Here is a 55,599-nt window from a genome sequence, read left to right on the forward strand (position 1 = left end):
ACCTCCGATCCGGTTACAGGTGGGTCTGGGCGAAATGCCGGTCCGGCGCTTCCAGATGCGGAACCGCGTTGAACAGAACCGGGCTCAGGTCCGCTCCGATCGGGTGCAGACGATGCAATGAGGTGTTCATGATGGCAAGGGCCACGCGCGCCATCGCCGGGATGTCCAGCCCCATCGCCTGCCGCACCACCATCGAGATTAACCCACCCGAGGTCACCACGATGGCCGGCCCGTCGCCGTCATGGATTTCACGCAGAGCGTCCGAGACGCGGGTTTCAAACTGCTCGAAGGTTTCGGGCGCGTTCCGAATGTCGCCGTTGGCCCAGGCCTTGAAGGTCAGCGGCAGGTGCTGAACGAAGCCTTCGCGGTCCGTCGGGATCGTCACGCCGTGCTGTTCTTCGAACAATTGCGCAAGGGTGAAATACTCGATTTCATTCAGACGTGCATCACGGACGGGTTCCGGCAGACCCATGCTTGCCGCCGTTTCCACATGCCGGGTCAGGGTGCCGCAAAACACCCGTGGATAATGGGCTTTGGTCTCGCGCAGATGGGCCCCAAGCCAGCGCGCCTGCTGATGCCCAAGCTCGCTGAGCTTGTCATAACTGTGTTCGTCCCGTGCGGTGGTGTTGGCCTGCCCGTGGCGTACCAATGTGATGTATGACATGTCGGTCCCTCTTGGCCCGAAGTCTTAGGGCAGCTTGCACGCAGGGGCCAGAGGTGTTCGGCCGGTTGCCGTCAAAAAACCGGGACAGGCTGCAACCGGGCTTGCGGGCGGACGGCCCGGCGATAGAGTTGCGGCAAGCGACAAGAAAGGACAGCGCAATGGCCGTGAATGCGCAGAGGTTTCTGGATGATCTGCACAAGCTGCGGGAATTCGGAGCTGCGGGGGTTGGTAAAGGCGTCGTGCGCCCGGCATATTCAGACGCGGACATTGCGGCGCGGCGATGGCTGGCCGACCGGTTTCAGGAGGCCGGGCTGCAACCGCATTTTGATCCGGTCGGAAACCTGTTCGGTCTGGCATCCGCGCCGTCGCTTTTGATGGGGTCACATTCAGACAGCCAGCCCGAGGGCGGTTGGCTGGATGGCGCGCTGGGCGTAATCGCGGCGTTGGAGCTGGCTCGCTCCAGCCAGCGCCCGATCTCGGTGGTCAGCTTTCAGGATGAGGAGGGCCGGTTCGGCGTCACGACCGGATCAGCCATCTGGTCCGGCAAGTTGCCCCTTGCGCAGGCCGACGACCTGACCGACCACGCGGGCATAGGGTTTGGCGATGCGCGCGCTCGGATGCAAAGTCTGACGCAGGATTTTGTGAACCCCGCCCAATTCACCGGGTTCATCGAAATGCATATCGAGCAGGGTCCGGTTCTGGATGCCAACGCCGAGGCCATCGGTGTGGTCTCGGACATCGTGGGCATTCGCGACGTGGTCATCGAGTTTTCCGGCCAGCAGAACCACGCCGGCACGACGCCGATGCACCTGCGCCGAGACGCGTTCCAGGCTCTGACGATCTTCAATGGCCTGATCAACGAGCGGTTCCGCAACGTGGTGACCCCGCAGACGGTCTGGACGATCGGTCATGTTGAGCTGTCTCCGAATGCCTCGTCAATCGTTCCTGGCCGGGTCCGTTTCTCGATGCAGTGGCGCGATCAGGAGACGGATCGTCTGGCCCGAATGGAAAGCATCATTCGTACGACCGCCCAAGAGGTGAGTGAATCCATCGGGGGCGATGCGCAGTTCGGGCCAATGTTGGGCATCGAACCGGTTGAGATGGATCCAACCCTCCGGCGGTCGCTGGAACACGGAGCCCAGACCGTCGCGCCCGGCAACTGGCGGGTCATGCCGTCCGGGGCCTTGCACGATGCGTCGAACGTGGCAGCCTTGATGCCGGTCGGAATGCTGTTCGTGCCATCCATCAACGGTATCAGTCATGACTTCGCGGAGGACACTGCCGAAGACGATCTGGTGACGGGGTTGAAGGCCCTGGCGGCGGCACTTGCCGATCGCTGAGGTATGGGGCCGCCGACCGTGAATATTGCAATTTCAGCTGTTGCGTAACGGAAAAAAGTTTCCTATACGACACAAAGCTGCAGCATGCAGATGTATACTCCTTGTCCATGAGCGATTTAGGCCGTGATGAATACCTGCGATCTGAAGTCGGACGGAACACCGCCAGCCGTGAAGTTGCCGGTACAGGAAAATGCATGTCGACCAGCCAGAATTCCACTGACTCGATCCGGAAAGGCTGCCGTGGCATGGTATTCCCAGCCATGTGCTTTTGGATCCGGTCCATCGCGCCACTTTTGCCAAAAGAAAGAACACTGACATGCCTGGAATGAAGCGCACGCCGTTGTATGACCTTCATGTTGAGTTGGGAGGCAAGCTGGTTGATTTTGCGGGCTGGGAGATGCCCGTTCAGTATCCTTTGGGAATCATGGGCGAGCACAAGCAATGCCGCGAGAAGGCGGCGCTGTTCGATGTGAGCCACATGGGCCAGGTGATCCTTCGGGGAGAGAATGTGGGCGAGAAGCTCGAGGCGCTGTGCCCGCAGGCTTTTGCGACATTGCCCGAGGGCAAGGCGCGCTATGGGTTCTTCACCAACGAGGACGGCGGGATTATGGACGATCTGATCGTGTCGAACGCGGGCGATCATTTCTTCGTGGTGGTGAACGCGGCGCTGCGCGATCAGGACATTCCGCACATGCGCGCGCACCTGGACGGGGTCGAGGTGACCGAGATCTTCGACCGCGCGCTGGTGGCGGTTCAGGGCCCTAAAGCCGAGGACGTGGTGGGCGCGCTGTGCCCGGCGGCGCGCGATCTGAAGTTTATGGAAACCACCGTGGCCCCGATCGACGGAGTCGAATGCCGGATCTCGCGACTTGGTTACACGGGCGAGGACGGCTATGAGATCTCGATCCCCGAGGACAAGGCGATCGAGGTCACCCGCGCCCTGTTGGCGCATGAGGATTGCGAACCGGCGGGCCTGGGCGCGCGCGACAGCCTGCGGCTGGAGGCGGGTCTGTGCCTGTATGGCAATGACATCGACCAGAGCACTTCGCCGATCGAGGCCAACCTGGCCTGGGCGATCCAGAAGCGGCGCAAGGAAGAGGGCGGCTTTCCCGGCGCGGATCGCATCCAGCGCGAACTGGCCGAAGGCCCGGCACGCAAGCTGGTGGGGATCAAGCCCGATGGCCGCGCCCCGGCGCGACAGGGGGTCGAGGTGCAGGATCTTCAGGGCAACACGATCGGTCAGATCACCTCGGGCGGATTCGGGCCAACGGTCGGCGGCCCGGTTGCGATGGGTTACGTCGCCGCCGGCCACAGCGAGCCGGGCGAACAGGTGAATCTGATCATCCGGGGCAAGGCGCAGCCGGCGCAGATCGTGGCGCTGCCCTTCGTCAAACAGAATTACAAGCGTTGAAGTCAGGAGAGAGACAGCATGGCAACCTATTATTCCGAAGAACATGAATGGCTGACGGTCGAGGGCGACACGGCCACGCTGGGAATCACCAAGCATGCGGCCGAGCAGCTGGGCGAGGTGGTGTTCGTCGAGCAGCAGGACGTGGGTGAAGAGTTTGCGAAGGACGGCGAGATCGGGGTGATCGAATCCGTCAAGGCGGCCTCCGAGATTTATGCCCCGGTCGATGGCGAGATCCTCGAGGTGAACGAGACGCTGGCCGACAATCCGGGCGCTTTGAACGAGGATCCCGAGGGCGAGGCGTGGATCTACAAGATCAAGATCACCGATGCCGCGCAGCTGGAAGATCTGATGGATGAGGCCGGCTACAAGGCATTCATCGGGTAAACCCAAACAGAGTCCCGTCTTGGGGCTCCATCGTTTTGACAAATGCCGCCGAATTTGGGCTCCGCCCGTTCGGGCCTGAAACTGTCCACCGGACAGTTTCCGGGACGGCCCTTACTCCCCGCCGGAGGCTCCCGCAGTCTCCGCCGGGCCTGACCTATTCATGGGAGCGCTGCAATGGCCTTCAAACTGACCGACTACGAAGCCTATGACTTTGCCAACCGCCGCCATATCGGTCCCAGCCCGACCGAGATGCGCGACATGCTCAAGGTAATCGGCTTCAAGACGCTGGACGATCTGATCGACGCCACCGTCCCGCCCGCGATCCGGCAGAAACAGCCGCTGGACTGGGGCCCGGCGATGACGGAACGCGACGCGCTCTACCACATGAAGAAGGTGGCGGGTAAGAACAAGGTTCTGACCTCGCTGATCGGTCAGGGCTATTACGGCACCACCACGCCTGCGCCGATCCTGCGCAACATCCTGGAAAACCCGGCCTGGTACACCGCCTATACGCCCTATCAGCCCGAGATCAGTCAGGGCCGGCTCGAGGCGCTGTTGAACTTCCAGACCATGGTCAGCGACCTGACCGGGCTGGACGTGGCCAACGCCTCGCTGCTGGACGAGGCGACCGCAGCGGCCGAGGCGATGGCGATGGCCAAGCGCGGTGGCCGGTCCAAGGCCAACAACGCGGCCTTCTTCGTGGACAAGAACTGTCACCCGCAGACCATCGCGGTGATCAAGACCCGGGCCGAGCCTTTGGGCATCGACATCAAGGTTGCCGACCCTGACGAGCTGGATGCGGGCGCGGTGTTCGGTGCGATCTTCCAGTATCCGGGCACCTATGGCCATGTGCGCGACTTCACCGCCGAGATCGCGGCGCTGCATGAACACAACGCCATTGCCATCGTGGCCGCCGACATCCTGTCGCTGGCGCTGCTGAAATCGCCGGGCGAGATGGGCGCCGACATCGCCGTGGGCTCGACCCAGCGCTTCGGCGTGCCGATGGGCTTTGGCGGGCCGCACGCCGCCTACATGGCCACCACCGACAAGCTGAAACGCGCGATGCCGGGCCGGATCATCGGCGTCAGCATCGACAGCCGCGGCAACAAGGCCTATCGTCTGGCGCTGCAGACCCGCGAACAGCACATCCGCCGCGAGAAGGCCAACTCGAACGTCTGCACCGCGCAGGCGCTGCTGGCGGTGATCGCCTCGATGTATGCCGTGTACCACGGTCCCGACGGCATCAAGGCGATCGCCCAGTCGGTGCACCGCAAGACCTCGCGCCTGGCGGCCGGGCTGGAAGAACACGGCTTCAAGGTCGAACCCGAGGTGTTCTTCGACACCATCACGGTCGAGGTCGGCCCGCTGCAAAAGACCGTCATGGAGGCGGCGGTAGCCCGAGGCGTCAACCTGCGCAAGGTGGGCGAGACCCGCGTCGGCATCAGCCTGGATGAACAGACCCGCGCCGAGACGATCGAAGCGGTCTGGGGTGCCTTCGGCATCGACAAGAAGGACGACAGCTCGAACAAGCAGTATCGCCTGCCGGACTATGCGCTACGCGAGACGCCCTATCTGACCCACCCGATCTTCCACAAGAACCGGGCCGAAGCCGAGATGACCCGCTACATGCGCCGCCTGGCCGACCGCGACCTGGCGCTCGATCGGGCGATGATCCCGCTGGGCAGCTGCACCATGAAGCTGAACGCGACGATCGAGATGATCCCGGTCACCTGGCCCGAGTTCGCCAACATGCACCCGTTCGTGCCGGAAGATCAGGCGCAGGGCTATCACGAGATGATCGCCGACCTGAATGACAAGCTGTGCCAGATCACCGGCTATGACGCGATCAGCCAGCAGCCCAACTCGGGCGCGCAGGGCGAATATGCGGGCCTGCTGACGATCCGCAACTATCATATCGCCAACGGGCAGGGGCATCGCAATGTCTGCCTGATCCCGACCTCGGCGCATGGCACCAACCCGGCCTCGGCGCAGATGGTCGGCTGGCAGGTGGTGCCGGTGAAGGCGGACGCGAAGGGCAACATCGATCTGACCGACTTCCGCGAGAAGGCCGAGAAACACTCGGACAACCTGGCCGGCTGCATGATCACTTACCCCTCGACCCATGGCGTGTTCGAGGAAACGGTGCAGGAGGTCTGCCAGATCACCCATGACCACGGCGGTCAGGTCTATATCGACGGGGCCAACATGAACGCCATGGTGGGCCTGTCGCGCCCCGGCGACATCGGCGGCGACGTCAGCCACCTGAACCTGCACAAGACCTTCTGCATCCCGCATGGCGGCGGCGGCCCCGGCATGGGCCCGATCGGGGTCAAGGCGCATCTGAAGCCCTACCTGCCGGGTCACCCGGAATACGGCACCGCCGTGGGGCCGGTCTCGGCGGCGCCCTTCGGTTCGCCCTCGATTCTGCCGGTCAGCTGGGCCTATGTGCTGCTGATGGGCGGCGCGGGTCTGACCCAGGCGACCAAGGTGGCGATCCTGAACGCCAACTACGTCGCCGCGCGCCTGCAGGAGGCCTATCCGATCCTCTACACCTCCGAATCTGGCCGGGTGGCGCATGAATGCATCCTCGACACCCGCCCACTGGCCGAGGCCGGCAACATCACCGTCGACGACGTGGCCAAGCGGCTGATCGACAGCGGCTTCCACGCGCCGACCATGTCATGGCCGGTGGCCGGCACGCTGATGGTCGAGCCGACGGAATCCGAGCCCAAGGACGAGCTGGACCGGTTCTGCGACGCGATGCTGTCGATCCGCGCCGAGGCGCAGGACGTGATCGACGGCAAGATCGACCCCGAGAACAACCCGCTGAAGAACGCCCCCCACACCGTGCGCGACCTGGTGGGTGAGTGGGACCGACCCTACACCCGCGAACAGGCCTGCTTCCCGCCGGGATCGATGGGCGTCGACAAATACTGGTCGCCCGTCAACCGCGTCGACAACGCGTACGGCGACCGGAACCTCGTATGCACATGCCCGCCGATGGAGGCTTACGAAGAAGCCGCCGAATAATAACACCAAAACCCCCGCCCGATCCGGCGGGGGTTTTTCTCAGGGCTTGAAGCCCGCGGGCACGCCAAAGGGCGGCGTCTCCACGCTGGTCCCGGTCAGGGCGTGCAGGAACGCCACCAGCTGCGCGATTTCACCGTCGCTCAGGTCAACTGGCGTGATATCGAGCTTGGCGCGTTGGCGCGCCATCTCGAACCGGTCTTGCCAGACGACGAAATCGCCCTGTTCCAGCCACGGCACCTTGGGCAGCGCGGCCTGATCGGTCGTCCAGCGTGACAGGCTGGTTGCCGGGTTCAGGTGGTGGCGGATGATCCCTTCGAGGTCGGGAAAGGCGCCGTTGTGGCCGTAGGGCGCCGTCAGCGCCACGTTGCGCAGCATGGGCGTGCGGAACCGGTAGGCGTCCTCCAGCCGGTCGCTTTCGCCCATGCGACCCACGTCGCGGGCATAGGCGTCCCATTGTCGGGTGCGGCCGGGGCCGAATGGCGGCAGGGCCAGCGCGTGGAATTTCTGATCCGACAGCAGCGGCCCCGAATGGCAGGTGGCGCACCGCGCCTTGCCGTAGAACAGCTGCATCCCGGCCTTCTGATCAGGGGTCAGGGCGGTCTCGTCTCCGGCCAGGTACTGGTCGAACGGGCTGTCGGTGCTGCGCCATTCGATGGCCATGAAAGCGGCCAGAGCGTTGGCGACATGGGTGATGGTGATGTCCTCGGTGCTGTCCACGTCGTCAAAGGCGGCCACCATCGCGGGGCCGTATTTCGGGTCGGTCCGCACCCGTTTGGCGATGATCGGCCAGCCCTTGTCGATCCGGTCATGCACGGCGCCTGTAACTTCGTTCTCGGCCACGTTCCCGGCCATTTCGAACTGAGCGGTCAGCGGAAACAGCGCCTGCGCGGCCAGCAGTGAATTCAGCCCTTCGGGCAGCCATTCCTGCGCGGGCGAGTTGAACCCGTTGCCATAGACGTCCGACAGGCTGAGCCGCCCGTCATGGAACATCGTGTGGATGTCGCGCGCGCCCAGGTTCCACAGGCCCGGCGCGTTGCGCGGGATGCGCTTGCGGATGCGGTCCGCCCCGGTGCCGGGCGTGCGGTCGGGGCCAAGGCCCTGGCCGCCCTCGCCGATGCCAAGCGACAGGCCGTCGGAGGTGCCGAAATCGGGGTGGTGGCAATGGGCGCAGCTGATGTTGCGGTTGCCCGACAGGATCGGGTCATAAAATAGCTGGTGACCGATCGCGGCCTGTTCCCTATCAAAGAACAGAAAGTCGTCATCGGTCAGGGGCGAGGGCAGGTCCTGCGCCCAGGCCGCCCCGCAAAACAGGAGACCCACCGCACCATGCGCCAGCTTGTGCTTGCCCTTTGTCTTGCCGCTACGCCCGTCTGGGCCGAACTGGAACAGGCCCGTGACCTGATGGAGGCAGGCGAGTTTGCCGCCGCGCGCGAACAGCTTCTGCCGGCGGCCCGGTCGGGCAACGCCGAGGCCGAGGAGCTGATCGGCGTGATGTACGGCCTTGGCCTTGGGGTCGAGCAGGATTACGAACGGGCGTTCGAATGGTATCTGCGTGCCTCGATGAAGGGGCACCCGGGCGCGCAATCGGGTGTCGGGTGGTATTACGAGCTGGGCCTGGGCCTGCCTGCGCCCGATCTGGTGCGGGCCTACATGTGGTACACGCTCAGCGCCATCGGCGGCGACCCCGATGCGGCGATCAGCCTGGAAGAGGTGGTGAAGAAGATGACGCCCGAACAGATCGAAAAGGCCCATGTGCTGGTCAATGACTACAAGGGGTGGATGTACCCCTTTCGGTAAAGGCGGGCCGGGATGACGCGACACCCCGGCCCGAACCGTATCAGTTCAGGTCGGCGGCGCGTTCCGCGTTGATCTCGGCCTCGGCCTCGGCCACGGCCGCGGTCAGAGCGCCATAGATCTCGTCCCCGCGCGCGACGTTCTGCTGGAACCAGTCATAGACCGGGGTCGCGGCCTGCTTGAACGCCTCTTTTTCCTCGGGGGTCGGCACGTACAGGTCGCCGCCACCGGCCACGAAATCCTCGTAGGCCCGGATCGACTTGCGCTTGGGCGAGGCAAAGGTGGCCTGCTGCAGCGCATAGAACCCATCGACGACGACACGGCGCAGATCTTCGGGCATTTCCTGGAACTTGGCGTTGTTCATCCACCACAGCGCGCCCATATAGGCGTGCCCGTCCAGCGTGACATATTGCAGGCCGGCATCGGGGAACTTCATGCCCATGATGTCGGTGATGCCGTTCTTCGAGCCGTCAACCACGCCGGTCTGGAAGCTGGTGAACAGTTCCGGCCACGGGATCGGAGTGGGCGAGGCGCCCAGGGCCTTGACCAGTTCCTGCGGCAGGTCTGCGACCACGGTGCGGATCTTCAGCCCGTCCATGTCGGACGGCTGGGTCACGCGGCGCTTGGTGTTGGCGAAGTTGCGCCAGCCGCCGGTGTTGCCGATGGTCATCAGACGGATCGCGCCGCCCGAATCTTCCAGCGCCATTTCGCGCATCTTGCGGGTGAAATCACCCGACAGGACCCGCTCGGCGATGCGGTCGTCCGCCATCAGATAGGGCAGGTCCAGAACCTGTACGTAAGGGAAGATGCCCGAGGCCCCGCCCGAGGTCGAGATGTAGATGTCGATGGTGCCGTCGGCCACGCCCTGCAGGCATTCGGCGCCGTTCGAGCACAGCTGCGTGCCGATGAACAGCTCGACCTCGATTGCGCCGTTCGAGGCGTTCTCGACGAAGTTCTTGAACACGACCAGGCCATCATAGTCCTCGTCGTTTTCGTTCGAGTTGGCGGTGGCGCGCAGCGTATAGTCGGCCGCCGAGGCCGCCAGCGCCGAGGCCGCCACCAGCGACGTGGCGAGTGCTGTGGTTTTGAAGAATGTTCTGAGCATGCGTTTCCTCCCTGTGGTACTCAGTCTAGTTTGCAAATCCCGTCAAACGCGGGATCGTCATGGATATTGCGGGGACATAGGTGATCAGGAAGATCACCGCGATTTCGACGGCCAGGAACGGCAGGATCGCCTTGGCGATGGTTTCCACCCGTTCGCGTGACACGGCGGCGGCCACGAACAGCACCAGCCCCATGGGCGGCGTGGCCAGGCCAACGGTCAGGTTGACGCTCATGATGATGGCGAAATGGATCGGGTCGACCCCCAGGCTGGTGAAGATCGGGCCCAAGATCGGACCCAGGATGATGATCGCCGGACCGGCATCCAGGAACATGCCTACGACGAACAGCAGCAGGTTGATCAGGAACAGCAGGATCAGCGGGTTTTCCGATAGTCCGAGGATCAGCGCGGCCAGTTGCTCGGGCGCGTGGCTGAGGCTGACCACGGTCTTGAACGCCATCGCCGCCCCCACCAGCAGCAGAACCACGGCCGAGGTCATACCCGCATTGCTGAGAACGTCGGGCACCTCTTTCAAGGTCAGCGTGCGCAGCACGAAAAACCCGATGAGGAAGGCATAACCCACCGCGACGGCGGCGGCCTCGGTCGGGGTGAAGATGCCGCCCAGAATGCCGCCCAGAATGATCACCGGCGTCATCAGCGGGAAAAAGGCCTTGAGGCTGGCCTGACCGCGCTCGGGCCAGGTGTATTTGCGGCTGGCCACCGGGAAATCATACCGGTTGGCCATGACCTTGATCATCAGCATCAGGCCGATGCCCACCATGACACCCGGCACAATGCCGGCCAGGAACAGGGCCGCGACGCTTTCGCCCATGACATAGGCATAGATGATCATGATCCCCGAGGGCGGGATGATCGGCCCGATGACCGAGCTGGCGGCGGTGATCGCGGCGGCGAATTTGCGGGTATAGCCCTGCTTCTCCATTGCCGGGATCAGCATCGAGCCCAGCGCCGAGGTATCGGCCACCGCCGAGCCCGACAGCCCCGCGAAGAGGATCGAGCTGAGCACGTTCACATGCGCCAGCCCGCCGCGCAGATGCCCCATCAGCGCCTGGCTGAACTCGACCAGACGGATGGTGATGCCGCCGCGGTTCATCAGTTCTCCGGCCAGCATGAAGAAGGGGATAGCCATCAGCGGGAAGCTGTCCATCCCGTTGTAGACGTTGCGATAAAGCAAGGTGATGTCGTTGGTCTGGCCGTTTAGCCACAGCAGCAGGCCGGGCGCGGCCAGCAGCGCGAAAAAGACCGGCAGGCCGATCAGCAGAAACACCAGAAAGACGGGCAGGAACCAGACCAGCATCTATTCGGCCCCCACGGCGGCTTCGGGGATCTCGGGCAGCAGGTCACCGCCGCCCAGCATGGTGATGATCGACCGCAGGATCAGTTCGATGTTGACCGACAGCAGCAGGATCACGCCCACCAGCAGGGAGGCCATCATCCAGCTGCGCGGGATCCGGTACCATTCGTCAAAGCCCAGCGAAGTGGGCAGGTACAGCGCTGCGGTGGCGAAACGCCCGCCAAAGCCCGTGACCTCGGACCAGCCGATGCGTACGGCGACCACCAGAACCGTCAGGCTGAGCAGCAGCAGAAACAGGTTCAGCAACTGGCCGGGTACGCGCGGCAGAAAGCGGACCAGCATGTCGATGGCCACGAACCCGCCGCGCCGGAAGGCGGTGGGTGCCATCAGGCCGGTCATCCACAACATGCAGAACCGCGCGGCCTCGTCAGGCCAGGGCAGGGCGTTGCCCAGAACGTATCGGAAGAACACCTGGATCAGGATCGCGATCACCATGAAGGCGATCGCAACGACACCAACCGCGCGGCCCAGACGCAGCGCGGTTTCGTTCACGAATGCAATCGGCGCAAGCACCGACGTCAATCCGCCCATGCGGTTCCTCCCTGTTCAGGCCGCGGGTTTGGCCCGCGACCGTGTCCCGCGCTTATCGGTGCGCGAATTGGCCGAGCTTGCCGGCGTAAAAGGTCAGCGCGTCTCCGTCCGCCATGCTGGCCCGCAAGACCTTGCCCACCACGATAACGTGATCGCCCGCATCGTGATACGCATGTTGTTCACATTCGAACCGCGCCAGGCATCCGCGCAGCAGCGGCGTTCCGTTTTCGCAGCGGTCGTGGTCGATGTCGCGCAGGGCAAAGGCGTCTTTCGAGCAGCCAAAGCACAGCTCGGCCTGGTCGGCCGAGAGAACATGAACACTGAAATGACGCGCCTTGTGAAAATAGGGGAACCGGCGCGAATTCCGGTCGCCGGCCCACATCACCAAAGGCGGGTCCAGCGACAGCGAGGAAAAGCTGTTGGCCGTGATGCAGACCGGCCCGTCGGGGCTGTCGCAGGTCACGACGGTGACGCCGGTGGCGAACCGGCCGAAAGCGTCCCGCAGGGTGCGGGTGTCGTCCTTGTGCGGAATGAAGGTGCGCGCCATGTCGTTCGAGAATGCGTTCATCATGGTACCTCATGCCCCAGCGCCGCCTCGTAGAGGCGGAACCAGGCTTCACGATCCAGATTGACTTTCAGGGCGTCCGAAATGCGCTTGATGCGGTCCAGGCTGTTGGTGCCCAGAACCGGCAGGATGCCGGCCGGATGGGCCAGCAGGAAGGCCACGGCCACCGCGGCCCGGTCGACGCCGAACTGCGCGCCGATCTCATCCGCGACCACGCCCACCGGAGGATTACCCGCCATCAGCGCTCCGCCGCCCAGCGGCGACCACGCCATCACCGGGTGGCCGTGCTGCTGGTGAAAGGCCAGATCGCCATTGGTGAACGGAGCGATCGCGCCCAGAGAAATCTCGATCTGGTTGGTCACCAGCGGGGTCTTCATGGCCGATTGCAGCAGTTGCCAGTCCCAGGGGCGGAAATTCGACACGCCCACTGCGCGGACCTTGCCGCTGGCCACGACCTCGTCCAGCGCGGCGCCGGTTTCATGGTGGTCCATGAACGGGTCGGGGCGGTGGATCAGCAGCAGGTCGATATGGTCGATCGCCATTTCCCGCAGCGAGGTGTCGACCGATTTCAGGATGTGCGCGCGCGAGGTGTCATAGTATTTCACCTTGGCATCCGCATAGCGCCCGCAGGGGGCGACGATGTCGCATTTGGTGACGATCTCCATCCGGTCGCGCAGGCCGGGATTGGCGCGCAGGGCGTTGCCCAGAATCGCCTCGGCGCCATAGTCGCCATAGATGTCGGCCTGATCGAAGCTGGTGATGCCCTGATCCAGACAGGCGTGGATTTTGGCCGCCACATGCGCGGCCGAGGTGTCGCTGTCATCGCCCAGCCGCCACATGCCATAGACAAGGCGGCTCAGTTCCAGGGTGTCGGAAAGCTTGATACGTTGCATCAACGACGAACTCCGTTGCCCAGCGGCGTCGCCGGGGTGTCAGCAGGAACCCTTCCATAGGCTTCGGGAAGGGAACAGGTTTTCAGATGCGGCATCACGCGGGTGCCGAAATGGCGGGCCTCGTCCATATGCGGATAGCCCGAGAAGATGAAGGCGCGGATGCCCATCTTCTGATACTCTTCGATCTTCGACAGCACCTGGTCGGTCGACCCCACCAGCGCCGCGCCGCAGCCTGACCGCGCCCGGCCGACGCCCGTCCACAGGCCCGGCTCGACATAGCCGTACTTGTCGGCCAGCTCGCGGTTCCTGGCCTGATGCGAAACACCGAGCGACGTGGCGTCCAGCGCCCGTTCGCGGATCGCGCGGCCGTATTCGTCATCCAGTTTCGACACGATGTAGTCGGCGTATTCCTTGGCCTCGGCCTCGGTATCGCGCACGATCATGTGCACCCGCAGGCCATAATCCAGCGTGCGGCCGTACTCGTCGGCCACCGCGTGCACGGCGTTCATCCGCTCGGCCAGTTGGTCCTTGGTTTCGGGCCACATCAGATAGACGTCGCAATGCTGGCCGCACAGCTTCAGCGCATCGGGCGAATAGCCCCCGAAATACAGCAGCGGCCCGCCGGTCTGATAGGGTTTGGCCGGATCAGTCGTCAGACCCGAGAAATTGTAGACCTGACCCTGGTAATTGATCTCATCCTGTGTCCAGGCCTGTTTCAGAATCTCGACCACCTCGCGCGAGCGCTGGTAGCGATAGCCGCTCTCGGCCTTTTCCCCCGGAAAATCCGACGAGATGATGTTGACCGTCAGCCGCCCCTTCAGCATGTGATCCAGCGTCGCGATGGTGCGCGCCAGCATGATCGGCTGCATCTCGCCGCAGCGCACGGCGGCCAGCAGGTTGATCTTTTCTGTGATCGGCGCGCAGCCGGCGACAAAGCTCAGCGTGTCCTGCCCCACCTGATACGAGGACGGGCACAGGATGTTGCGGAAGCCCTGCGCCTCGGCCTCTTTCACGATGCCCGAGCAATGTTCCCAGCTGGAGCGCAGATCGCCGTCGGGCACGCCGAGAAACTGATAATCGTCCGAGCACAGCGCCGCGAACCACGAAACCTCGGCCGCATCCAGATCGGGGGATGTGATGGGGACGATCGTCATCTGATTCTCTCTCCTGCCGGGCTCAACTTTTCTCTTGCGTAGCAACCACATTGATGTAGATCAATAGTGTATCAATTTTTTCTGCGACCAAGTGAAGCGCCCGCGTGCCCCCATCCAACAGAAACTCCAACGCCCTGCCGATCTATGTGCAGATCGCCGAGCTGCTGATCCGCGATATCGCCGCCGGCCGGCTGATCGATGGCGAGCGTCTGCCGCCCGAACGGGACATGGCGGCGCAGTTGAACGTCTCGGTCGGGACGCTGCGAAAATCGCTCGCCGAGCTGGAAAAAAAGGGGATGCTCGAGCGGATCCAGGGCTCGGGCAACTATGTGCGCGAGACCGGAACCCAGAACAGCGTCTATGCCATGTTCCGGCTGGAACTGCCCGAGGGCGGCGGCCTGCCGCGCGCCGACATCCTGTCGGTCGATCACCTGGACAAGCCCGCCGACCTGCCCGATTTCGGCACCGCTCGGTGCGGGTCGCGCGTGCGGCGGATACGCTATCTGAATGACACAATCATCGCGGTCGAGGAAATCTGGCTGGACGAATCAGCCGGTCTGATCGACCGGCGGCTGCTGTCGGACTCGCTCTATCGCTATTACCAGCAGCAACTTGGGTTCTGGATCACCCGCGCCGAGGATCGGGTTTCGGTCGGTCGGCTGCCCGATTGGACCCCCGCGAACTTCACCCGGCCGGCGGGCGAGACCGTCGGTTACATCGAGCGGTTCAGTTGGTCGGAACGGCCTGAACCCGTCGAGTTTTCGAAAACCTGGTTCGACCCGGACCGGGCAACTTACGTCCAACGACTGAAATGACGAGGAAACGCGCATGACCCGGACCATCAATTACGGGCTGATCGGATGTGGCATGATGGGGCAGGAACACCTGCACAACATCGCCTTGCTGGAGGGCACGCAAGTGGCCGCCATTTTCGAACCCGACCCCGAGATGGCGCGCGCCGCGCAGGCGATTGCGCCGGGGGCCAGGATGGTGCCGTCGCTGCAGGACCTGCTGGCGGTCGAGGCGCTGGACTGCCTGGTCATAGCCAGCCCCAACCATCTGCATGTGGATCAGATCGCCCAGATCGCCGAAACGCGTCCCTTGCCCCTGTTGGTGGAAAAGCCGCTGTTCACCAACCCCGACGATGCGGCCCGTCTGGCCGAGATCGAGCGCAGCTATCCCTGTCCGATCTGGGTGGCGATGGAATATCGCTACATGCCGCCCATCGCCGCCCTGATCGCCGAGGCGCAGGACACCAGCGGCGGGGTCAAGATGCTGAGCATCCGCGAACACCGCTTTCCATTCTTGGAAAAGGTCGGCAACTGGAACCGGTTCAACCGCAACACCGGCGGCACGTTCGTCGAGAAATGCTGTCATTTCTTCGACCTGATGCGCCTCATCCTGCAATCCGACCCGGTGCGCATCAGCGCCAGCGGCGGGCAGGCCGTGAACCATCTGGACGAAACCTATGACGGCGAAACGCCCGACATCCTCGACCACGGCTATGTCAACATCGATTTCGCCTCGGGCGCGCGGGCGATGCTGGAACTGTGCATGTTCGCCGAGGGCGCGCGGTATCAGGAGGAAATCTCGGTCGTCGGCCCCAAGGCCAAGATCGAGGCGCTGGTCCCCGGGCCGGGCCGGTTCTGGCCCGAACATCTGGGCGCGCCGCCGGTGCCGCAGCTGATCGTCAGCCCGCGCGACCCCAAGGGCCCTGTCGCCCGCGACATTCCCGTCGACCCGCGCCTGCTGGCGGCGGGCGACCACAACGGCTCGACCTTCTATCAGCACCAGGGCTTTCTGGCGCTGGTGCGAGGTGAGCGCGACGCCCCGGATGTCAGCCTGACCGACGGCATGTGGGCAGTACGCATGGGTCTGGCGGCGCAGCAATCGCTGGCCACGGGCGAAACCGTCCGGCTGGATCGCTGAGGTCTTTCTGCGGGTGCAAAATGCGCCGATCGGAAACCTGTGTTCCGATTTGGCGTCACCGCCCGTGTCGTTTTTGATATTCAAAGCGTCTTTTCCGCTTGCCCGCCCAACCGCGGCCCCCTAGGTCTGGCCGCGGGACACCCCTCCCCAACGAGGGGCGTATATCTGGAAGGGTAACACCAATGACCATCGAACGACCGGCAGCGCGGCCGGCCAATCCGCGTTTTTCCTCGGGCCCCTGCGCCAAACCCCCTACATTCGAGCTGAACAAGCTGGCTGGTGCCGCGCTGGGCCGATCGCACCGCGCCGCCGTCGGCAAGGACAAGCTGAAGGCCGCCATCGAAGGCACGCGCGAGCTGCTGGGCATTCCGGCCGACTATCGCATCGGCATCGTTCCGGCCTCGGATACCGGCGCGGTGGAAATGGCGCTGTGGTCGCTGCTGGGCGAACGCAAGGTCGAGATGCTGGCCTGGGAAAGCTTTGGCGCGGGTTGGGTTACCGACGTGGTCAAACAGCTGAAGATCGACGCCGAGGTGAAAACCGCCGATTACGGGCAGATCGTCGATCTGGCGTCCATAGATTTCAACAATGACGTGGTCTTTACCTGGAACGGGACCACCTCGGGCGTGCGGGTTCCGAATGGCGACTGGATCGCCGATGACCGCGCCGGCCTGACCATCTGCGACGCCACCAGCGCCGCTTTCGCGATGGACCTGCCCTGGGACAAGCTGGATGTCACCACCTTCAGCTGGCAGAAGGTTCTGGGTGGCGAGGCCGCGCATGGCATGCTGATCCTCAGCCCCCGCGCGGTCGAGCGGCTGGAAAGCTATACCCCCGCGTGGCCGCTGCCGAAGATCTTCCGCCTGACCAAGGGTGGCAAGCTAATCGAGGGCATCTTTACCGGCGCAACCATCAACACGCCGTCGATGCTGGCGGTCGAGGATTACCTGTTCGCGCTGAACTGGGCGCGCTCGGTCGGCGGGCTGCAGGGCCTGATCGCCCGCGCCGATGCCAACACGCAGGCGATTCTCGAGTTCTGCGACCAGAACGACTGGATCGACAACCTGGCCGAGGACCCGGCCACCCGGTCGAACACCAGCGTCTGCCTGAAATTCACCGATTCGCGCATTCGCGACGGCGCAAGCTTTGCCAAGGCGGTCGCCACGCGGTTGGAGGCCGAAAACGTGGCGCTGGACATCGGCGCGTACCGCGATGCGCCGGCCGGGCTGCGCATCTGGTGCGGCGGCACGGTCGAGACGTCCGACATCCAGGCGATGCTGCCCTGGCTGAAATGGGCGTTCGAGGCCGAGATCGCGGCACAGGCCGAAGCCGCCTGACCCCTTTCCCCCGACAAGATCCGGGCCGCGTACGGCCCGGAGTTATCATCCCATTCAAGGACCACGCACATGGCCCCCAAAGTACTCGTATCCGACAAGCTCAGCGAAACCGCGGTTCAGATCTTCCGCGACCGCGGCATCGACGTGGATTTCATGCCCGACGTGGGCAAGGACAAGGAAAAGCTGGCCGAGATCATCGGCAACTATGACGGCCTGGCCATCCGCTCGGCCACCAAGGTCACCGAGAAGATCCTGGAAAAGGCCGACAAGCTGAAGGTGATCGGCCGCGCCGGCATCGGCACCGACAACATCGACAAGGACGCGGCCTCGAAAAAGGGCGTGATCGTGATGAACACGCCGTTCGGCAACATGATCACCACCGCCGAGCACGCCATCGCGATGATGTTCGCCGTGGCGCGCCAGATCCCCGAGGCCAATGCCAGCACCCATGCGGGCAAGTGGGAAAAGTCCAAGTTCATGGGGGTCGAACTGACCAACAAGACGTTGGGCGTGATCGGTGCCGGCAATATCGGCGGCATCGTCTGCGACCGGGCGCAGGGCCTCAAGATGAAGGTCATCGCCTATGACCCCTATCTGGGCCAGGAAAAGGCCGACAAGATGGGCGTGGAAAAGGTCGAGCTGGACGAGCTGCTGGCGCGGGCCGATTTCATCACCCTGCACGTGCCGCTGACCGACCAGACCCGCAACATCCTCAGCCGTGAGAATCTGGCCAAGACCAAGAAGGGCGTGCGCATCATCAACTGCGCCCGCGGCGGTCTGGTCGATGAAGAGGCGCTGGCCGAACTGATCCAATCCGGCCATGTCGCCGGCGCGGGGTTCGACGTGTTCAGCGAGGAACCGGCCAAGGAAAACCCGCTGTTCGGCCTGCCCAACGTGGTCTGCACCCCGCATCTGGGTGCCGCGACCACCGAAGCGCAGGAAAACGTGGCGCTGCAGGTGGCCGAGCAGATCTCGAACTATCTGCTGACCGGCGCGGTCGAGAATGCTCTGAACATGCCCAGCGTCACCGCCGAAGAGGCCAAGGTCATGGGACCTTGGATCAAGCTGGCCGGCCATCTGGGCAGTTTCATCGGCCAGATGACCGACGAGCCGATCAAGGCGATCAACATCCTGTATGACGGCGTGGCGGCGCAGATGAACCTGGTGGCGCTGAACTGCGCGGTGGTGGCGGGGATCATGAAACGCTCGAACCCCGAGGTGAACATGGTCTCGGCCCCTGTCGTGGCCAAAGAGCGCGGCGTCAAGATCTCGACCACCAACCAGGACAAGTCGGGCGCCTTCGAGGGCTATATCAAGGTGACCGTGGTGACCGACAAGCGCGAACGCTCGATCGGGGGTACCGTGTTCAGCGACGGCAAGCCGCGCTTCATCCAGATCAAGGGCATCAACATCGATGCCGAGGTCGGCGCGCACATGCTGTACACCACCAACGAGGACGTGCCGGGCATCATCGGCACCCTGGGCAAGACCATGGGCGAGCATGGCGTGAACATTGCCAACTTTACCCTGGGCCGCGCCCAGGCGGGTGGCGAAGCGATCGCGCTGCTGTATGTTGACGAGCCGGTTCCGGCCGAAGCCCGCGCCAAGCTGGCTGAAACCGGGCTGTTCACCCAGATCAAGCCGCTGGAGTTCGACGTGGTCTGATCCGGCAGGACCCGGATGAAAGCGATTGACGCCTGCACCCGCCCGGTGCAGGCGTTGTCGTTGCAAAGGCCTGCAAATCCAACCCCGCCCGGAACGGAGACATGGACATGACCGCGCCCATCTACGCCATCGGAGATCTGCACGGCCAGACGGCCGAGTTCGACCGCGCCCTGTCGCTGATCGAGCGGGATGGCGGGCGCGATGCGCGGATCGTGTTTCTGGGCGACTACGTCGATCGCGGCCCCGACAGCAAGGGCCTGCTGGACCGGCTGATTGCCGGGCGCGACGCCGGGCGGAACTGGGTCACGCTGCTGGGCAACCATGACCGCATGTTCGCGTGGTTCCTGCAGGATGAGCCGCGCCATGATCCGCATCTTCTGGTCGGGTACCACTGGCTGCACGAGCGGCTGGGCGGCACCGAAACCCTGCGCAGCTATGGCGTCGAGTTCGAAGACCGCACCCGGCTGCAGGATGTGCATCGCGCGGCCGTTGCGGCAGTGCCGGTCGCGCACAGGGCTTTTCTGCGCGACCTGGTGCGGATGCATCAGACCCCCGAGCTTGCCTTTGTCCATGCCGGCATCCGGCCGGGCGTGCCGCTGGGCGCGCAGGCCGAGGACGATCTGGTCTGGATCCGTCAGAGCTTTCACGCCTGCGAAACCCCGCACCCCAAGCTGATCGTGCACGGCCACACGGTCGTGGACCGCCCCACCCACTACGGGAACCGCATCAACTTGGACAGCGGCGCGGGCTATGGCCGCCAAACCGGGGTTGCCGTGTTCGAGGGGCGCGGCTGCTGGCTGCTGACCGAAGCCGGACGCGTGCCGCTGCGCCTCTGATCAGCCGCCCGCGAACATGTTCTTGTAGGTCTCGCGCAGAACGTTTTTCTGCACCTTGCCCATCGTATTGCGCGGCAGTTCGTCCAGCAGGATCAAACTGCGGGGATGTTTGAAACGGGCAAGGCTTTGGCTCACCGCCTCCTTGATCGCGTCCAGATCCGGTGCCGCGCCGGCCTCGGGCACCAGGATGCCCAGCACTGTCTCCCCGAAATCCGGGTGCGGCACGCCGATCACCGCGCTTTCCAGCACGCCGGGCTGGTCATCCAGAACCAGCTCGATTTCCTTGGGATAGATGTTGTAGCCGCCCGAAATGATCAGGTCTTTGCCGCGCCCGACGATATGCACATAGCCGTCCGCGTCGATGCGGCCCAGATCTCCAGTGATGAAGAACCCGTCCTCGCGCAGTTCGGCGGCGGTTTTCTCGGGCATCTGCCAATAACCCTTGAACACATTCGGCCCGCGCACCTCGATCATGCCGATCTCGCCCTGCGGCAACGGATCGCCCGTTTCGGGGTCGGTGATCTTTAACTCGACCCCCGGCAGCGGAAAGCCCACGGTTCCGGCCCGACGCTCGCCGTCATAGGGGTTCGAGGTGTTCATGTTGGTCTCGGTCATGCCATAGCGTTCCAGGATGCGGTGGCCTGTGCGTTGCTCGAACCGCGTGTGGGTTTCGGCCAGCAGCGGCGCCGAGCCGGAAATGAACAGCCGCATGTGCCGGGTCAGATCTCCGGTGAACCGGTCGTCGTCCAGGAGGCGAGTATAGAAGGTCGGCACCCCCATCATCGAGGTGGCCTTGGGCATCAGGCGCAGGATGTCGTCCAGATCGAAGCCCGGTAGAAAAATCATCGATCCACCGGCCGACAGCATGACATTGGTGGCCACGAACAGGCCATGGGTGTGAAAGATCGGCAGCGCGTGCAGCAACACGTCATCCGCGGTGAAGCGCCACTCCTGCACCAGCGTTTCGGCGTTCGACAGCAGATTCGCCTGCGTCAGCATGGCACCCTTGGACCGCCCGGTGGTGCCCGAAGTGTAAAGGAAAGCTGCGAGGTCATCCTCGGTCCTTTGCGCGGGTTCGAAGGCTGGCAACATCCCAAGCGCGCGCCGCATCAGGCTGCCAGAACCGTCCGCGTTCAGGGTTTCGAGCATCGCATTCTGCGCTTGGGCAATCGGCTCGATATCGGCTTGTGATTTGGCATCCGCGACAACCATCCGAGCACCGCTGTTTTCGATGAAATACCGCAGCTCGTCTGTCGTGTAGGCGGTGTTCAGCGGCAGAAAGATCAGCCCGGCCTGAACGCAGGCTGCGTAAAGCGCCAGCGCCTCGGGCGATTTCGCGACCTGCACCGCAACGCGGTCATCCGGTTCCAGCCCGCAGGCCGTCAAAGCGTTGGCGATCCGGGCCGCCATGTCCAGGAATTCGGCATGTGAGAGAACGCGTCCGTCCGGCAGATGCAGGAACGGCGTTGTCTTGCCCGCGTGAATGCCGAAAAGTCGATCGTATAGCGGGTTGCTCATCCCGTTCTCCGTGTTGCCGTTGCTCGGTCAAGGCGAACCTGTACCGGAATCGGGCCGCGGTAAAGGCCCGGACTGCCTCAGAACCGGGTGGTCATCCGGTAGCCGGCCGCGAAATACATCTTGGCGAAGGTAACCGGGCTGCCTTGCAACCAGGTGATACGTTCCGCGGTAAAGACCGGCTCGCCAACCGTTACGTCCAGAAATCCGGCCAGTTCGGCGTCGGCGCGGCTTGCCAGAAAAGACAGCTCGACATTGGTGAAGGGGACCGTCTGAATCAGCCATTCATTGGGTCCCAGCGTCGAGAAATCAGCCTGTTCGACAGCCGGGACGCTGGCCGTAACGATCCAGCGATCTTCGAACTGAAACGGGGTGTTGTTCGAAAAATGCATGCACCGCACATGCATCACCCGCCGATCCGAACCCAGCGCCAGCCGCGCGGCCAGCCATTCGGGCGCCTGTTCAGCTTGGGCCGAGACAAGTGCATAGCGGTAGGTGCCGCCCAGAGCCTCGACCTCTTCCCTGACCAGCGGGATGGTGAACCGGGCCTGTCTCTGCGGCGCGCTCAGCACCCGGGTACCGGCCTTGCGGCGACGTTCCAGAAATCCTTCCTCGGCCAGTTCGCGCAGCGCCCGATTGACCGTTGTACGCGTGCAGGAAAACTCGACCGCAAGGTCCTGCTCGTTGGGCAGCAACATGTCCGGCAGCCACTGGCCCGAGCGGATGCGGTCAAGCACAGTCTGCTTGATTTCCTTGTAGCCGGTCGTGTCAGCGGTCTGGGTCATCTTGATCTCAACTCAGTTCTTTGTCGGGTCAGACGTCGGTCAAAAGGTCTGCAATCGCGGCTTTGTAGTCTCTGATTATCGTCTCGCGCGCAATATGCCTGCCATCCCGCACCATATGACGGCCCGCCGACCACAGATCCGTTACCAGACCATCGGGTGCGGCAAAGCACAAGCCGTCCAGAAGTTGATGATCCGCCAGCGCGCAAAGCGTTGGATGCGATCGGTCGAGCGCTACCAGGTCGGCCAGTTTGCCGACCGCGATCTCTCCGGCATTGCGGCCCAGAGCCTGCGCCCCGCCTTGTGCCGCGCCGGTGTACAACGCATGCCCCACGGAACCGTTGGCTGCCGCCAGAACCGCGCGGGATCGGTCGCGAAGGCGCTGGGAATATTCCAGACTGCGCAACTCCTCTGGCAGAGAAATCCGCACGTTGGAGTCTGACCCGACACCGAACCGTCCTCCAGCGTCAAGGTAGGGCACTCCGTTGAAGATCCCGTCGCCCAGGTTGGCTTCTGTGATCGGACACAGGCCGGCCACGGCCTCCGAACGCGCCAGAGCGCGTGTTTCGGCGTCGTTCATCTGGGTGGCATGGATCAGACACCAGCGTGAGTCGATCTGGGCATTGTCCAGAAGCCAGGCGACCGGGCGTTGGCCCAAAGCGGATTGCACGTCCTCGACCTCTTTCACCTGTTCGGCGATATGGATGTGAACCGGACCCTCCGGAACCTGCGCCAGCAGCAGGGCCAAGTCCTTGGGTGAGGTGGCGCGCAACGAGTGCGGCGCGATGCCGACCACCGTGTCCGCGGCAAGATCTGCGGCAGCCGACCGGCACTCGTGATACAGGTCCATGAACCGGTCCACGTCATTGCCGAACCGCAGCTGGCCGCCAGAAAGGCGCTCTTGGCGGACGCCGCCGTAGGAATAGAGAACCGGCAAATGGGTCAGACCGATTCCCGTCCGCAAAGCTGCTGCGAAGATACGCTGGCTCAGCTCGGAAAGCTGGTCGTAGGGCGCTCCGCCGGGCTGGTGATGCACATAGTGGAATTCCCCGACTGCGGCATATCCGGCCTCCTGCATCTCAAGGAACACCAGCGCGGCGATGGCCTCCATCTGCTCGGGCGTCAACCTGTCCAGAAAGCGGTACATCAGATTTCGCCAGGACCAGAAGCTTTCCCGCCCGGCTGCGCGAAACTCGGTCATACCGGCCATGGCGCGCTGAAACGCGTGGCTGTGCAGGTTCGACAAGGCTGGCAGCAGGACATCAACGCAGGTGTCGGCCGACTGCGGACGCGCGCCGGTCTCCAATCCCGTGATGACGCCATTCTCAGTTTCGACCCTCAGGTTCGAAACCCAGTCAGAGCCTAACAAGGCGGTTTTGGCGTGGATCTGCATCGGCGTTTCTTTTTGTGTAGACTTTAATTTTTTACACGTATACGAAAAATTGAAACCCGAGGGGAGTCCAAAAGAATCGCGATGACCAGAAATTCGGTGATTTGTTGTCGGCGGATCGCAACCATGGCGGATGGGGTTGCGTCCTATGGCTTGGTCGCAGACGCCGCGATTGCTGTTTCGTCGGGCCGGATCCAATGGGTCGGGCCGCGCCGAGATCTGCCGTCGGATCACGCCGACTGGCCGATCGTCGATTTTGCAGATCGGTTGATCACTCCGGGCCTGATCGATCCGCACACGCATGCGATTTTCGGGGGCAACCGGGCGGTTGAGTTCGAAATGCGGCTGAACGGCGCAACCTACGAGGAGATTGCGCGCGCCGGAGGGGGCATTCTGTCGACGGTCACCGCCACACGCGCCGCCAGTATGCAGGACCTGATCCAAGAGGCACTGCCTCGCATAGACGCGCTGTTGGCCGAGGGTGTGACCTGCATTGAAATCAAGTCCGGCTATGGACTGGATCAGGACACCGAGCTGCGCATGTTGCGCGCGGCTCGGGAAGTTGCAAAGCAGCGCCCGGTGCGGGTCCGGACCAGCTTTCTGGGCGCTCATGCAGTGCCGCCCGAATTTACGGGGCGCGCGGACGCCTATATCGACACGGTCTGCATCCCGACCCTGCGCGCAGCCCATGCCGAGGGGCTGGTCGACGCGGTCGACGGGTTCTGCGAGGGCATCGCCTTTGACACCGTGCAGATCGCCCGGGTGTTCGACGCCGCGCGTGATTTGGGGCTGCCGGTCAAGCTGCATGCCGAGCAATTGTCGAACCTCGGCGGGACCCGGCTAGCGGCCTCCTACGGCGCCCTGTCAGCCGATCACGTCGAATATGTGGACGCCGCCGGAGTGGCGGCGATGGCCGAGGCCGGAACGACTGCCGTTCTGCTGCCCGGGGCATTCTACACGTTGCGGGAAACGCAGGCCCCGCCGATCGACCTGTTCCGCAAGGCCGGGGTGCCGATGGCCCTGGCCACCGATTGCAACCCGGGGTCCTCGCCGCTGGCGTCGCTGATGCTGACGATGAACATGGGTTGCACCCTGTTTCGAATGACCCCGGCCGAGGCACTAGCCGGGGTCACCCGCAATGCCGCCCGCGCGCTTGGGCTGAGTGATGCCGGCACGATAGCGCCGGGGCAGCGGGCGGATCTGGCCGTGTGGGACGTCTCTCACCCGGCCGAGCTGGCCTATCGGATCGGGTTCAACCCGCTGCACGCGCGCATTTTCGGAGGGGAGGCATGAGCGCTTTGACCTTGGTTCCGGGGCTGGTCTCGCTGGCCCAACTGGCGGAGATCTACTGGAACGAAACGCCGGTGGTTCTGGATCAGGGCTGTCGCCCGGCTTTCGAGGCCGCCGCCGCCCGCATCGCCGAGGCCGCCGCCGGTGACCAGCCCGTCTATGGCGTGAATACCGGTTTCGGCAAGCTGGCCAGCCTCAAGATTGCGGCCAAGGACACCTCGGCGCTGCAGCGCAACCTGATCCTCAGCCATTGCTGCGGGGTCGGCCCGGCGGTGCCGCGGCGGTTGGCGCGCCTGATGATGGCGCTCAAGCTGTTGTCCTTCGGGCGCGGCGCATCTGGGGTGCGGTGGGTGCTGGTGGACCTGCTGCAGCAGATGCTGGCCCGTGGCGTGACACCGGTGATCCCGGCGCAGGGCTCGGTGGGGGCCTCGGGTGATCTGGCGCCGCTGGCCCACATGACGGCGGTGATCATCGGCGAAGGCGAAGCCGAGCTGAACGGTACGGTCATGCCAGGCGCACAAGCCTTGAAAAAGGCCGGATTAGAGCCTGTTCAGCTGGGGCCGAAAGAGGGGCTGGCCTTCATCAACGGCACCCAGTTTTCGACGGCCTACGCCTTGGCGGGCCTGTTCGAGGGCTGGCGCGCGGCGCAGAACGCGCTCGTCGTTTCGGCCGTATCGACCGATGCCATCATGGGCTCCACCGCGCCGCTGCAACCCGAGATCCATGCCCTGCGCGGTCATCGCGGCCAGATCGAGGCCGCCAGCGCCATGCGGGCCGTGTTGCAGGGGTCGGAAATACGCGAAAGCCATCGCGAGGGCGACAGCCGCGTGCAGGATCCGTATTGCATTCGCTGCCAGCCGCAGGTCACCGGTGCCGCGATGGACGTGATCCGGCAGGCTGCCGCCACCCTGCAGACCGAGGCCAACGCGGCCACTGACAACCCGCTGGTGCTGTCCGATCCCGACATGATCGTTTCGGGCGGCAATTTTCACGCCGAACCGGTGGGATTTGCCGCCGACATGATCGCGCTGGCCCTGTCCGAGATCGGGGCCATCGCGCAACGCCGGATCGCGCTGATGGTGGATCCGACGCTCAGCTTCGATCTGCCGCCATTCCTGACCCCCGATCCGGGTCTGAATTCCGGCTTCATGATCGCCGAGGTCACGACCGCCGCGCTGATGAGCGAGAACAAGCATCTGGCCAACCCCTGCGTCACCGACAGCACGCCCACCTCGGCCAACCAGGAAGATCATGTCTCGATGGCCGCCCACGGGGCGCGGCGTCTGACGCGCATGGTGGAAAACCTGAACCACATTCTAGGGATCGAACTGCTCTGCGCCGCCCAAGGCGTCGAGTTCCGCGCCCCGCTGGTCACCAGCGCGCCCTTGCAGCGGGTGATTGCGCGGCTGCGCGCCGATATCCCGCCTTTGGCGGAGGACCGGTACCTGGCCCCCGACTTGGAGCAGGCCAAGGATCTTGTGGCCAGCGGCGCAATCCTGGGGGCGCTCGGCGTACCGCTGCCGGAGGTGACGGCATGACCGTGGTCGAGGTGCAGCGGGGGCAGGGCCCGATCGTGCTGGGCCAACCGCATGGGGGAACCGTCGTGCCCGAGGAGACCCATGCGCGCCTGAACCAGATCGGCCGGGCGTTGGCCGACACGGATTGGCACATAAACAGGCTCTATGAGGGGCTTTTTGGCGATGCGACGGTGGTCCAGTCCTGCGTGCACCGCTATGTGATCGACGCCAATCGTGACCCCGCAGGTCAGTCGCTCTATCCGGGACAGAACACGACGACTCTGGTGCCGCTGACCGATTTCGACGGGCACCCCATATGGCTGGAAGGGCAGGAGCCGTCGAAGGATGAAATCAAGGAGAGGCGCGAGAAGTTCCACGCCCCCTATCACGCCGCGTTGCAGGAAGAATTGGAGCGGGTGCGGGCCAGGCATGGCGTGGCGATCCTGTTCGACTGCCACTCGATCCGGTCGCGGATCCCCTTCCTGTTCGACGGAGAGTTGCCGGTCTTCAACACGGGCACCAATGACGGAACCACCTGCGCACCCGAGGTCGCGCAGGCGGTGGACGCCGTGGCCCGGGCGTCGGGCTGTACCGCAGTGCAGAACGGCCGGTTCAAGGGCGGCTGGACCACCCGGCACTATGGCCGCCCGGACAAGGGCATACATGCGATCCAGATGGAGATCGCCCAACGCGCTTACATGGACGAGACCCCGCCCTGGACATGGCGCGCGGACCGGGCCGAACGCCTGCGCCCGCACCTGCAAGAGATGCTTGACCGCCTGCGTGCTTTGGCCCTGTCGGGCGCGCTGGCCGAAAAAGGAGCCCCGAAATGAGTGACCCGCGCAAGAACACCCGTGACGTCTTTCCGCCGACCGGGCCGGACCTGAATGCCAAAAGCTGGCTGACCGAGGCCCCGTTGCGGATGCTGATGAACAACCTGCACCCCGATGTGGCCGAAAACCCGCACGAATTGGTGGTCTATGGCGGCATCGGCCGTGCGGCGCGGACCTGGAAAGATTTCGACACTATTGTTGCGAGTTTGAAGGATCTCGAGGCCGACGAGACCCTGATCGTGCAGTCCGGCAAGCCGGTGGCGATCATCCGCACGCACAAGGACGCGCCGCGGGTGCTGATCGCCAATTCCAACCTCGTGCCGCATTGGGCGACCTGGGACCATTTCAACGAATTGGATCGGAAGGGCCTGATGATGTACGGCCAGATGACGGCCGGGTCGTGGATCTATATCGGCACGCAGGGCATCGTTCAGGGCACCTATGAAACCTTCGCCGAGGCCGGGCGCCAACACTATGGCGGCGACCTGACCGGCCGATGGATCTTGACCGGGGGGCTGGGCGGCATGGGCGGAGCACAGCCTCTGGCGGCAGTCTTCGCCGGGGCCTGCTGTCTGGCGGTGGAATGCAACCCCGACAGCATCGATTTTCGCCTGCGCACCAAATACCTGGATGAAAAGGCCGAAACGCTGGACGAGGCGTTGGCCATGATCGACCGCTGGACCAAGGCGGGCGAGGCGAAGTCCGTGGGTCTGCTGGGCAATGCGGCCGAGATCTTTCCCGAGATCTACCGCCGCATGGCCGCCGGCGGGATGCGCCCCGACATCGTGACGGACCAGACCAGCGCCCATGACCCGATCAACGGGTATCTGCCGCTGGGCTGGACCCTCGCCCAGTGGCGCGAAAAGCGGGAAACAGACCCTAAAGCGGTGGAAAAGGCCGCGCGCGCCTCGATGAAGCAGCATGTCGCGGCGATGGTCGATTTCTGGAACGCGGGCGTGCCGACGCTGGACTATGGCAACAACATCCGTCAGGTCGCGCAGGACGAGGGGCTTGAGAACGCCTTTGCCTTTCCCGGCTTCGTCCCGGCCTATATCCGCCCGCTGTTCTGCCGTGGCATCGGCCCGTTCCGCTGGTGCGCGCTGTCGGGCGACCCCGAAGATATCTACAAGACCGATGCCAAGATGAAGGAGCTGTTCCCCGAGAACGAGCATCTGCACCGCTGGCTGGACATGGCCCGTGACCGGATCGCGTTTCAGGGTCTGCCCGCGCGGATCTGCTGGATCGGGCTGGGCGACCGGCACCGCGCCGGGCTGGCCTTCAACGAGATGGTCGCGAACGGAGAACTGAGCGCACCGGTCGTCATCGGACGGGATCATCTGGACAGCGGTTCGGTCGCCAGCCCCAACCGCGAGACCGAGGCGATGCTGGACGGGTCCGACGCCGTGTCGGACTGGCCGCTGCTGAACGCGCTGATCAACACCGCCAGCGGCGCGACCTGGGTGTCGCTGCATCACGGCGGCGGAGTCGGCATGGGCTTCAGCCAGCACGCGGGCGTGGTGATCTGCGCTGACGGCACCGAGGACGCCGCGCGGCGGCTGGAGCGGGTGTTGTGGAACGACCCGGCCTCGGGCGTGTGGCGCCATGCGGATGCGGGGTATGACATCGCAAAGGACTGCGCCCGCGAACACGGCCTGTGCCTGCCGGGCATTCTGGGGTAGCGGCGCGGAATTGGCCTCTGGCGGAAATGCTGCGCCTGCGATATGCGCAGGGCAGGCTGCCGGAGGATCAAGATGTACGTTGCCACCCTGTTGACCAACCCCAAGACGCCTTCGCTGGACGGGGCGCTGATCGACGCGTTGCGCAATGCCTGGGGCGGGGGCGACATACAGTGGCTGAGCCCCGACGAGGCGGCCGAATTTGCCCTGGCGGCGGTTCCGGCCAACCGCTGGGATGTCTGGGCCGAACTGCAGAAACTGGGCGTCGATCTGGTGGTGCAGCCCGCCAAGGGCCGCCGCAAGAAGATGCTGCTGGCCGACATGGACAGCACGATGATCCAGCAGGAATGCATCGACGAACTGGCGGACGAGGCCGGGGTGGGCGAGCGGGTCAAGGACATCACCGCCCGCGCCATGAATGGCGAACTGGATTTCGAAGGCGCGCTGACCGAGCGGGTGGGCCTTCTGAAGGGGCTGGACGTGTCGGTGATCGACCGGGTGCTGAACCAGCGGATCACCCTGATGCCGGGCGGCCGCGAACTGGTTGCGACGATGCGGGCCAATGGTGGCTATGCCGCGCTGGTCTCGGGCGGGTTCACCGCGTTCACGGCCCGCGTGGCCGAGCTGCTGGGCTTTAACGAGAACCGCGCCAACACGCTGTTGGCGGCCGACGGCAAACTGACCGGTGACGTGCAGCGCCCGATCCTGGGCCGTCAGGCCAAGGTTGAGGCCCTGGAACAGATCTCGGCCCGGCTGGGTATTTCCGAGGCCGAAGTGATCGCCGTGGGCGACGGGGCGAATGATCTGGGCATGTTGGAGCGTGCCGGGACGGGCGTGGCCCTGCACGCCAAACCCTCGGTCGCCGCGCAATGCGATGTTCGCGTCAACCATGGCGACCTGACCGCGCTGCTGTACCTGCAGGGATATGCCCGATCGGATTTTGCGCAGGGCTGATCCGAAGGTTTCGGGTTTCCATTGTTTAACATTCATGTTAATCAATGGTTATGAACACGCTGCTTGATGCCTTTTCGGCCCTGTCCGACCCGACCCGATTTACGATCGTTGAACAACTGATGGACCAGGGCGAGCTGCCCGCAGGCGACCTTGCCCAGGGCAAGGGCATGTCCGGCGCGGCCATTTCCCGGCACCTGAAGGTGCTGCGGCAGGCCGGGCTGGTGAACCAGCGCGTGAACGGCACCCAGCGCATCTATTCGATCCGCCCCGAGGGGCTGCGGGCGATTGCCGAATGGACCATCTCGAAACGACAGTTCTGGGAGGCCAGCCTGGACCGCCTGGGCGACATTCTGCAGGAGGACTCCTCATGGCCGACCTGAAGTTGGTGCGCGACTTTCCGGTCAGCGCCGAAACCCTGTTCGCCTGGATCAGCGACGGAACCAGATTGTTGCAGTGGTGGGGGCCCGAAGGGGTCGAGGTGCCGGAGCACGATCTGGATTTCTCGCGCCTAGGTCCGTGGTATTCGGTCATGGTCAATCGCGAGGGGCAGCGTTTCAAGGTGTCCGGGCATGTGACCCATGTGGACCCACCGAACTCGGTCGGGTTCACCTGGGGCTGGCATGACGACCAGGACCAGCGCGGCGCCGAGAGCCATGTGAAGCTGGCGGTCGAGCCGACCGACACCGGAGCGCGCCTGATCCTGGATCACCGCGATCTGGGCGATGACGACGTCTCGGCCAATCATGAAAGCGGCTGGACTTCGTCGCTGCGCAAGCTGGAAGCCCGGCTTGCCAACCCCGTCTGACCAAAAGGGAGACCAGAAAATGCCTCAGTACCTGTTTGTCTATCACGGCGGCACCACGCCGACCGACCCGGCCGAGATCGAAGCCACCATGGCCGCCTGGGGCGCGTGGTTCCAGAACATGGGGCCGGCGCTGGAAATCCCCGGCAACCCGGTGGGTCAGTCCCATACCGTCAGCGCCGATGGCGTGGCCGACAATGGCGGGCCGAACCCGGCCTCGGGCTTTACCGTCGTCAAGGCCGACAGCATCGAAGCCGCCACCGAGATGGCCAAGGGCTGCCCCATGGTGGTCAACGGCTCGGGCTCGGTCGAGGTGGCCGAGATCCACGAGATCGAGATGTGACCCTCAGCCGGGGAAACCCGGTGCGGGGCGGATCACGCCGCATTCCAGCCCGCGGCGGCTGTATTGCGTGGCGTTCATGAATTTGCGCTTGGCCGGGTGATCGGCCTCGAGCACGCCGAGGCTGACGAGAATGGCGGCGATGGCACACTCGCTGGCGCGGGTGGCGCCATCGGTGATCTTCAGCGCCACGCCCATCTTCTTTTCCGGGATGATCGCGACGAACACGGCCTCGGCCCCGGTCTTGATCGCGGCACGGCCGTTCATCGCCCGCATCATTTCGGTGCAGGCGCGGGTTTCGCCGGCCACCAGCTCGGGGTGGGCGACCATCGCCCGGGTCAATTGCAACGCTGCGTCGCTGGCCCGGTCCGACCGGTCGCCGGCCGAGGCAAACCACGCCATCGATCGCGCCAGCCCCACCAGTGAAGTAGCGAAATTGGGCGCCGAGCAGCCGTCAATCCCGTAGCACGGGCTGTCCTCGCCCGTTGTCTCTTCGAAGGCCGACAGGCAGGCCTGCTGCACGGGGTGGTCGATCTCGATATACTCGGGGCCTGCGCCCATGTGCTGGGCCAGGGTCAGGAACCCGCAATGCTTGCCCGAACAGTTGTTGTGGATCTGGCAGGGCGTGTCATCGGCCAGGATCAGGCCGTCGCGCGCGGCCATGTCGGCCGGCTCCTGCGGGCCGCAGCGCAGATCGGGCTCGGACAGGCCCAGGTGATCCAGCCAGGCGGTCACGCGCTCGGTGTGGATCGCCGCGCCGTTGTGCGAGGCGCAGGCCAGCGCCAGATGCTCGGAGCCCAGCCCGTATTTGGCCGCCGCGCCCGAGGTGATCAGCGGCAGCGCTTGGATCATCTTGGCCGACGACCGCGGATAGATCACCGCGTTCGGATCGCCCCAGCTGCGCACGATCTGACCGCTGTCGTCGCAGATCACCGCATGGCCCAGATGAAGGCTCTCCAACAGCGGTCCGCGCCACAGTTCGGTCATCGGTACTGGCTGCGTCATGTCGTCCCTCCGGAATGTGCGCAAAATTCTGCCAATCGCCCTTTCGCCTGTGGCGAAACCTGCGTTAGTGTGTGTATGTCGGCAATCATCCGGATGCGCAACTGCAACAGACGGACCGTCAGGGTTCGCGGCCTTCCGGGATGGAGTTGAGGTGTGGGTCGAGCCAGGAGGCTGAACGAATGAAAACAATGCTCGCCCGCGTATGCGCGGGCCTTTGTGTGGCAGGGATGGCCACGACAGCGATCGCCCAGCAGGCGACCAGTACGAACCGTGTGTCCGCTCAGACTGATTGGAGCGTGTTCGTCGAAGACGATCCGACCGAGTGCTGGAGCGTATCCGCCCCCAAGGAGACCGTGAATACCCGCGGTGGCCGTGTGGTATCGGTGCGTCGCAGCGACATTTTGCTGTTCGTGTTCTATCGCCCCAACGCCGAGGTCAAAGGTCAGGTGACATTCACCGGAGGCTACCCATTCGCCCCCGGGTCCACGGTGAATCTGGAAATCGACGGGTCCGAGTTCGAACTGTTCACCGAGGGCGAGTGGGCGTGGCCCGCCAGCGCCGCGGATGATGCCAAGATCGTCACGGCGATGAAGCGCGGGACCGAGGCCGTGTTGACCGCACGGTCCGAACGCGGGACCCAGACCAAGGACACGTTCTCGTTGCTGGGCTTTACCGCAGCCATCGAAGACGCCGAGAAGCGCTGCACCAAGTAACTGCCCAACCAGTCCAGATCTCAAGCCCCGCCAAAATGGCGGGGTTTTGCGTTTTTGTGCCATCCGTTTACGCAACGTCGGCACCAAAACTTGATCCGCATCAAGGCTGACGGACTCAATTTCTGAACCAATCGGTTCAGACAACGAAGAAGGAGTCCAGACATGTCGACCAAACCCCTTATTGCGGTTCTGATTGTTGCAGCGGCAACTCTGAGCGCGTGCGAGAAATCCACCGAAACCTATCCGGTCACGGGCGAGCAATGCGGCCCGAATGATCCGGTCAAGACACTGGATGCCGAGGACTGCTACATCCCGCCAGCCGGGGTGTGATCGCTCGCTGCACCTAAAACGTGCCCAAGCCTGACCACTGTGCTAAGCTCTGTCTGAAACCATGGGTAGACAGGCGAGGAGACGGACATGCGTTGGGTTTGGGCAGCAATTCTTCTTCCGGTATCGGCATTTGCAGACCCGGCGCTGGAATGTACCGATGCCGGATCTCAGGTCGAGATCGGGACATGCGTCGGTCGGGCCGAGACCAATGTCGAGGCCGCTTTGGTCGCGGCGTTTGGGTTCGCAGTCGATGCGGCGAAGGAACTGGACGAAGTGACGGGTCGGGCTGTTGCTTTGCCAGCCCTTGAAACTTCTCAAGAGGCTTGGAAGACTTTTCGCGATGCGCAGTGCGAAGCAGTTGGCGCGTCTTTTGGTGGTGGATCCGGAACAGGGATCGCGATCACCTCGTGCCGGGTCGAGTTGGGGCGGGCCCGTGTCACCGAACTGTTGCGGTTCCTCGACTGACGTCCGGACAGGTTCTCACGAATCCTTTTGATCTTTGCCGGCGTTCCTATATAGAGGCGCATCCCAAGCCAGAATCCGTTGAGATAGCCAAATGTCGCCCAAAGCGCCGATCACTCAAGACGTCATGACCATCCCCCGCAAATTGCCCGAGGGGAAGATTAACCTTGTCGGCCTGACCCGCGACCAGTTGCGCGAGGTTCTGATCGAACACGGCACGCCGGAAAAGCAAGCCAAGATGCGCACCGGTCAGATTTGGCAGTGGATCTATCAATGGGGGGTGCGCGACTTTGGTGAGATGACCAACCTGGCCAAAGCCTATCGCGCGCAACTGGCGGAGAATTTCGTGATCGAAATCCCCGAGGTTGTGACCCGTCAGGTGTCCGAGGACGGCACCCGCAAATACCTGTGTCGCATCGCAGGCGGGCATGAGGTCGAGGTGGTCTATATCCCGGAAGAGGATCGCGGCACGCTTTGTATCTCGTCCCAGGTGGGCTGCACGCTGACCTGTTCCTTCTGCCATACCGGCACGCAGAAACTGGTGCGCAACCTGACCGCGGCCGAGATTGTCGGCCAGGTGATGATGGCGCGCGACGATCTTGAGGAATGGCCGGTTCCCGGTGCGCCCAAGGACGAAACCCGGCTGCTGTCGAACATCGTTCTGATGGGCATGGGTGAGCCGCTCTATAATTTCGAAAACGTCCGCGACGCGATGAAGATCGCCATGGACCCCGAGGGGATTTCCCTGTCGCGTCGGCGTATCACTTTGTCTACATCCGGCGTGGTGCCTGAAATCGCGCGCACGGCCGAGGAAATCGGCTGTCTGCTGGCGATCTCGTTCCACGCCACCACGGACGATGTGCGCGACGTTCTGGTGCCGATCAACAAGCGTTGGAACATCGAGGAACTGCTGCAGGCGCTGGCCAGCTATCCCAACGCGTCGAATTCCGAGCGGATCACCTTTGAATACGTGATGCTGGACGGCGTGAACGACAGCGACGAGGACGCGCATCGCCTGATCGACCACATCAAACGCCACAATATTCCGGCCAAGATCAACCTGATCCCGTTCAATGAATGGCCCGGCGCGCCCTACAAGCGCAGCTCGAACAACCGGATCCGGGCCTTTGCCAACATCATCTATCAGGCCGGGTACGCCTCGCCCATCCGCAAAACGCGGGGCGAGGACATCATGGCCGCCTGCGGTCAGTTGAAATCGGCCACCGAGCGCGCCCGCAAGTCGCGCCACCAGATCGAGGCCGAGGCCGGGCTGAAAGGTTGATCCGATGCCCGCGGGTTCGCGGGCAAATGGTCTGTAATTCTACGGCTGAATTTGGTAGTCTTGAGGCATGAGAGGTGCGCGGTTGCGCGCACGTAAAATCTGCGCACAAGACGGTGAGTTGGACAGTCCGGTTCTGGTGCGTTTCCTCCAGTCCGCTCAAATTTGTCGGGGAAATCTGCGGAATTCAGGCAAGCCTGGAACAGGGTGGGCCAATACATGAACGCACTGACGAACCTGTCCACGATCTGCATGACCGCCGTATTGGTTGCATCGGGCGCAGCCATTGCATGGGCGCAATCCAACGAGACCGAGGCGCATCTGGCGATCGAGAACCCGGCGGACCTGAGCAAAGAGGACGCGCAGCAGCACTATCGCGCCCTCAGGAAACAGATGGATCGCGGCTATGCCACCGCGCATCTGGATCAACTGATGAACTATCAGAACTGGCCGTTGTTCAACGATGCGCCGTACCTGTCGGCCACGCATGGGCAGCGCTACGTCAACAGCTATGCCAACCGGATGGCCCACAATTACGGCACCTTGCAACCGGGGGAAAAGCTGCCCGTGGGCTCGGTTCTGGCCAAGGACAGCATGACCGTCACGGATGAGGGCCGGGTGCATCCCGGCGCCCTGTTCGTGATGGAGAAACTGCCCGAAGGCACCAGCCCCGACACCGCCGACTGGCGCTATGTCATGGTGATGCCCGACGGGTCTCTGTTCGGTGACACGATGGGGGATCGCGCGGGGGCGGTTGCCTATTGCCATGACTGCCACGAAGCGGTGGCTGACCGCGACTATACGTTCTTCGTGCCCGAGGATTACCGCGTCGGCAACTGATCGCGGGCCGCGTCGCCGGGCAGTTTCAGGGCGGCGGCCTCGCGCCGGCTGAGCTGCTCTCCCTGCTTGCGTTTTGACAGAACCTCGCGCGCCAGGGCGTATTTGTCATCCTGCCAGAAGATCAGGCAGCCGTTGCACCCCTTGCCGCAACAGCCCTCGGTGCCCACGCGGTTGGTCTTGAACCGGCGCTCGGTGCCGTCCTGACCGATCTTCTCCGCCAGCTCGTCCCGGCGGCGGGCATAGGCGGCTGGATTGTCGCGCCCCGAGGTTTCCAAGCCCTGCACCAGCTTGTCAAAACGGATGCGGCTCCAGTGTTCGTCGGTCAGGGCGCGTTCCTTGCGCAGGACCGAATATACCGGGAAACGGGCGCGCAGGTCGTCGGGGTCTTCGTGATCGAACAGGGAAAACGGCAGTCGGATCACGGTTTTCGTGCTGCCATGCACCACGTCCAGCTTGGCGCCGTCACTGGCGCGTTCAAATTCGTAGACGCGCAGCAGGACCGTCTCGCGCGAGATGGGCGAGACGAAATCCAGCACGTCGCCGGGTTCAAGCTTGTTCTTCACTTCGACCAGGAAGGCATCCTCGGTCACGTCGGTCACCAGTCCGGCATATTCCCATTGGGCGATGGTCGCGGTGTGTTCGTAATCATGCGCGTAATTGGTCAGCCGCCCCTCGTGAAAGGCCAGCGTGTAGCCGCGGTTTCCCACGGCCTCCAACTCGCGCATGTACGGCTTCGGGTCCCAGTTCTCGGGGTCGGCATAGTAATCGTCGATGGCCATGCGATAGGCGCGCGCGACGATGGCGGCATAGTATTCCGACTTGCCGCGCCCTTCGACCTTGAGACTGTCGACGCCGATCTTCAGATATTCGTCCAGCTTGGGCATGATGCACAGATCGCGCGAATTGAGGATGTACGAGCCGCGATCATCCTCTTCGATCGGCATCAATTCACCCGGGCGGCAGCCTTCTTCCAGCAGGAATTCGAACAGGTTGGCGTTTTCCTCGGTGATCCGCAGGTCTTGATGGGTGCCGTCCTTCAGGCGCAGCTTCAGCGCATAGTTCCAGCGGCAGGAATTGGCGCAGTTGCCCTGGTTGGCGCCACGTTCCGCCATGAAATTCGACAGCAGGCAGCGGCCCGAATAGGTCATGCACATGGCGCCGTGCACGAAGGCCTCAAGTCGGATGTTGGGGCATTTCTCGCGGATTTCCACCAGTTCGGGGTAGGAAACCTCGCGCGCCAGCACCACCAGTTCGGCCCCCTGATCCTGCCAGAACTTCACCGACAGCCACGAACAGATATTGGCCTGGGTCGAGATATGCAGCGGCAGTTCCGGCGCGCGGTCGCGCACGTACTGGAATACGCCGGGGTCGGCGATGATCAACCCGTCCGGCCGCACCTTGCGGACGGTGTCGATGTATTCATCCAGCTTGGGGATGTCCTTGTTGTGCGAGAACAGGTTCAGCGTCAGATAGGCGCGCCGGCCATGCGCGTGGCAGAACTCGACCCCTTCGATCACCTCGTCCAGCGAAAACTCGGACTTGGTGCGCAGAGACATGTCGGGCGTGCCCAGATACACCGCGTCCGCCCCGTACAGGATGGCCAGTTTCAGCTTGCGCAGATTGCCCGCAGGCATCAGCAATTCCGACTTGGTCCGTGTCATCGCAGCACCCGGTTCTGAATCGATGGCGCCTTCTAAGGCATAACCACCGAGTCCAGAAGGGCAAACCCGCCTTGCACGCAGGCCCTAGCTGCGGCGGAACCGCGCTGTTCCGATCCGTTCGACCAGCTGGCTGCGCACCGGGTCGGGTTGGGCGTCGATGGCGCGCAGCACCTCGCGTAGTTCGGCCCGCAGGCCGTGCATCTGGTCGATTAGCGACAGCACCATCGACAGGGCGTCGGGCTCCATCTCGTACTGGTCGTCCAGCTCGCAGGCCAGTTGCAGGCGCGCCATGTCCAGCCGCTCGTAGACAAGCCCCTGGTCGGACTGGCGCGGGATCACGATCCGGGCGGACAGGAACCGGGACAACCGCTCGGACGTCAGGTTCTGGACGGCTTCAATCAGTTCGGCTTCGGTCAGAGAACGGGTCATGCCGGCATTCCTTTCCGCGGGTCATAGCTGTGTGACTTGCGCCAGTTCTGCATGAACTGCTTCAGTTCGTCGTCGATCTTGTCGGGCATCACCACGCTCAGCTCGATCAGCTGGTCGCCGCGTTTGTCCGAGCCGCGTTTCCTGACGCCCTTGCCGCGCAGGCGCAGGGTCTTGCCGCTGCTGGTGCCCTCGGGCACGGTCACGTTCACGCGGCCGTCGATCGTGGGCGCGGGGACCTTGCCGCCCAGAACGGCCTCGTCGATGGTGATCGGCAGGGTGATGCGGATGTCGTCGCCCTCGCGCTTGAACACCGGGTGTTCGGCCACGCGGATCGTGACCAGCGCGTCGCCCGGTGGCCCTTCACCATAGCCCGGGGCACCCTTGCCTCGCAGGCGGATGGTCTGGCCGTCGGTGATGCCGGCGGGGATCTTCACCTCGATCCGGTCACCACTGGGCAGGGTCAGCTTTTGCGTGGCGCCAAAGACGGCATCCAGGAAACTGATCTGCAGGCTGTAGTTCACGTTGTGACCGGGCGCATGAAACTCGCGCGCACTCCCCCCGCTGAAGCCACCGTTGCCACGGTTCCCGAAGAACTGGGCGAAGATGTCCGACATGTCGTCGTCCTCGACCCCGCCGCCCGCGCGATAGGGGTTGCCCGCGGTTTCCGCATATTCGCGGTAGTATTGCTGCTGCGGGCGTTCCTGACCCGAGGCGTCGATCTCGCCCCGGTCGAATTTTGCCCGGGTTTCGGGGTCTTTCAAAAGGTCATAGGCTGCGGCGGCGGCCTTGAACTTGGCTTCGGCCTTGGCGTCCCCGGGCTTGAGGTCCGGGTGGCAGTCCTTGGCGATGCGCCGGTAGGCTTTCTTGATTTCGGCGGCACTGGCGTCTTTCGAGACGCCCAACACCGAATATGGATTGTCGCTCATATATCTCTCGTTTCTGATGGGTTTCGCCAGTGGATGTTGTTGGCAGTTAACCTTTCAGATTGTGCCGTGTCATGGAATTTCAACAGGACCGAATACCGAGGAGATTGAATTTTCTCGAAAAATTCCGGCATCCTGATAGTATCCGCATGTTTCGAACTGTTGCGGATGGAGTCAAACGCATGTCACGCAGAATCAAGTCGGCCCTGGCCCTGTTGGCGGGCAATGCCATCGGTCTGTTGTTGGCCAGCCTGTTGCTGACCGGCTTTTCGATCAAGCCGGTGTCCTTCATCGTGGTGGTGATCGTGTTCACCCTGGTTCAGGTCGTGGCCGAGCCATTGATCCTGAAGATCGGGGAAAAGAACGTGCCGGCGCTGAAGGGCGGTATCGCTCTGGTGGTCACCTTCGTGGGCCTGCTGATCACCGATCTGGTCGCCGCAGGGCTGACCGTCGGCGGTATCTCGAACCTGCTGGCGGCGACGCTTCTGGTGTGGCTGGGCGCCCTGATCGCCGGGGTTCTGCTGCCGATCTACGTCTTCACCGAACTGCGCGAGCCCAAGAAATAAGGCTCAGGCCAGCGCAGTCAGGCTGTCGTTCAGAGCCTGCCACAGCTCATCCACCGGTTCACACCCGACCGACAGGCGCACGAAGCCGGGATCGACCTGATCCCCCCAGCGCGCGCGCCGCTCGGCTGAGCTGTGCACGCCACCAAAGGACGTGGCCGGGCGCAACAGCGGGCAGCCATTGATGAACCGTTCGGCCTGGTCTTCCGAGGCCAGCGTGATCGCCAGCAGAAAACCGTACCGTGCGGTCTGTTCGCGGGCCAGATCGTGCGACGGGTCCGACGGCAGGCCGGGATAGCGGATCTGCGTGACCGCCGGATGATCGGCCAGCCGTTCGGCCAGAACCTGCGCCGAGCTGCTCATGCGGTCGAACCGGACGTCCAGCGTCTCCAGCCCGCGATGCAGTAGCCAGGCCTCATGCGGGCCGGGGATCGCGCCCGAGACGCGGCGCCATTCCTCGACCCGTTCCATGATCTGGGCATCGCGGCTGGCCACATGGCCCATCAGCAGGTCGGAGTGCCCGCCCATCGCCTTGGTGTCCGAGGCGACGACGATGTCGATGCCCAGGTCCAGCGGGCGCTGTCCCAGCGGGGTCAGCGTCGTGTTGTCGGCGATGGTGATGCCCCCCGCAGCGCGCACCTCGCGGGCCACCTGCGCCAGGTCGATCATGTCGAGCCCGGGGTTGGACGGGCTTTCGACGAAGACCACGTCGAACCCGTCGAACCCGCCCTGCGCAAATGCGGTCGTTGGGCGCTCTTCGACCGACACGCCAAGCGGGGAGAGGAACCGGTCGGCCAGCAGACGGGTGACATAATACCCGTCCGACGGGATCAGGATGCGCGACCCCGACCGCACGGTGGCGAACAACGCCGCCGAAATCGCGCCCATGCCGGACGGAAAGATCAGGCAGGGTGCGCCTTCGAGATGCGCCAGCACATGCTCGACTTGGGTCCAGGTCGGGTTGTCCACGCGGCCATAGGTCGGGTGCCCGTCCGGCGCGCCGGGCAGGTGGAACATGCTGCTTTGGGTCAGCGGCAGGGCCACCGGTTCGCCTTTGCTCAGGGCATTGCCGCGCAGATGCAGCATCTCACCGGCCTTGGGGGTGCGCGCCATCGCTCAGCGCCCCGGAATGTCGTCGCGCGGCGGGGCGGGCTCCCAGCGCTCGATGATGTCGACCGCCTCCTGCGCGGTATCGACAAAGCGGAACAGGTCCAGATCTTCTTCGGAAATGGTCCCGGCATCGGCCAGCGCTTCCCAATTGATCACCCGCTCCCAGAACTCGCGCCCGAACAGCAGGAACGGCACGCGCTCCATCCGGCCGGTCTGGATCAGGGTGAGGGACTCGAACAACTCATCCATCGTGCCGAATCCGCCGGGGAAGATGGTGATCGCACGGGCGCGCATCAGGAAATGCATCTTGCGTATGGCGAAATAGTGGAAATTGAAGCTCAGCTCAGGGGTGACATAGGCATTGGGCGCCTGCTCGTGCGGCAGCACGATGTTCAGCCCGATCGAGCAGCCACCGGCATCCTTGGCGCCGCGATTTCCGGCCTCCATCACGCCGGGGCCACCGCCGGTGACGATGACGTTCTCGCGGCACCCGCTTTGCTTGGATTTCTCGGTCATCAGCCGGGCGAATTCGCGCGCCTCGTCATAGTATTGCGACAGACCGGCCAACGTGGCCGTCCGGGCGCTGTCCTTTTTGGCCGGTTCCGGGATTCGCGCGCCGCCGAACATCACGATGGTCGACGTGATCTGGCGTTCGGCCATGATCATTTCGGGCTTCAGCAGTTCCAGTTGCAGACGCACGGGCCGCAGCTCCTCGCGGCACAGGAAATCGTCATCGGCAAAGGCCAGCCGGTACGAGGGCGAGCGTGTCTGCGGCGTGTCGGGGACTTCGCTTGCGGTCGAGCGGTCGGTATGCGCATCGCGGAAAGGGCTGAGGCGGTCTTCTCTCATTGCTGGGGGTTCCCTGCTTGCGTGTTTTTCAAACAGCTATAGGGTTCGCGGGCAGAGTGCCAGTCACGGAAAGACGAGAATGGATTGGAAGACCGAAATTTCGGCCGCAGCCGAACGCATCAATGGCCACGCGCAGGTGACACCGGTCATGACAAGCGACGCGCTGGGACTGGCGCAGCCGGTCGAGATGAAGCTGGAGCATTTCCAGCACACCGGCAGTTTCAAGGCGCGCGGGGCGTTCAACACGTTGCTCAGCCTCGATGTGCCGGCGGCAGGGGTCGTGGCCGCCTCGGGCGGGAATCACGGTGCGGCTGCGGCCTATGCTGCGCGGGCGCTGGGCCATCCGGCCAAGATCTTCGTGCCCGAGATGGCCGGCCCGTCCAAAATCGCCCTGATCGAACGGATCGGCGCGGATCTGAGCGTGGTGCCGGGTGAATACGCAAACGCCCTGGCGATGGCGCGTGAACACGAAGATCGAACAGGTGCGATGCAGATCCATGCCTATGATGCGCCGGCCACCGTGGCCGGGCAGGGCACCTGTTTTGCCGAATGGGACAGCCAAGGCCTGCAAGCCGATACCGTATTGGTGGCGGTGGGCGGCGGCGGGCTGATCGCGGGGGCGCTGGCCTGGTTTCAGGGCGCGCGCAAGGTCGTTGCGGTCGAGCCGGAAACGTCATGTGCCTTGAACGCGGCGTTGCAGGCCGGAGCGCCCGTGGATGTGTCTGTTTCCGGCATAGCCGCCAACGCGCTGGGTGCGCGGCGGATCGGCGACATCTGTTTCGGGCTGGCGCAGGGGATGACGTCGGTGCTGGTCAGCGATGACGCGATCGCCGAGGCGCAACAGCGCCTGTGGCAGGCGCATCGCATTCTGGTCGAGCCGGCGGGCGCGACGGCCCTGGCGGCCTTGACCTCGGGCGTCTACACGCCGGAACCGGGCGAACGGGTCGCGGTTCTGGTCTGCGGGGGCAATATCGCACCTGACCCTCTGACCGCCTGAATTTGCGCCTTGAGGCCCGAGCCTTGGGATTATAGATAAAATCCCATGACCGCCACGATCGCAGATTCCATCTATGACCGGCTCAGCCAGCGCATCATCACGGGCGAGCTGCCCGCGGGTGAGAAACTGCGGCAGGACCATATCGCGCGGGCGTTCGACACCAGCCATGTCCCGGTGCGCGAGGCGCTGTTGCGGCTTCAGGCGCATGGCCTGGCCCACAGCGAACCACGGCGCGGCATGCGCGTCACCGCGTTGGACCCGGCCGAGGTGCGCGAGGTGATCGAGATGCGCGTGGCCCTGGAATCGCTGGCCCTGCAACATGCGATCCAGAATTTGACACCGGCGGATCTCAAGGCGGCCGACAAGGCCCGCATCGCCTGCGACGAGGCGCAGGACATGCCCACATGGGAAACCCGGAACCGCGCCTTTCATCGGGCGATCCTGACACCCTGCGCGCGGCCGCGCCTGCTGCATACGATCGACGATCTGCATATCGCCAGCGCCCGCCATCTGTTCGCCCATTGGCGTCACCGCTGGGTCCAGCGGAAAGACACCGACCACGCCGCCATCGTGCAGGCGATGAAGCGCCGCGATACCGCCACGGCCACAGCGATTCTGGTGCGCCATATCCGCCGCGCCAGCTGAAACCGACGGGTTTTCGCGCCGGGTGGCCGCAAACGGCTCCGCCAACGTCGCATTGCGCATTGGCCCCGGCTTTCATATAGGCAACACCAACCAAACGAGAGTCAGCACGGAGTAACCCCATGTCCAACGCCCAACTGGAAACCGCCATCGAGGCCGCATGGGAGGCCCGCGACACGATCACGCCCGCCACCACCGGTGAACAGCGCGAAGCGATCGAGGACACGCTGAACGCGCTGGACAGCGGCGCGCTGCGGGTCGCCGAGAAGCAGGCCGATGGCAGCTGGCATGTGAACCAGTGGGCCAAAAAGGCGGTTTTGCTGGGCTTTCGCATCAAGGACATGGAAATTCAGTCCGGCGGCCCGCAGGGCGGCGGCTGGTGGGACAAGGTCGACAGCAAATTCGCCGGCTGGGGTGAAAACCAGTGGCGCGCGGCCGGTTTCCGCGCGGTGCCCAACTGCGTGGTTCGCAAGTCGGCCTATATCGCGCCGGGCGTGGTGCTGATGCCGTCTTTCGTGAACCTCGGCGCCTATGTGGACGAAGGCACGATGGTCGATACCTGGGCCACGGTCGGGTCCTGTGCGCAGATCGGCAAGAACGTGCACCTGTCGGGCGGCGTCGGCATCGGCGGCGTGCTGGAACCCATGCAGGCCGGCCCGACCATCATCGAGGACAACTGCTTTATCGGGGCGCGGTCCGAGGTGGTCGAAGGCTGCATCATCCGCGAGGGCTCGGTCCTGGGCATGGGCGTCTATATCGGCCAGTCCACCAAGATCGTCGATCGCGAAACGGGCGAGGTGTTCTATGGCGAGGTGCCGCCTTATTCGGTGGTGGTGTCCGGCTCGATGCCGTCGAAGAACGGGATCAACCTGTACTGCGCGGTGATCGTGAAGCGCGTCGATGAAAAGACCCGCTCGAAGACCGGGATCAACGAGCTGCTGCGGGATTGATCATAAACATTGTTCAAAGTTCCAAAGGTCGCGGCTCTGGTCCGCGGCCTTTTCTTTGGTAGGGTAGGACCTATCCCGCCTTGTAGTCGGCGAGATCCTCGGGCGCGTGCAGCAGGGTGCCTTCGTATTTCGGCAAGTCATCGCGCAGTTCCAGCCAGGGCAGCTTGCTTTGATAGTTGACATGAAAGGTTGGCGCAAAGTCCGAAGGGTCTTCCAACGAGGCCGCGTACAGGTGCATCCCGCCTTCATAATGGTCGGCCTCGAACCCCATCGGAGAGCCACAGGTTGCGCAGAAATGCCGCTGGACGCCTTTCGAACTGGCGAAACTACGCGGTGTTGCGGCGGTCCACCGGAAATTGCGCAAGGGTACGCCCAACCATGCGACCACGGGCGCGGCGCAGTTGCGGCGGCAATCGTCACAATGGCAGTAGCAGCTCCAGGTCTCGGCGCCCTCAAACTCCCAGCGGGTTTCACCGCACAGGCAGCGGCCGCGTTTGGTCATGATGTCCTCCGTCGTTTTTAGGGACCAGTCTGACCGGATGGTGGGCCTGAGCGCGTCAAAAAACGACACGGCATCCGGGAACCGCGTCCAGCTGCCATGCTTGACCATCGACCGGCCCCCGGCTAAGGCCCACGGCATGGAAAAGCAAAAGAAACCCTCGCGCCAGCAGGTCTATACTCTGTTGGTTCAGATTGGCCGCAAGGATGGCGACGGCCTGCCCGAAGGCGCCACCGGCGCGGCGCTTATGTGCTATGCCAGCGGAGTGGACGAGGCCGAGGCCGTGCGCGAAACCGTGGCCATTCTCAAGCAGGCCGATACGGCTCCACTGGACGTAACCGGCTATGGCACCCTGGCCGAGCGCGAGGCGCAGGGGCACGAGATCGACCCCGACGAACGCGCTCTGATGCAGAGGGCGCTTGAGGAAAACGCGGTTATTGTTGCGCAGATGACGCCCTTCTTCGGCGACAAGCCCGAAAGCGCCTAGCGGCGCGTGCCGAACCACTTGCGATAGATCTGGTCATAGGTGCCATCTTCCCGGAGGCCCAGAAGCGCCTGGTTCACATCCTCGACCAGAGGTGACCCGGTCGGGAAGACGATACCGTAATTCTCGCGCAGGAAGACGCCGCCGGTCATTGCCGCAATCTTGCGGCCTTCATGTGCGGCGAAATACGACAGGATCGGCGCGTCGAACACGACGGCATCCAGGTCCCCATCCTTGAACGCGGTCAACATGCTGTCCAGGTCTTCGTACCCGGTGAATTCGACCTCGCGCCGGTTCAGAAAACTGGCGGCGGTCGAACCCGAGATCGTCCCGACCTGCTTGCCGTACAGATCATTGACCGAGTTGATGTTGCTGGTGATCGCATCCACCGTCATGACCGAGGTGATCCTTGCGGTGAAAACCGACACGATGAACAGCGAGGATACGACCAGGATCACACCCAGAATTCGCCCGAATGGGGTCCGGGGCATCCGCTCTTCAAATCCGCCATTGACCACCAGGTTCAACGCCCACCAGAAGGATGGGAACCAGGCCTCGTTCAGGTCGCGGTCGAAATAGGGTTGGGATCGGCGTTCGAACCCCCACATCAGCATGCCGCCACCCAGCAGGATGGCAAAGGCCAGCCCGATGGCGATGAACAGCTCGCGTGACAGAAGCGCCTGCATCAAGGACGGGCTGCGCGCCGCGTCTGATGGTACCATGATCTGAAGGCCGGCTTCGAAAATCGGCTGGCTGAAATCCATTCGGGCTTCACGGCCTGCGGTGATCGAAATATTCGCGATCGCCATGTCGGCTTCGCGGTTTTCGACCGCCGACAGCATGTCCCCGAACGCGTCGACTCGAACGACCGTGTATTCCCAATCCAGTTCTTCAGCCAGCGCGGCCAGCAGGTCCATTGAGAAGCCGGTGTCCTCGCCCTCATCCACATACGAGAACGGCGGACGCTCCACCGTCGTGACCGTCAGAGTTTCGGCTTGGCTGTGTTGTGCAAAGACCGCGAAGGTCAGGCAGATCAATGCGAAAAGGGCGCGCGTCATAGCTGGTTCACCTGTTTCGCGGCGCTCTAGCGCAATTTGCCATGGCGCGGCAAGGTCGTCGCGAGGTCATCGACCGGGATTTCTTTTTGCCGTTTTTTCGGGCTGGGCGACCGGAAAACCGCCGATCGGGGTTGGCATTGCGGCCAATTCGTTGAATCTGTGCGTGAACCCACATCCTGCCGACCCTGCGAGGCCCCTGAATGTCCGACCCTGTCCAGTTGACCGCAGACCTGATCCGTTGCCCCTCGGTCACACCCGAGGAGGGCGGGGCGCTGGTTCTGCTGGAAGATATCCTGTCGCGGGCCGGTTTCACCTGCACGCGGGTCGATCGCGGCGGCGTCTGCAACCTGTTCGCCCGGTGGGGCGACAAGGGGCATGCGCGCAGTTTTGGGTTCAACGGCCATACCGATGTGGTGCCGGTGGGCGACGAGGCCGCATGGACCCGCCCGCCGTTCGGCGCGGAAATCCATGACGGCGTTCTGTATGGCAGGGGCGCCACCGACATGAAATCGGGGGTGGCGGCCTTTGTCGCGGCCGCGGTGGATTTCGTGCGCGACACCCCGCCCGACGGGGCGATCATCCTGACCATCACGGGGGACGAGGAAGGCGATGCGGTGGACGGCACCACCGCGCTGCTGGACTACATGCAGGCGCAGGACGAGCGGATGTCGGTCTGTCTGGTGGGCGAGCCAACCTGCCCCAATGAGATGGGCGAGATGATGAAGATCGGCCGCCGCGGGTCGATGACCGCGTGGTTCGAGGTGACGGGCGTGCAGGGCCATTCGGCCTATCCGCATCGCGCCAGGAACCCGCTGCCGGCCTTGGCGCGGCTGATGGATCGGCTGGCCAGTCACGAACTGGATCGGGGGACGGACCATTTCGACGCTTCGACCCTGGCGGTGGTCACGATGGACACCGGCAACGCGGCCACCAACGTCATTCCCGCCCAGTGCCGTGGCGCGGTGAACATCCGGTTCAACGACCTGCATACAGGCGCCAGCCTCAGTGACTGGCTGAAGGCGCAGGCAGCCGACGTGGCGGCCGAGTTCGGCGTGCAGATCGACACGCGGATCAAGGTCTCGGGCGAAAGCTTTCTGACCCCTCCGGGGCCGCTGTCGGATCTGGTGGCCCGGGCCGTCGAGGCCGAGACCGGCCGCCGGCCCGAGCTGTCGACCACCGGTGGCACCTCGGACGCGCGGTTCATCAAGGATCACTGCGCGGTGGTCGAGTTCGGCCTGGTTGGACGCACCATGCACCAAGTGGACGAATCCGTCCCGGTCGAGCAGATCCGCCAGCTCAAGGCGATCTATGCCCGGATCCTGGCCGACTATTTCGCCTGAGTGATTGATGCGCCCGGCCATTTTTTGGTCATGACGCGGTCGCATCGGCGTGCTAGGCGGAAATCATGAAACGCATACCGACCAAGCAGGAGATCCTCGACTGGATCTCGGCGAATCCCACGCTCACCTCGAAACGCGACATTGCCAAGGCCTTTGGCATCAAGGGCGCGGACCGGATCGACCTGAAACGGATCCTCAAAGAGCTTGAGGCCGAGGGCCATCTGGAAAAGCGCAAGCGCAGCTATCGCGACCCGGACCGCCTGCCGCCGGTCAGCGTGCTGCAGGTCAAGGCGCCGAACGCCGATGGCGACCTGTTCGCGCGGCCGCTGGAATGGCATGGCGAAGGGGTCGAGCCGATCGTGCTGATCATTCCGCGCGCCAGCGACCCGGCGCTGGGCGAGGGTGACCGCATCCTGGCCCGCCTGACCCAGGTGCATGCAGAGGACCACAATTACGAGGCCCGCCTGATCCGCCGCATCGGCGCCAATCCGCGCCGGGTCGTGGGGATTTTCCGCAAGGGCGCCGAGGGCGGGCGCATCGTGCCCATCGACAAGGCCGGATCGACCGAATGGCTGGTGGCTGAAGACGCGGCGCTGGGCGCCAGGGATGGCGAACTGGTCGAGGCCGAGCAGGCGGGGCCGAAAAATCGTATGGGGCTGCCGCGTGCGCGTATCGTGGAACGTTTGGGCGATCCGTCCGCGCCCAAGGCGGTGTCGCTGATCGCGATCCACCAGCATGGCATCCCGGATGATTTTCCCGATGACGTGATCGCCGAGGCCGACCGGGCCAAGCCCGTCGGGCTGAAAGGGCGCGAGGATCTGCGGGACATCCCTCTGCTGACCATCGACCCATCGGACGCGCGCGACCATGACGACGCCTGCTATGCCCATACCGATGATGATCCGAAAAACCCGGGCGGCCACGTGATCTGGGTCGCCATTGCCGATGTGGCCGCCTATGTGCGCCCCGGCAGCGCGCTGGACCGCGAGGCGCGCAAGCGGGGCAATTCAACCTATTTCCCCGACCGCGTCGTGCCGATGCTGCCCGACCGTCTGTCGGGCGATCTGTGTTCGCTGCACGAAGGCGTGCCGCGCGCCTGTATCGCGGTGCGGATGCGGATCGATGCAAACGGCAACAAGATCGACCACCGCTTTGTGCGGGGGCTAATGCGCTCGGCCGCGTCTCTGCATTATGCCGAGGTGCAGGAGGCTATCGACGGCACCCCCAATGACCGAACCGGGCCGCTGCTGGAGAGCGTCCTGAAACCGCTCTATGCAGCCTACGGCGCGCTGAAGACGGCCCGCAACGAACGCCAGCCGCTGGATCTGGACCTGCCGGAACGCAAGATCGTGCTGAACGACAACGGCGAGGTCGAAAGCGTGGCCTTCCGCGAACGGCTGGATGCGCACCGTCTGATCGAGGAGTTCATGATCCTGGCCAACGTGGCCGCGGCCGAGACGCTGATCGCCAAGCGCAGCCCGCTGTTGTTCCGGGTGCACGAAGAACCCGCGCCCGAAAAGCTGGAAAGCCTGCGCGAGACGGCGCAGGCCGCTGGGCTGAACCTGGCCAAGGGACAGGTGCTGCAGACCCGTCACCTGAACGCGCTGTTGAATGCCGCCGCCGGCACCGAGGATGCCGAGCTGATCAATCTCAGCACCTTGCGGTCGATGGCGCAGGCCTATTACAGCCCCGAAAACTTTGGCCATTTCGGGCTGGCCCTGCGCAACTATGCGCATTTCACCTCGCCCATCCGCCGCTATGCCGACCTTATCGTGCACCGGGCGCTGATCTCGGCCCATGGCTGGGGCAAGGACGGGCTGACCGCCGACGAGATCGAGCGTCTGGAGGAGATCGCCACCCAAATTTCGGACACCGAGCGCCGCTCGATGATGGCCGAGCGCGACACGACCGACCGCTATCTGGCGGCCTATCTGAGCGAGCGCGTCGGCAACGAGTTCACCGGCCGCATCAGCGGCATCGCCCGGTTCGGGGCCTTCGTGAAGCTGGACGAAACCGGGGCCGACGGGCTGGTGCCGGTGCGGTCGCTGGGGCGCGAGTTTTTCCACTTCGACGCCGAGGCTGGCACCCTGATGGGAGCGGATACCGGCCTGACCATCGCCATCGGCCAGCGCGTCACCGTGCGCCTGACCGAGGCCACGCCGGTAACTGGCGGGCTGGAGTTGGAGCTGCTGTCAATCGAAGATCAGGCCATGCCGCGCGGCGGCGGTCGTGGCAAGTCGAGTCGTCCGACACGGCGCAAGGCGGTCAGCACCAAGCGCAAGAAGGACAAGATCAAACGCAAGGTCGAGCGCAAGCGCCGTCAGCGGTGATAGGTCAACGCCCGGGCGATCAGCCATTCATGCCTGACGGGGTCGATCTGTTCGATCCCGTCGAACAGGATGGCGCGATTGCCTTCAATCCTGTCAGCGTCAGGAAAGGCCGAGGTAAACTCACCGATAAGCCGGGTCTGGCAGTGGACAAACAGGGCAAACCGGGCAGAGGTGTGTCCACCCAGCCTGATGGTTGTTCCCTTGGGACTCAGATAGGCCGGTTGGCCCCATCGCAGAGCCTCGGTCACCAAAACCGCCGGTTGAAGTTCCTGCGCGGTGGCGAAGACCAGATCGCGCAGAGCCAGAGCGCCGCTTTTGGTGTCCGTGGCGAATGCCTCGTAGGCAGACGCCACCTTGGGGTCATCGAAAGGCCTCATGGCAGGGGGATCGCCTGTTCCATCCGGTCAACATAACTGTTCAGCAGCGTATCCTGTTTGATGCGCCGGGTCAGCCGGGTATCGGCCGGAGTGGCCCGCATCGCAGCCAGCATCGGGCCGACGCTGAGGTCGGCCGAAGTGGGGTGATCGCCCAAAAGATACGGGGCCTGCCACAGATAAGCTGAGATCGCCTCGAGGTCGCGTTCGACCCGTGCCATCCGTTCGGCCTCGGAGAAGCGCCCGATCCCTTGGGACCGAAGGCCTTTCAAGACCGATTTCCGGACCGAGTTCGAGATCGGGCGTCGGACGATTCGGGGAATCTCATAGAAGAAGGTGTCGCGCAGAACTGGCCAAACCTCGTCGTTGGCCCAGCGGTCAATGACGATCTGGAAGTACAGATGTTCCTCGGCCATACGGATCAACGCGCGGGACTGGCCCTTTTGCACATCGCTCAGGCCACGGTCGAATTCGGCGCCCTGCGCTTCCAACCAGTCGCGAATCTGGTCGCTGTCCGGCACGAGACGTTCGGGTGTGCGCAAAACCGGCAACTTGCTGTGCGGCATCTGTCGCGGATCGACCATGTCCGAACGGCGCCAGTGCAGCCCGGCCAGCTGCAGCATATAGGCGGTTTTGACGCAAAAGGGGCTGGCGCTGAAAAGTCCGAAAGCGGAAGGGTAGGTAAGAAGGGTCAACATAATAGGCTCCGAAATTGGGGTGCCGCCGGTCTATCGCGGGCTAATGACAGTTTCTGTCATTAGGTTTAGATTGAATGACATCATGTCCCGCACCGCCCGACTGTTCCAATTGATGCAGGCCTTGCGGTCTGGCCCGTCGCCCAAGACCTCGGCGCAGTTGGCGCAGGATCTGGGGGTTTCGGCACGCACCGTGCATCGCGACGTCGACGCTCTGCGTGGTCTCGGTGCAGTCATTGATGGCGAGGCCGGGTTCGGGTTCACCCTGATCGAAGACGCGACACTGCCGCCGCTGGGATTCACCGATGACGAGTTGGAGGCGCTGGTTCTTGGCCTACGCGAGGTGCAACTGATCGGAGACCCGGCTCTGTCGGACGCCGCCGGTGCGGCGCTGCGCAAACTGCAGGGCCGGCTGCCACACCGCCAATCCCACCGCCTGAGCCACGCAGTGCTGACCGCCACCCGGTTCGACCGTCCTGCCGCACCCAGCATCGAAGTTGCCGACCTGCGGCAGGCGACGTGGGACGAGCGTGTGGTCGAGTTCGACTATACCGATGCGAAAGGTGACGACACCCAGCGCCGCGTGAGCCCACTGAGCATCGTGTACATGGATCATGCCAGCGTACTGCTCAGCTGGTGCCATCTGAGGCGGGATTTTCGCGTGTTTCGGTTGGACCGGATGCGCGCGATGTCCGTCACCCAGGACAGTTTCCGCCCCAACCGCGTGCCTTTGCTGCGAGAGGCGCTGGCCAAGATCCGGGCCGAGCGCGAAGCAAAAGATCAAGAGAGCCAGTCCTGAGCGCTTTGTGATTTGCGCAATCTGGGGTACCCTGTCTGCGAGCAGTAATCAGGAAAACCTGAATCATGAAATATGTGTGTGGCTTTGTGGCCGCCGCATTTTGGGCATCCATCTTGCAGGCGGAGACTTCGAATACAACCAAACGACCACAGATCAGACCGGCGCTGGATTCGATCCAGTTGGCGTCGGCCGATCTGACGGTTTCGATCCGGCCGGTGCCAAGGCCGACCACCGGCATGCACCGGGTGGTCGTCGAAGGCAACACCAGCTTCGAGACTTGGTTGAACGCCTTCCGGCACCGGGCAGTTGCGGCAGGTATCCGGCCGCAGGTCCTGGACCGGTCATTGTCAGGCCTGACCTACGACAACGACGCCATCAAGCGCGATCGCAGTCAGGCCGAGTTCTCGAAACCGATCTGGGAGTATCTGGATTCGGCCGTGTCAGACCTGCGCATCGCGAATGGGCGCAAGGCGCTGGTGCGGTACAAGGATACGCTGGACCGGATCGAAGCCCGGTACGGGGTCGAAAAAGAGGTGGTGGTCGCGGTCTGGGGGCTGGAAACATCCTACGGCACGTATCGGGGCAGCAGCCAGACAATCCGGTCGCTTGCAACGCTTGCCCATGACGGGCGGCGCGCGCAGTTTTTTGAAACACAGTTGCTCGCGGCATTGCAAATCGTGCAGGCCGGCGACATCACCTCGGACCGAATGACGGGCAGTTGGGCGGGTGCCATGGGGCACACGCAATTCATGCCGACCTCATACCTCGAGCACGCGGTTGACTTCGACGGCGACGGACGCCGCGACATCTGGTCGGACGATCCTACGGATGCGCTTGCGTCTGCTGCCGCCTACCTTGCCAAGTTCGGGTGGACCAAAGGTCAGCCATGGGCGGTCGAGGTGCGTTTGCCCAAAGGGTTCGACTATGCCAGCGCCAGTCGGGACGTTAGTTTGCTTCCTTCGGAATGGGCCGCACGCGGCGTCCGCGCCGCGAACGGCGGTGGCATCGCAGATTTCGGGCCCGCCTCGATCCTGCTGCCGGCCGGCAGCGGTGGCGTGGCCCTGATGATCTTTGACAATTTCAGCGTGATCGAGCGTTACAACGGCGCCGATGCCTATGTGATCGGCATCGGCCACCTGTCAGACCGGCTGGCCGGGCAGGGTCCGTTCCGCGCAAGCTGGCCGCGCGGCGACCGGGTGCTGAGTTTTACCGAACGCAAGGAGTTGCAGCTGCGCCTGACCCTGGCCGGGTTCGACACGCAGGCCATCGACGGGCGGATCGGGCCGAACACCATCAATGCGTTGCGGGCCTACCAAATGGCGCGTGGTCTTTTGCCGGATGGGTACGCAACCGTGCAATTGCTGGAACGGATGCGGTGAACGAAAAAGGGCGGCCCTGCCGGACCGCCCTTTTCCAAAATTATTCTGAATTCACGAGGCCGCTTTCATCAAGCCTTGGGCGATGATCTCGGCCTGCGCCTCGTCCAGAGACTTGTAGATACGTACGAACATCTCGTCGATATCTGCCGGGGTCAGAACCAGTGGCGGCGAGATGATCATCCGGTCGCCCACATGGCGCATGATCAGGTTGTTGGCGAAGCAGCGATCGCGGCAGATGTACCCGACCGTGCCCGGATCGGAGGCGAACTTGGCCCGGCTGGCCTTGTCCGGCGTCAGCGCGATCGACGCCATCATGCCCACGATCTTGGCTTCGCCCACCAGCGGGTGCTCGACCAGCGCCTCCCATTTCTGTTTCAGATAGGGGGCGGCGACATCGCGCACATGCTCGACGATCTTTTCTTCTTCCAGAATGCGCAGGTTTTCCAGCGCGACGGCCGCCGCGACCGGGTGGCCCGAATAGGTATAGCCGTGGTTGAACTCGGTCCCGCCGATCACCTCGGCGATCTCGTCATTGACGATCGAGCCGCCGATGGGCGCATAGCCCGAGCTGAGCCCCTTGGCGATGGTCATGATATGCGGGCGGATGTTCATGGTCTGCGAGCCGAACCAGTTGCCGGTTCGACCAAAGCCGCAGATCACCTCGTCGGCGATCAGCAGGATGTCGTACTTGTCGCAGATGCGCTGGATTTCCGGCCAGTAGGTGTCGGGCGCGACGATCACGCCGCCCGCGCCCTGGACCGGCTCGGCGATGAAGGCGGCGACGCGGTCTTCGCCCAGTTCCAGGATCGCCTCTTCCAGCTCGCGCGCGCGGGCCAGACCGAACTCTTCGGGCGTCATGTCGCCGCCCTCGGCCCACCAGTTGGGCTGGTTGATGTGGTGGATGTTCGGGATCGGGATGCCGCCCTGCGCGTGCATGCCGGCCATGCCGCCCAGCGAGGCCGACCCCACACTCGACCCGTGATAGGCGTTGTGGCGGCTGATGATGATGTTCTTGTTCGGATGGCCCTTTTCCGCCCAATAGGTGCGGACCAGACGGATGTTGGTGTCATTGGCCTCGGACCCGCCGGCAGCGAAGAAGACATGGTTCAGGTCACCCGGCGCCAACTCGGCCAGTTTCGCCGCCAGCGCGATCGCCGGGACATGGGTCGTTTTGAAGAAGGTGTTGTAATAGGGCAGTTCGCGCATCTGGCGCGCCGCCACTTCGGCCAGTTCGTCGCGGCCATAGCCGACGTTCACGCACCACAGACCGGCCATGGCGTCCAGGATCTCTTCGCCCTCGCTGTCGGTCAGATAGACGCCCTTGGCACGGGTGATGACGCGCGCGCCTTCCTTGCCCAGTGCGCCGTTGGCCGAAAACGGGTGAAGGTGATGCGCCGCATCCAGGGCCTGCAATTCGGCGGTCGGCATGTGGTTGGTGATGGTCGACATCGGTCTCTACTCCTGCAACAGCGGTTGCCGTCACAATATGATCAAATTTTTTTCTGTCAATCGAATCGCGCTGACCTATTCGGTCGCCAGCGCCTCGGCCATCAGTTCCATGCCCTGTTCGATATCCTGGGTCGTTGCTTTTGCGACTTTTTCAGCGTCGCTGGCGCGCAAGGCATCGATGATGTCCTTGTGCCGGTCCGGAAGGCTCTGGGTGCCGAAGCGCCCGCAGACGACGCGCAAGGACGGCCCGAATCGCAGCCACAGGCGCTCGGCCAGATCCTTTAGAATCGGCGCACCGGCGTGGTCATAGAGTTTTTCGTGGAATGCATGGTTCAGGCGAAGATAGCCGCCAACGTCCCCGTCGGCGATCGTGCGATCCAGCTGTTCGTCGATCTTTTCAAGCTGGTCGATATCCGCCGTGGTCATGTTGACTGCTGCGCGCCGGGAAAGCTCTGATTCTACGGCATTTCTGGCGAAAATCATCTGTTCGACATCTGTTGCGGTCAGCAGGGGAACGCTGACCCGCCGGTTGCCCTGAAAGATCAGCGCACCATCCGAGATCAGGCGCCGGATGGCCTCGCGCACCGGGGTCATGCCCACGCCCAGCGAATCGGTCAGGCCCTGGATCGTGACCGGTTGCCCCGGCACCAGATCGCCGAACATGATCTGCGACTTCAGTGTCTGGTACACCTGTTCATGTGCTGGTCGTTTTTCGGTCTGGGTCACTGCAGCAGATGCCTTATTTTTGATCAAATCCAATTGGTTCACCCCGATCCCAATGCTCCCGGCTTGTCAGGTTTCTTGCCCCGTGAAACCATACGACGTATCGAGGGAAAACGCAAAACTTGATCAAATCCAAAAAAACGGGAAAATGCCCGTACACTTGCAGGGAGAAGAAAATGAAAATCAAAACGCTGACGATGACGGCAATTGTCGCATTGGGGACGTCGGCCGCTGTTGCGGAAGAGGTGCGCGTATACAACTGGTCGGACTACATCGACGAGGAGTTGCTGAGCAAATTCCAGGAAGAGACGGGTCTGACCCTGATCTACGATGTGTTCGACAGCAACGAGGTTCTGGAAACCAAGATGCTGGCCGGGGGATCCGGTTACGATGTGGTGGTGCCGTCGGGCACCTTCCTTCAGCGCCAGATCCAGGCTGGAGCCTTCCAGAAACTGGACATGTCCAAGCTGCCCAATGCAGTTAACCTCTGGGACGTGATCCAGGAACGCACGGCCGGCTATGACCCGGACAACGCCTATTCGATCAACTACATGTGGGGCACCACGGGGCTGGGCGTGAATGTCGACAAGGTCAAGGAAGTGCTGGG

The 55,599-nt window shown here is 63.7% G+C and carries 56 protein-coding genes (1 of these 56 cut by a window edge); 33 read left to right on the forward strand and 23 right to left on the reverse strand.

The features are described 5' to 3' along the window. Positions 1–13: 13 nt before the first annotated feature. A complete protein-coding gene (locus ACR0EF_RS12110; RefSeq protein WP_170364170.1) occupies positions 14–664 on the reverse strand; it encodes a histidine phosphatase family protein in 651 nt (216 codons plus the stop codon). Positions 665–822: 158 nt separating this feature from the next. Between ACR0EF_RS12110 and ACR0EF_RS12115 the strand changes: the two genes are divergently transcribed. From ACR0EF_RS12115 to gcvP, 4 genes are all read left to right on the forward strand, one after another. Continuing rightward, positions 823–2,004: a hydantoinase/carbamoylase family amidase gene (locus ACR0EF_RS12115; protein WP_170372929.1), complete on the forward strand. Its 1,182-nt coding sequence runs from the start codon at positions 823–825 to the stop codon at positions 2,002–2,004. A gap of 316 nt (positions 2,005–2,320) precedes the next feature. After that, positions 2,321–3,415 (forward strand): glycine cleavage system aminomethyltransferase GcvT, encoded by a 1,095-nt coding sequence (gene gcvT, locus ACR0EF_RS12120; protein WP_170372930.1) that lies wholly within the window; start codon positions 2,321–2,323, stop codon positions 3,413–3,415. 18 nt (positions 3,416–3,433) lie between these two features. Then, positions 3,434–3,799 carry a glycine cleavage system protein GcvH gene (gcvH, locus tag ACR0EF_RS12125; protein WP_093964179.1) on the forward strand — a complete coding sequence of 122 codons (366 nt, stop codon included), beginning with the start codon at positions 3,434–3,436 and terminating at the stop codon, positions 3,797–3,799. Positions 3,800–3,973: 174 nt separating this feature from the next. Then, positions 3,974–6,829: an aminomethyl-transferring glycine dehydrogenase gene (gcvP, locus tag ACR0EF_RS12130; RefSeq protein ID WP_170372931.1), complete on the forward strand. Its 2,856-nt coding sequence runs from the start codon at positions 3,974–3,976 to the stop codon at positions 6,827–6,829. Positions 6,830–6,868: 39 nt separating this feature from the next. Here gcvP and ACR0EF_RS12135 read toward each other — a convergent pair whose 3' ends face one another. Beyond that, positions 6,869–8,149, reverse strand: coding sequence for a cytochrome-c peroxidase (locus ACR0EF_RS12135; RefSeq protein WP_170372932.1), 1,281 nt, complete (start codon positions 8,147–8,149; stop codon positions 6,869–6,871). A gap of 6 nt (positions 8,150–8,155) precedes the next feature. Between ACR0EF_RS12135 and ACR0EF_RS12140 the strand changes: the two genes are divergently transcribed. Continuing rightward, positions 8,156–8,626: a tetratricopeptide repeat protein gene (locus tag ACR0EF_RS12140; RefSeq protein ID WP_005980315.1), complete on the forward strand. Its 471-nt coding sequence runs from the start codon at positions 8,156–8,158 to the stop codon at positions 8,624–8,626. A 40-nt stretch (positions 8,627–8,666) separates the two neighbouring features. On the opposite strand, the gene ACR0EF_RS12145 is transcribed toward ACR0EF_RS12140, so the two are convergent. Genes ACR0EF_RS12145 through ACR0EF_RS12170 form a run of 6 tightly spaced genes read right to left on the reverse strand, consistent with a single transcriptional unit; the run spans position 8,667 to position 14,243 of the window. Then, complete coding sequence (locus tag ACR0EF_RS12145) at positions 8,667–9,728, reverse strand: TRAP transporter substrate-binding protein (protein WP_170372933.1); 1,062 nt, start codon at positions 9,726–9,728, stop codon at positions 8,667–8,669. A 25-nt stretch (positions 9,729–9,753) separates the two neighbouring features. Then, on the reverse strand, positions 9,754–11,043 hold the full coding sequence (locus ACR0EF_RS12150) for a TRAP transporter large permease (protein ID WP_170342091.1): 1,290 nt from the start codon (positions 11,041–11,043) through the stop codon (positions 9,754–9,756). After that, positions 11,044–11,631, reverse strand: coding sequence for a TRAP transporter small permease (locus tag ACR0EF_RS12155; protein WP_005980318.1), 588 nt, complete (start codon positions 11,629–11,631; stop codon positions 11,044–11,046). A gap of 52 nt (positions 11,632–11,683) precedes the next feature. Further along, a complete protein-coding gene (locus tag ACR0EF_RS12160; RefSeq protein ID WP_170372934.1) occupies positions 11,684–12,202 on the reverse strand; it encodes a flavin reductase family protein in 519 nt (172 codons plus the stop codon). Then, on the reverse strand, positions 12,199–13,089 hold the full coding sequence (locus ACR0EF_RS12165; RefSeq protein WP_170372935.1) for an aldo/keto reductase: 891 nt from the start codon (positions 13,087–13,089) through the stop codon (positions 12,199–12,201). Before ACR0EF_RS12165 ends, ACR0EF_RS12160 begins: the two co-directional genes overlap by 4 nt. After that, positions 13,089–14,243, reverse strand: coding sequence for an LLM class flavin-dependent oxidoreductase (locus ACR0EF_RS12170; RefSeq protein WP_170370183.1), 1,155 nt, complete (start codon positions 14,241–14,243; stop codon positions 13,089–13,091). The genes ACR0EF_RS12165 and ACR0EF_RS12170 overlap by 1 nt, the downstream gene beginning before the upstream one ends. Positions 14,244–14,347: 104 nt before the next feature. Here ACR0EF_RS12170 and ACR0EF_RS12175 point away from each other — a divergent pair, with 104 nt between their 5' ends. From ACR0EF_RS12175 to ACR0EF_RS12195, 5 genes are all read left to right on the forward strand, one after another. Continuing rightward, on the forward strand, positions 14,348–15,058 hold the full coding sequence (locus ACR0EF_RS12175) for a GntR family transcriptional regulator (RefSeq protein ID WP_170370181.1): 711 nt from the start codon (positions 14,348–14,350) through the stop codon (positions 15,056–15,058). A gap of 13 nt (positions 15,059–15,071) precedes the next feature. Next, a complete protein-coding gene (locus ACR0EF_RS12180; protein WP_170372936.1) occupies positions 15,072–16,172 on the forward strand; it encodes a Gfo/Idh/MocA family protein in 1,101 nt (366 codons plus the stop codon). Positions 16,173–16,354: 182 nt separating this feature from the next. Beyond that, positions 16,355–17,509: a phosphoserine transaminase gene (locus ACR0EF_RS12185; protein WP_170372937.1), complete on the forward strand. Its 1,155-nt coding sequence runs from the start codon at positions 16,355–16,357 to the stop codon at positions 17,507–17,509. Positions 17,510–17,578: 69 nt separating this feature from the next. Beyond that, positions 17,579–19,174 carry a phosphoglycerate dehydrogenase gene (serA, locus tag ACR0EF_RS12190; protein ID WP_170372938.1) on the forward strand — a complete coding sequence of 532 codons (1,596 nt, stop codon included), beginning with the start codon at positions 17,579–17,581 and terminating at the stop codon, positions 19,172–19,174. 107 nt (positions 19,175–19,281) lie between these two features. Continuing rightward, positions 19,282–20,010, forward strand: coding sequence for a metallophosphoesterase (locus ACR0EF_RS12195; RefSeq protein ID WP_170372939.1), 729 nt, complete (start codon positions 19,282–19,284; stop codon positions 20,008–20,010). Here the strand turns inward: ACR0EF_RS12195 and ACR0EF_RS12200 are convergent, their stop codons facing one another. The 3 genes from ACR0EF_RS12200 to ACR0EF_RS12210 form a co-directional block, all read right to left on the reverse strand. Further along, positions 20,011–21,528, reverse strand: coding sequence for a malonate--CoA ligase (locus tag ACR0EF_RS12200; protein ID WP_170370171.1), 1,518 nt, complete (start codon positions 21,526–21,528; stop codon positions 20,011–20,013). Between the two features lie 77 nt (positions 21,529–21,605). Then, positions 21,606–22,310: a GntR family transcriptional regulator gene (locus tag ACR0EF_RS12205; RefSeq protein ID WP_170370168.1), complete on the reverse strand. Its 705-nt coding sequence runs from the start codon at positions 22,308–22,310 to the stop codon at positions 21,606–21,608. Positions 22,311–22,338: 28 nt separating this feature from the next. After that, the gene (locus tag ACR0EF_RS12210) at positions 22,339–23,700 is read right to left on the reverse strand and encodes a formimidoylglutamate deiminase (protein ID WP_170370166.1); all 1,362 of its coding nucleotides are present in this window, start codon (positions 23,698–23,700) and stop codon (positions 22,339–22,341) included. Positions 23,701–23,781: 81 nt separating this feature from the next. Between ACR0EF_RS12210 and hutI the strand changes: the two genes are divergently transcribed. The 8 genes from hutI to ACR0EF_RS12250 all read left to right on the forward strand — a co-directional run bounded on the left by hutI (position 23,782) and on the right by ACR0EF_RS12250 (position 31,112). Further along, positions 23,782–24,990, forward strand: a complete 1,209-nt coding sequence (hutI, locus tag ACR0EF_RS12215) for an imidazolonepropionase (RefSeq protein WP_170372940.1) — start codon at positions 23,782–23,784, stop codon at positions 24,988–24,990. Continuing rightward, positions 24,987–26,525 (forward strand): histidine ammonia-lyase, encoded by a 1,539-nt coding sequence (hutH, locus tag ACR0EF_RS12220; protein ID WP_170372941.1) that lies wholly within the window; start codon positions 24,987–24,989, stop codon positions 26,523–26,525. The genes hutI and hutH overlap by 4 nt, the downstream gene beginning before the upstream one ends. Then, positions 26,522–27,337: an N-formylglutamate deformylase gene (hutG, locus tag ACR0EF_RS12225; protein WP_170342124.1), complete on the forward strand. Its 816-nt coding sequence runs from the start codon at positions 26,522–26,524 to the stop codon at positions 27,335–27,337. Before hutH ends, hutG begins: the two co-directional genes overlap by 4 nt. Beyond that, complete coding sequence (gene hutU, locus ACR0EF_RS12230; protein WP_170342126.1) at positions 27,334–29,016, forward strand: urocanate hydratase; 1,683 nt, start codon at positions 27,334–27,336, stop codon at positions 29,014–29,016. Before hutG ends, hutU begins: the two co-directional genes overlap by 4 nt. Before the next feature lie 72 nt (positions 29,017–29,088). After that, a complete protein-coding gene (serB, locus tag ACR0EF_RS12235) occupies positions 29,089–29,967 on the forward strand; it encodes a phosphoserine phosphatase SerB (protein ID WP_170372942.1) in 879 nt (292 codons plus the stop codon). A 50-nt stretch (positions 29,968–30,017) separates the two neighbouring features. Further along, positions 30,018–30,347 (forward strand): ArsR/SmtB family transcription factor, encoded by a 330-nt coding sequence (locus tag ACR0EF_RS12240; RefSeq protein WP_170372943.1) that lies wholly within the window; start codon positions 30,018–30,020, stop codon positions 30,345–30,347. Then, complete coding sequence (locus ACR0EF_RS12245; protein ID WP_170341210.1) at positions 30,335–30,772, forward strand: SRPBCC family protein; 438 nt, start codon at positions 30,335–30,337, stop codon at positions 30,770–30,772. Before ACR0EF_RS12240 ends, ACR0EF_RS12245 begins: the two co-directional genes overlap by 13 nt. Positions 30,773–30,791: 19 nt before the next feature. After that, entirely contained in the window at positions 30,792–31,112 is a 321-nt protein-coding gene (locus tag ACR0EF_RS12250) for a YciI family protein (RefSeq protein WP_170364196.1), read from the forward strand. A 3-nt stretch (positions 31,113–31,115) separates the two neighbouring features. Here ACR0EF_RS12250 and ACR0EF_RS12255 read toward each other — a convergent pair whose 3' ends face one another. Then, the gene (locus tag ACR0EF_RS12255; protein WP_170372944.1) at positions 31,116–32,114 is read right to left on the reverse strand and encodes an asparaginase; all 999 of its coding nucleotides are present in this window, start codon (positions 32,112–32,114) and stop codon (positions 31,116–31,118) included. 179 nt (positions 32,115–32,293) lie between these two features. On the opposite strand from ACR0EF_RS12255, the gene ACR0EF_RS12260 reads away from it, so the two are divergent. From ACR0EF_RS12260 to ACR0EF_RS12280, 5 genes are all read left to right on the forward strand, one after another. Further along, a complete protein-coding gene (locus ACR0EF_RS12260; RefSeq protein WP_170342134.1) occupies positions 32,294–32,827 on the forward strand; it encodes an invasion associated locus B family protein in 534 nt (177 codons plus the stop codon). A gap of 162 nt (positions 32,828–32,989) precedes the next feature. Next, positions 32,990–33,157, forward strand: a complete 168-nt coding sequence (locus ACR0EF_RS12265) for a hypothetical protein (RefSeq protein ID WP_170342136.1) — start codon at positions 32,990–32,992, stop codon at positions 33,155–33,157. A gap of 87 nt (positions 33,158–33,244) precedes the next feature. After that, positions 33,245–33,622 (forward strand): lysozyme inhibitor LprI family protein, encoded by a 378-nt coding sequence (locus ACR0EF_RS12270; protein ID WP_170360710.1) that lies wholly within the window; start codon positions 33,245–33,247, stop codon positions 33,620–33,622. A gap of 91 nt (positions 33,623–33,713) precedes the next feature. Beyond that, a complete protein-coding gene (gene rlmN / locus ACR0EF_RS12275) occupies positions 33,714–34,901 on the forward strand; it encodes a dual-specificity RNA methyltransferase RlmN (protein ID WP_170370150.1) in 1,188 nt (395 codons plus the stop codon). A 216-nt stretch (positions 34,902–35,117) separates the two neighbouring features. Next, the gene (locus ACR0EF_RS12280) at positions 35,118–35,738 is read left to right on the forward strand and encodes a cytochrome P460 family protein (protein ID WP_170370147.1); all 621 of its coding nucleotides are present in this window, start codon (positions 35,118–35,120) and stop codon (positions 35,736–35,738) included. On the opposite strand, the gene ACR0EF_RS12285 is transcribed toward ACR0EF_RS12280, so the two are convergent. From ACR0EF_RS12285 to ACR0EF_RS12295, 3 genes are all read right to left on the reverse strand, one after another. Next, positions 35,720–37,399, reverse strand: coding sequence for a U32 family peptidase (locus tag ACR0EF_RS12285; protein ID WP_170372945.1), 1,680 nt, complete (start codon positions 37,397–37,399; stop codon positions 35,720–35,722). The two genes, ACR0EF_RS12280 and ACR0EF_RS12285, sit on opposite strands and share 19 nt — an antisense overlap. A gap of 84 nt (positions 37,400–37,483) precedes the next feature. Beyond that, positions 37,484–37,828 (reverse strand): hypothetical protein, encoded by a 345-nt coding sequence (locus ACR0EF_RS12290; protein ID WP_093964205.1) that lies wholly within the window; start codon positions 37,826–37,828, stop codon positions 37,484–37,486. Continuing rightward, on the reverse strand, positions 37,825–38,754 hold the full coding sequence (locus tag ACR0EF_RS12295; protein ID WP_170370143.1) for a DnaJ C-terminal domain-containing protein: 930 nt from the start codon (positions 38,752–38,754) through the stop codon (positions 37,825–37,827). Before ACR0EF_RS12295 ends, ACR0EF_RS12290 begins: the two co-directional genes overlap by 4 nt. Before the next feature lie 179 nt (positions 38,755–38,933). On the opposite strand from ACR0EF_RS12295, the gene ACR0EF_RS12300 reads away from it, so the two are divergent. Then, positions 38,934–39,317, forward strand: a complete 384-nt coding sequence (locus tag ACR0EF_RS12300; RefSeq protein ID WP_093964407.1) for a hypothetical protein — start codon at positions 38,934–38,936, stop codon at positions 39,315–39,317. Positions 39,318–39,320: 3 nt separating this feature from the next. Here ACR0EF_RS12300 and ACR0EF_RS12305 read toward each other — a convergent pair whose 3' ends face one another. Both ACR0EF_RS12305 and ACR0EF_RS12310 read right to left on the reverse strand, forming a co-directional pair. Then, the gene (locus ACR0EF_RS12305; RefSeq protein ID WP_170372946.1) at positions 39,321–40,427 is read right to left on the reverse strand and encodes a cystathionine gamma-lyase; all 1,107 of its coding nucleotides are present in this window, start codon (positions 40,425–40,427) and stop codon (positions 39,321–39,323) included. A 3-nt stretch (positions 40,428–40,430) separates the two neighbouring features. Then, on the reverse strand, positions 40,431–41,273 hold the full coding sequence (locus ACR0EF_RS12310; RefSeq protein ID WP_093964208.1) for an LOG family protein: 843 nt from the start codon (positions 41,271–41,273) through the stop codon (positions 40,431–40,433). Between the two features lie 79 nt (positions 41,274–41,352). Between ACR0EF_RS12310 and ACR0EF_RS12315 the strand changes: the two genes are divergently transcribed. From ACR0EF_RS12315 to dapD, 3 genes are all read left to right on the forward strand, one after another. After that, positions 41,353–42,270, forward strand: a complete 918-nt coding sequence (locus ACR0EF_RS12315) for a threonine/serine dehydratase (protein WP_170369158.1) — start codon at positions 41,353–41,355, stop codon at positions 42,268–42,270. Positions 42,271–42,315: 45 nt separating this feature from the next. Beyond that, a complete protein-coding gene (locus ACR0EF_RS12320; RefSeq protein ID WP_093964210.1) occupies positions 42,316–42,915 on the forward strand; it encodes a GntR family transcriptional regulator in 600 nt (199 codons plus the stop codon). Between the two features lie 119 nt (positions 42,916–43,034). Beyond that, positions 43,035–43,862: a 2,3,4,5-tetrahydropyridine-2,6-dicarboxylate N-succinyltransferase gene (gene dapD, locus ACR0EF_RS12325; protein WP_170364205.1), complete on the forward strand. Its 828-nt coding sequence runs from the start codon at positions 43,035–43,037 to the stop codon at positions 43,860–43,862. A gap of 70 nt (positions 43,863–43,932) precedes the next feature. On the opposite strand, the gene ACR0EF_RS12330 is transcribed toward dapD, so the two are convergent. Next, positions 43,933–44,364, reverse strand: a complete 432-nt coding sequence (locus ACR0EF_RS12330) for a GFA family protein (RefSeq protein WP_254434000.1) — start codon at positions 44,362–44,364, stop codon at positions 43,933–43,935. Between the two features lie 136 nt (positions 44,365–44,500). On the opposite strand from ACR0EF_RS12330, the gene ACR0EF_RS12335 reads away from it, so the two are divergent. Continuing rightward, positions 44,501–44,848 (forward strand): hypothetical protein, encoded by a 348-nt coding sequence (locus ACR0EF_RS12335; RefSeq protein WP_170370135.1) that lies wholly within the window; start codon positions 44,501–44,503, stop codon positions 44,846–44,848. Here the strand turns inward: ACR0EF_RS12335 and ACR0EF_RS12340 are convergent. Next, the gene (locus ACR0EF_RS12340; RefSeq protein WP_170370133.1) at positions 44,845–45,903 is read right to left on the reverse strand and encodes a transporter substrate-binding domain-containing protein; all 1,059 of its coding nucleotides are present in this window, start codon (positions 45,901–45,903) and stop codon (positions 44,845–44,847) included. The two genes, ACR0EF_RS12335 and ACR0EF_RS12340, sit on opposite strands and share 4 nt — an antisense overlap. Before the next feature lie 200 nt (positions 45,904–46,103). Between ACR0EF_RS12340 and dapE the strand changes: the two genes are divergently transcribed. After that, entirely contained in the window at positions 46,104–47,243 is a 1,140-nt protein-coding gene (gene dapE, locus ACR0EF_RS12345; protein WP_170372947.1) for a succinyl-diaminopimelate desuccinylase, read from the forward strand. 65 nt (positions 47,244–47,308) lie between these two features. After that, positions 47,309–49,573 (forward strand): ribonuclease R, encoded by a 2,265-nt coding sequence (rnr, locus tag ACR0EF_RS12350; RefSeq protein WP_170372948.1) that lies wholly within the window; start codon positions 47,309–47,311, stop codon positions 49,571–49,573. Here the strand turns inward: rnr and ACR0EF_RS12355 are convergent. Further along, the gene (locus ACR0EF_RS12355; protein ID WP_170372949.1) at positions 49,564–49,950 is read right to left on the reverse strand and encodes a DUF1801 domain-containing protein; all 387 of its coding nucleotides are present in this window, start codon (positions 49,948–49,950) and stop codon (positions 49,564–49,566) included. The genes rnr and ACR0EF_RS12355 overlap by 10 nt on opposite strands. Then, the gene (locus tag ACR0EF_RS12360) at positions 49,947–50,645 is read right to left on the reverse strand and encodes a glutathione S-transferase family protein (protein WP_170364851.1); all 699 of its coding nucleotides are present in this window, start codon (positions 50,643–50,645) and stop codon (positions 49,947–49,949) included. The genes ACR0EF_RS12355 and ACR0EF_RS12360 overlap by 4 nt, the downstream gene beginning before the upstream one ends. A gap of 82 nt (positions 50,646–50,727) precedes the next feature. Here ACR0EF_RS12360 and ACR0EF_RS12365 point away from each other — a divergent pair, with 82 nt between their 5' ends. Beyond that, positions 50,728–51,441, forward strand: coding sequence for a helix-turn-helix transcriptional regulator (locus tag ACR0EF_RS12365; RefSeq protein ID WP_170372950.1), 714 nt, complete (start codon positions 50,728–50,730; stop codon positions 51,439–51,441). 65 nt (positions 51,442–51,506) lie between these two features. After that, a complete protein-coding gene (locus tag ACR0EF_RS12370) occupies positions 51,507–52,820 on the forward strand; it encodes a lytic murein transglycosylase (protein ID WP_170372951.1) in 1,314 nt (437 codons plus the stop codon). Between the two features lie 51 nt (positions 52,821–52,871). Here ACR0EF_RS12370 and ACR0EF_RS12375 read toward each other — a convergent pair whose 3' ends face one another. Together ACR0EF_RS12375 and ACR0EF_RS12380 are read right to left on the reverse strand one after the other, a co-directional pair. Further along, a complete protein-coding gene (locus ACR0EF_RS12375) occupies positions 52,872–54,269 on the reverse strand; it encodes an aspartate aminotransferase family protein (RefSeq protein WP_170372952.1) in 1,398 nt (465 codons plus the stop codon). A 75-nt stretch (positions 54,270–54,344) separates the two neighbouring features. After that, positions 54,345–55,028, reverse strand: a complete 684-nt coding sequence (locus tag ACR0EF_RS12380) for a GntR family transcriptional regulator (RefSeq protein WP_093964408.1) — start codon at positions 55,026–55,028, stop codon at positions 54,345–54,347. 140 nt (positions 55,029–55,168) lie between these two features. Here ACR0EF_RS12380 and ACR0EF_RS12385 point away from each other — a divergent pair, with 140 nt between their 5' ends. After that, positions 55,169–55,599: the 5' portion of a polyamine ABC transporter substrate-binding protein gene (locus ACR0EF_RS12385; protein WP_170341249.1), read on the forward strand. 655 nt of this gene lie beyond the right edge of the window; 431 of the gene's 1,086 nt are visible here — the first part of the coding sequence; it begins with the start codon at positions 55,169–55,171; its stop codon lies beyond the right edge, outside the window.

The sequence above is a fragment of the Ruegeria sp. CG8 genome (assembly GCF_056537165.1).

Excerpts from the sequence above, each read along its gene's own strand:
- ACR0EF_RS12110 (WP_170364170.1), bottom strand. The coding sequence starts at position 664 with ATGTCATACATCACATTGGTACGCCACGGGCAGGCCAACACCACCGCA.
- ACR0EF_RS12115 (WP_170372929.1), top strand. The coding sequence starts at position 823 with ATGGCCGTGAATGCGCAGAGGTTTCTGGATGATCTGCACAAGCTGCGG.
- gcvT (WP_170372930.1), top strand. The coding sequence starts at position 2,321 with ATGCCTGGAATGAAGCGCACGCCGTTGTATGACCTTCATGTTGAGTTG.
- gcvH (WP_093964179.1), top strand. The coding sequence starts at position 3,434 with ATGGCAACCTATTATTCCGAAGAACATGAATGGCTGACGGTCGAGGGC.
- gcvP (WP_170372931.1), top strand. The coding sequence starts at position 3,974 with ATGGCCTTCAAACTGACCGACTACGAAGCCTATGACTTTGCCAACCGC.
- ACR0EF_RS12140 (WP_005980315.1), top strand. The coding sequence starts at position 8,156 with ATGCGCCAGCTTGTGCTTGCCCTTTGTCTTGCCGCTACGCCCGTCTGG.
- ACR0EF_RS12145 (WP_170372933.1), bottom strand. The coding sequence starts at position 9,728 with ATGCTCAGAACATTCTTCAAAACCACAGCACTCGCCACGTCGCTGGTG.
- ACR0EF_RS12150 (WP_170342091.1), bottom strand. The coding sequence starts at position 11,043 with ATGCTGGTCTGGTTCCTGCCCGTCTTTCTGGTGTTTCTGCTGATCGGC.
- ACR0EF_RS12155 (WP_005980318.1), bottom strand. The coding sequence starts at position 11,631 with ATGGGCGGATTGACGTCGGTGCTTGCGCCGATTGCATTCGTGAACGAA.
- ACR0EF_RS12160 (WP_170372934.1), bottom strand. The coding sequence starts at position 12,202 with ATGATGAACGCATTCTCGAACGACATGGCGCGCACCTTCATTCCGCAC.
- ACR0EF_RS12165 (WP_170372935.1), bottom strand. The coding sequence starts at position 13,089 with ATGCAACGTATCAAGCTTTCCGACACCCTGGAACTGAGCCGCCTTGTC.
- ACR0EF_RS12170 (WP_170370183.1), bottom strand. The coding sequence starts at position 14,243 with ATGACGATCGTCCCCATCACATCCCCCGATCTGGATGCGGCCGAGGTT.
- ACR0EF_RS12180 (WP_170372936.1), top strand. The coding sequence starts at position 15,072 with ATGACCCGGACCATCAATTACGGGCTGATCGGATGTGGCATGATGGGG.
- ACR0EF_RS12185 (WP_170372937.1), top strand. The coding sequence starts at position 16,355 with ATGACCATCGAACGACCGGCAGCGCGGCCGGCCAATCCGCGTTTTTCC.
- serA (WP_170372938.1), top strand. The coding sequence starts at position 17,579 with ATGGCCCCCAAAGTACTCGTATCCGACAAGCTCAGCGAAACCGCGGTT.
- ACR0EF_RS12195 (WP_170372939.1), top strand. The coding sequence starts at position 19,282 with ATGACCGCGCCCATCTACGCCATCGGAGATCTGCACGGCCAGACGGCC.
- ACR0EF_RS12200 (WP_170370171.1), bottom strand. The coding sequence starts at position 21,528 with ATGAGCAACCCGCTATACGATCGACTTTTCGGCATTCACGCGGGCAAG.
- ACR0EF_RS12205 (WP_170370168.1), bottom strand. The coding sequence starts at position 22,310 with ATGACCCAGACCGCTGACACGACCGGCTACAAGGAAATCAAGCAGACT.
- ACR0EF_RS12210 (WP_170370166.1), bottom strand. The coding sequence starts at position 23,700 with ATGCAGATCCACGCCAAAACCGCCTTGTTAGGCTCTGACTGGGTTTCG.
- hutI (WP_170372940.1), top strand. The coding sequence starts at position 23,782 with ATGACCAGAAATTCGGTGATTTGTTGTCGGCGGATCGCAACCATGGCG.
- hutH (WP_170372941.1), top strand. The coding sequence starts at position 24,987 with ATGAGCGCTTTGACCTTGGTTCCGGGGCTGGTCTCGCTGGCCCAACTG.
- hutG (WP_170342124.1), top strand. The coding sequence starts at position 26,522 with ATGACCGTGGTCGAGGTGCAGCGGGGGCAGGGCCCGATCGTGCTGGGC.
- hutU (WP_170342126.1), top strand. The coding sequence starts at position 27,334 with ATGAGTGACCCGCGCAAGAACACCCGTGACGTCTTTCCGCCGACCGGG.
- serB (WP_170372942.1), top strand. The coding sequence starts at position 29,089 with ATGTACGTTGCCACCCTGTTGACCAACCCCAAGACGCCTTCGCTGGAC.
- ACR0EF_RS12240 (WP_170372943.1), top strand. The coding sequence starts at position 30,018 with ATGAACACGCTGCTTGATGCCTTTTCGGCCCTGTCCGACCCGACCCGA.
- ACR0EF_RS12245 (WP_170341210.1), top strand. The coding sequence starts at position 30,335 with ATGGCCGACCTGAAGTTGGTGCGCGACTTTCCGGTCAGCGCCGAAACC.
- ACR0EF_RS12250 (WP_170364196.1), top strand. The coding sequence starts at position 30,792 with ATGCCTCAGTACCTGTTTGTCTATCACGGCGGCACCACGCCGACCGAC.
- ACR0EF_RS12255 (WP_170372944.1), bottom strand. The coding sequence starts at position 32,114 with ATGACGCAGCCAGTACCGATGACCGAACTGTGGCGCGGACCGCTGTTG.
- ACR0EF_RS12260 (WP_170342134.1), top strand. The coding sequence starts at position 32,294 with ATGAAAACAATGCTCGCCCGCGTATGCGCGGGCCTTTGTGTGGCAGGG.
- ACR0EF_RS12265 (WP_170342136.1), top strand. The coding sequence starts at position 32,990 with ATGTCGACCAAACCCCTTATTGCGGTTCTGATTGTTGCAGCGGCAACT.
- ACR0EF_RS12270 (WP_170360710.1), top strand. The coding sequence starts at position 33,245 with ATGCGTTGGGTTTGGGCAGCAATTCTTCTTCCGGTATCGGCATTTGCA.
- rlmN (WP_170370150.1), top strand. The coding sequence starts at position 33,714 with ATGTCGCCCAAAGCGCCGATCACTCAAGACGTCATGACCATCCCCCGC.
- ACR0EF_RS12280 (WP_170370147.1), top strand. The coding sequence starts at position 35,118 with ATGAACGCACTGACGAACCTGTCCACGATCTGCATGACCGCCGTATTG.
- ACR0EF_RS12285 (WP_170372945.1), bottom strand. The coding sequence starts at position 37,399 with ATGACACGGACCAAGTCGGAATTGCTGATGCCTGCGGGCAATCTGCGC.
- ACR0EF_RS12290 (WP_093964205.1), bottom strand. The coding sequence starts at position 37,828 with ATGACCCGTTCTCTGACCGAAGCCGAACTGATTGAAGCCGTCCAGAAC.
- ACR0EF_RS12295 (WP_170370143.1), bottom strand. The coding sequence starts at position 38,754 with ATGAGCGACAATCCATATTCGGTGTTGGGCGTCTCGAAAGACGCCAGT.
- ACR0EF_RS12300 (WP_093964407.1), top strand. The coding sequence starts at position 38,934 with ATGTCACGCAGAATCAAGTCGGCCCTGGCCCTGTTGGCGGGCAATGCC.
- ACR0EF_RS12305 (WP_170372946.1), bottom strand. The coding sequence starts at position 40,427 with ATGGCGCGCACCCCCAAGGCCGGTGAGATGCTGCATCTGCGCGGCAAT.
- ACR0EF_RS12310 (WP_093964208.1), bottom strand. The coding sequence starts at position 41,273 with ATGAGAGAAGACCGCCTCAGCCCTTTCCGCGATGCGCATACCGACCGC.
- ACR0EF_RS12315 (WP_170369158.1), top strand. The coding sequence starts at position 41,353 with ATGGATTGGAAGACCGAAATTTCGGCCGCAGCCGAACGCATCAATGGC.
- ACR0EF_RS12320 (WP_093964210.1), top strand. The coding sequence starts at position 42,316 with ATGACCGCCACGATCGCAGATTCCATCTATGACCGGCTCAGCCAGCGC.
- dapD (WP_170364205.1), top strand. The coding sequence starts at position 43,035 with ATGTCCAACGCCCAACTGGAAACCGCCATCGAGGCCGCATGGGAGGCC.
- ACR0EF_RS12330 (WP_254434000.1), bottom strand. The coding sequence starts at position 44,364 with ATGACCAAACGCGGCCGCTGCCTGTGCGGTGAAACCCGCTGGGAGTTT.
- ACR0EF_RS12335 (WP_170370135.1), top strand. The coding sequence starts at position 44,501 with ATGGAAAAGCAAAAGAAACCCTCGCGCCAGCAGGTCTATACTCTGTTG.
- ACR0EF_RS12340 (WP_170370133.1), bottom strand. The coding sequence starts at position 45,903 with ATGACGCGCGCCCTTTTCGCATTGATCTGCCTGACCTTCGCGGTCTTT.
- dapE (WP_170372947.1), top strand. The coding sequence starts at position 46,104 with ATGTCCGACCCTGTCCAGTTGACCGCAGACCTGATCCGTTGCCCCTCG.
- rnr (WP_170372948.1), top strand. The coding sequence starts at position 47,309 with ATGAAACGCATACCGACCAAGCAGGAGATCCTCGACTGGATCTCGGCG.
- ACR0EF_RS12355 (WP_170372949.1), bottom strand. The coding sequence starts at position 49,950 with ATGAGGCCTTTCGATGACCCCAAGGTGGCGTCTGCCTACGAGGCATTC.
- ACR0EF_RS12360 (WP_170364851.1), bottom strand. The coding sequence starts at position 50,645 with ATGTTGACCCTTCTTACCTACCCTTCCGCTTTCGGACTTTTCAGCGCC.
- ACR0EF_RS12365 (WP_170372950.1), top strand. The coding sequence starts at position 50,728 with ATGTCCCGCACCGCCCGACTGTTCCAATTGATGCAGGCCTTGCGGTCT.
- ACR0EF_RS12370 (WP_170372951.1), top strand. The coding sequence starts at position 51,507 with ATGAAATATGTGTGTGGCTTTGTGGCCGCCGCATTTTGGGCATCCATC.
- ACR0EF_RS12375 (WP_170372952.1), bottom strand. The coding sequence starts at position 54,269 with ATGTCGACCATCACCAACCACATGCCGACCGCCGAATTGCAGGCCCTG.